53 protein-coding genes (2 of these 53 cut by a window edge) are annotated in these 56,261 nt (G+C 59.3%); 27 read left to right on the top strand and 26 right to left on the bottom strand.

Annotation, left to right across the window (positions count from 1 at the left end; translation table 11 throughout):
• Positions 1–1,142, bottom strand: partial view of a DUF1553 domain-containing protein gene (locus tag ACFQDI_RS13805; RefSeq protein ID WP_377167581.1) — the 5' portion only. The gene continues 862 nt to the left of window position 1, outside the view; only the first 1,142 of its 2,004 coding nucleotides appear in the window; its start codon is at positions 1,140–1,142; the stop codon falls past the left edge of the window.
• Positions 1,143–1,238: 96 nt separating this feature from the next.
• Positions 1,239–1,880 (bottom strand): hypothetical protein, encoded by a 642-nt coding sequence (locus ACFQDI_RS13800; protein WP_377167578.1) that lies wholly within the window; start codon positions 1,878–1,880, stop codon positions 1,239–1,241.
• Positions 1,881–2,076: 196 nt separating this feature from the next.
• Here ACFQDI_RS13800 and ACFQDI_RS13795 point away from each other — a divergent pair, with 196 nt between their 5' ends.
• Entirely contained in the window at positions 2,077–3,516 is a 1,440-nt protein-coding gene (locus ACFQDI_RS13795) for an AAA family ATPase (RefSeq protein WP_377167575.1), read from the top strand.
• A gap of 86 nt (positions 3,517–3,602) precedes the next feature.
• Here ACFQDI_RS13795 and ACFQDI_RS13790 read toward each other — a convergent pair whose 3' ends face one another.
• Positions 3,603–5,186: an aldehyde dehydrogenase (NADP(+)) gene (locus ACFQDI_RS13790; RefSeq protein WP_377167572.1), complete on the bottom strand. Its 1,584-nt coding sequence runs from the start codon at positions 5,184–5,186 to the stop codon at positions 3,603–3,605.
• A 318-nt stretch (positions 5,187–5,504) separates the two neighbouring features.
• The gene (locus ACFQDI_RS13785) at positions 5,505–6,293 is read right to left on the bottom strand and encodes a hypothetical protein (RefSeq protein ID WP_377167569.1); all 789 of its coding nucleotides are present in this window, start codon (positions 6,291–6,293) and stop codon (positions 5,505–5,507) included.
• A gap of 201 nt (positions 6,294–6,494) precedes the next feature.
• Between ACFQDI_RS13785 and ACFQDI_RS13780 the strand changes: the two genes are divergently transcribed.
• A complete protein-coding gene (locus tag ACFQDI_RS13780; RefSeq protein ID WP_377167566.1) occupies positions 6,495–6,743 on the top strand; it encodes a hypothetical protein in 249 nt (82 codons plus the stop codon).
• A 23-nt stretch (positions 6,744–6,766) separates the two neighbouring features.
• On the opposite strand, the gene ACFQDI_RS13775 is transcribed toward ACFQDI_RS13780, so the two are convergent.
• Positions 6,767–7,594, bottom strand: coding sequence for a fumarylacetoacetate hydrolase family protein (locus ACFQDI_RS13775; protein WP_377167563.1), 828 nt, complete (start codon positions 7,592–7,594; stop codon positions 6,767–6,769).
• A 42-nt stretch (positions 7,595–7,636) separates the two neighbouring features.
• Complete coding sequence (locus ACFQDI_RS13770) at positions 7,637–8,599, bottom strand: MerR family transcriptional regulator (RefSeq protein ID WP_377167560.1); 963 nt, start codon at positions 8,597–8,599, stop codon at positions 7,637–7,639.
• 98 nt (positions 8,600–8,697) lie between these two features.
• On the opposite strand from ACFQDI_RS13770, the gene ACFQDI_RS13765 reads away from it, so the two are divergent.
• Together ACFQDI_RS13765 and ACFQDI_RS13760 are read left to right on the top strand one after the other, a co-directional pair.
• Entirely contained in the window at positions 8,698–10,122 is a 1,425-nt protein-coding gene (locus ACFQDI_RS13765; RefSeq protein WP_377167557.1) for a nucleoside recognition domain-containing protein, read from the top strand.
• Positions 10,123–10,335: 213 nt separating this feature from the next.
• Positions 10,336–11,601, top strand: a complete 1,266-nt coding sequence (locus ACFQDI_RS13760; RefSeq protein WP_377167554.1) for a glutamate racemase — start codon at positions 10,336–10,338, stop codon at positions 11,599–11,601.
• Positions 11,602–11,664: 63 nt separating this feature from the next.
• Here ACFQDI_RS13760 and ACFQDI_RS13755 read toward each other — a convergent pair whose 3' ends face one another.
• Entirely contained in the window at positions 11,665–12,084 is a 420-nt protein-coding gene (locus ACFQDI_RS13755) for a c-type cytochrome domain-containing protein (RefSeq protein ID WP_377167551.1), read from the bottom strand.
• Positions 12,085–12,186: 102 nt separating this feature from the next.
• On the opposite strand from ACFQDI_RS13755, the gene ACFQDI_RS13750 reads away from it, so the two are divergent.
• The 5 genes from ACFQDI_RS13750 (at position 12,187) to ACFQDI_RS13730 (ending at position 15,285) form a co-directional block, all read left to right on the top strand.
• Positions 12,187–12,816, top strand: coding sequence for an AAA family ATPase (locus ACFQDI_RS13750; protein ID WP_377167548.1), 630 nt, complete (start codon positions 12,187–12,189; stop codon positions 12,814–12,816).
• A 72-nt stretch (positions 12,817–12,888) separates the two neighbouring features.
• Positions 12,889–14,139 (top strand): competence/damage-inducible protein A, encoded by a 1,251-nt coding sequence (locus tag ACFQDI_RS13745; protein ID WP_377167545.1) that lies wholly within the window; start codon positions 12,889–12,891, stop codon positions 14,137–14,139.
• 73 nt (positions 14,140–14,212) lie between these two features.
• Positions 14,213–14,503 carry a hypothetical protein gene (locus ACFQDI_RS13740; protein WP_377167542.1) on the top strand — a complete coding sequence of 97 codons (291 nt, stop codon included), beginning with the start codon at positions 14,213–14,215 and terminating at the stop codon, positions 14,501–14,503.
• A gap of 76 nt (positions 14,504–14,579) precedes the next feature.
• On the top strand, positions 14,580–14,762 hold the full coding sequence (locus ACFQDI_RS13735) for a hypothetical protein (protein WP_377167539.1): 183 nt from the start codon (positions 14,580–14,582) through the stop codon (positions 14,760–14,762).
• Positions 14,763–14,952: 190 nt separating this feature from the next.
• Positions 14,953–15,285 (top strand): transposase, encoded by a 333-nt coding sequence (locus ACFQDI_RS13730; RefSeq protein ID WP_377167536.1) that lies wholly within the window; start codon positions 14,953–14,955, stop codon positions 15,283–15,285.
• Positions 15,286–15,291: 6 nt separating this feature from the next.
• Here ACFQDI_RS13730 and ACFQDI_RS13725 read toward each other — a convergent pair whose 3' ends face one another.
• The 4 genes from ACFQDI_RS13725 to ACFQDI_RS13710 form a co-directional block, all read right to left on the bottom strand.
• Positions 15,292–16,419: an acyltransferase family protein gene (locus ACFQDI_RS13725; protein WP_377167533.1), complete on the bottom strand. Its 1,128-nt coding sequence runs from the start codon at positions 16,417–16,419 to the stop codon at positions 15,292–15,294.
• Between the two features lie 123 nt (positions 16,420–16,542).
• Positions 16,543–17,568, bottom strand: a complete 1,026-nt coding sequence (locus ACFQDI_RS13720) for a polyamine ABC transporter substrate-binding protein (protein WP_377167530.1) — start codon at positions 17,566–17,568, stop codon at positions 16,543–16,545.
• Between the two features lie 16 nt (positions 17,569–17,584).
• Complete coding sequence (locus ACFQDI_RS13715; protein WP_377167527.1) at positions 17,585–18,199, bottom strand: DUF6580 family putative transport protein; 615 nt, start codon at positions 18,197–18,199, stop codon at positions 17,585–17,587.
• A gap of 283 nt (positions 18,200–18,482) precedes the next feature.
• Positions 18,483–18,728, bottom strand: a complete 246-nt coding sequence (locus ACFQDI_RS13710) for a glutaredoxin family protein (protein ID WP_377167524.1) — start codon at positions 18,726–18,728, stop codon at positions 18,483–18,485.
• Between the two features lie 449 nt (positions 18,729–19,177).
• Between ACFQDI_RS13710 and ACFQDI_RS13705 the strand changes: the two genes are divergently transcribed.
• The 3 genes from ACFQDI_RS13705 (at position 19,178) to ACFQDI_RS13695 (ending at position 21,711) form a co-directional block, all read left to right on the top strand.
• On the top strand, positions 19,178–19,780 hold the full coding sequence (locus tag ACFQDI_RS13705) for an RNA recognition motif domain-containing protein (protein ID WP_377167521.1): 603 nt from the start codon (positions 19,178–19,180) through the stop codon (positions 19,778–19,780).
• A gap of 141 nt (positions 19,781–19,921) precedes the next feature.
• Complete coding sequence (locus tag ACFQDI_RS13700) at positions 19,922–20,767, top strand: LOG family protein (protein WP_377167518.1); 846 nt, start codon at positions 19,922–19,924, stop codon at positions 20,765–20,767.
• A 29-nt stretch (positions 20,768–20,796) separates the two neighbouring features.
• Complete coding sequence (locus tag ACFQDI_RS13695) at positions 20,797–21,711, top strand: alpha/beta fold hydrolase (protein WP_377167515.1); 915 nt, start codon at positions 20,797–20,799, stop codon at positions 21,709–21,711.
• On the opposite strand, the gene ACFQDI_RS13690 is transcribed toward ACFQDI_RS13695, so the two are convergent.
• Both ACFQDI_RS13690 and moeB read right to left on the bottom strand, forming a co-directional pair.
• Positions 21,698–21,892: a hypothetical protein gene (locus ACFQDI_RS13690; protein WP_377167512.1), complete on the bottom strand. Its 195-nt coding sequence runs from the start codon at positions 21,890–21,892 to the stop codon at positions 21,698–21,700. The genes ACFQDI_RS13695 and ACFQDI_RS13690 overlap by 14 nt on opposite strands.
• On the bottom strand, positions 21,892–23,028 hold the full coding sequence (gene moeB / locus ACFQDI_RS13685) for a molybdopterin-synthase adenylyltransferase MoeB (RefSeq protein ID WP_377167509.1): 1,137 nt from the start codon (positions 23,026–23,028) through the stop codon (positions 21,892–21,894). Before moeB ends, ACFQDI_RS13690 begins: the two co-directional genes overlap by 1 nt.
• An 82-nt stretch (positions 23,029–23,110) precedes the next feature.
• Here moeB and ACFQDI_RS13680 point away from each other — a divergent pair, with 82 nt between their 5' ends.
• From ACFQDI_RS13680 to ACFQDI_RS13655, 6 genes are all read left to right on the top strand, one after another.
• Positions 23,111–23,389 (top strand): hypothetical protein, encoded by a 279-nt coding sequence (locus tag ACFQDI_RS13680; RefSeq protein ID WP_377167506.1) that lies wholly within the window; start codon positions 23,111–23,113, stop codon positions 23,387–23,389.
• Between the two features lie 109 nt (positions 23,390–23,498).
• Positions 23,499–24,299, top strand: a complete 801-nt coding sequence (locus tag ACFQDI_RS13675) for a TatD family hydrolase (RefSeq protein ID WP_377167503.1) — start codon at positions 23,499–23,501, stop codon at positions 24,297–24,299.
• Positions 24,300–24,352: 53 nt separating this feature from the next.
• Positions 24,353–25,171: an LpxI family protein gene (locus tag ACFQDI_RS13670; RefSeq protein WP_377167500.1), complete on the top strand. Its 819-nt coding sequence runs from the start codon at positions 24,353–24,355 to the stop codon at positions 25,169–25,171.
• 145 nt (positions 25,172–25,316) lie between these two features.
• Entirely contained in the window at positions 25,317–26,132 is an 816-nt protein-coding gene (locus ACFQDI_RS13665) for a type II secretion system protein (protein ID WP_377167497.1), read from the top strand.
• A gap of 241 nt (positions 26,133–26,373) precedes the next feature.
• Positions 26,374–27,234, top strand: a complete 861-nt coding sequence (locus tag ACFQDI_RS13660) for a type II secretion system protein (protein WP_377167494.1) — start codon at positions 26,374–26,376, stop codon at positions 27,232–27,234.
• A 186-nt stretch (positions 27,235–27,420) separates the two neighbouring features.
• Complete coding sequence (locus tag ACFQDI_RS13655; RefSeq protein ID WP_377167491.1) at positions 27,421–28,056, top strand: N-acetylmuramoyl-L-alanine amidase family protein; 636 nt, start codon at positions 27,421–27,423, stop codon at positions 28,054–28,056.
• A 196-nt stretch (positions 28,057–28,252) separates the two neighbouring features.
• Here ACFQDI_RS13655 and ACFQDI_RS13650 read toward each other — a convergent pair whose 3' ends face one another.
• The 5 genes from ACFQDI_RS13650 to ACFQDI_RS13630 form a co-directional block, all read right to left on the bottom strand.
• Complete coding sequence (locus ACFQDI_RS13650; protein WP_377167488.1) at positions 28,253–30,283, bottom strand: cytochrome c biogenesis protein; 2,031 nt, start codon at positions 30,281–30,283, stop codon at positions 28,253–28,255.
• A gap of 30 nt (positions 30,284–30,313) precedes the next feature.
• Complete coding sequence (locus ACFQDI_RS13645; protein ID WP_377167485.1) at positions 30,314–31,627, bottom strand: cytochrome c biogenesis ResB family protein; 1,314 nt, start codon at positions 31,625–31,627, stop codon at positions 30,314–30,316.
• A 140-nt stretch (positions 31,628–31,767) separates the two neighbouring features.
• Positions 31,768–32,433 (bottom strand): hypothetical protein, encoded by a 666-nt coding sequence (locus tag ACFQDI_RS13640; protein WP_377167482.1) that lies wholly within the window; start codon positions 32,431–32,433, stop codon positions 31,768–31,770.
• A gap of 108 nt (positions 32,434–32,541) precedes the next feature.
• Complete coding sequence (locus tag ACFQDI_RS13635) at positions 32,542–34,551, bottom strand: leucine-rich repeat domain-containing protein (protein ID WP_377167479.1); 2,010 nt, start codon at positions 34,549–34,551, stop codon at positions 32,542–32,544.
• Between the two features lie 57 nt (positions 34,552–34,608).
• Complete coding sequence (locus ACFQDI_RS13630; protein ID WP_377167476.1) at positions 34,609–35,772, bottom strand: c-type cytochrome domain-containing protein; 1,164 nt, start codon at positions 35,770–35,772, stop codon at positions 34,609–34,611.
• A 161-nt stretch (positions 35,773–35,933) separates the two neighbouring features.
• Here ACFQDI_RS13630 and ACFQDI_RS13625 point away from each other — a divergent pair, with 161 nt between their 5' ends.
• Positions 35,934–37,367: a cryptochrome/photolyase family protein gene (locus ACFQDI_RS13625; RefSeq protein WP_377167473.1), complete on the top strand. Its 1,434-nt coding sequence runs from the start codon at positions 35,934–35,936 to the stop codon at positions 37,365–37,367.
• Between the two features lie 11 nt (positions 37,368–37,378).
• Here ACFQDI_RS13625 and ACFQDI_RS13620 read toward each other — a convergent pair whose 3' ends face one another.
• The 6 genes from ACFQDI_RS13620 to ACFQDI_RS13595 form a co-directional block, all read right to left on the bottom strand.
• The gene (locus ACFQDI_RS13620; protein ID WP_377167470.1) at positions 37,379–38,152 is read right to left on the bottom strand and encodes a DUF3050 domain-containing protein; all 774 of its coding nucleotides are present in this window, start codon (positions 38,150–38,152) and stop codon (positions 37,379–37,381) included.
• Positions 38,153–38,339: 187 nt separating this feature from the next.
• A complete protein-coding gene (locus tag ACFQDI_RS13615) occupies positions 38,340–39,665 on the bottom strand; it encodes an ABC transporter permease (protein ID WP_377167467.1) in 1,326 nt (441 codons plus the stop codon).
• A gap of 66 nt (positions 39,666–39,731) precedes the next feature.
• Positions 39,732–43,031, bottom strand: a complete 3,300-nt coding sequence (locus ACFQDI_RS13610) for a fused MFS/spermidine synthase (RefSeq protein WP_377167464.1) — start codon at positions 43,029–43,031, stop codon at positions 39,732–39,734.
• 112 nt (positions 43,032–43,143) lie between these two features.
• Positions 43,144–43,854: a phosphoribosylformylglycinamidine synthase I gene (gene purQ / locus ACFQDI_RS13605; RefSeq protein WP_377167461.1), complete on the bottom strand. Its 711-nt coding sequence runs from the start codon at positions 43,852–43,854 to the stop codon at positions 43,144–43,146.
• Positions 43,855–44,041: 187 nt separating this feature from the next.
• Positions 44,042–44,695, bottom strand: a complete 654-nt coding sequence (locus ACFQDI_RS13600; protein WP_377167458.1) for a DUF2239 family protein — start codon at positions 44,693–44,695, stop codon at positions 44,042–44,044.
• Positions 44,696–45,871: 1,176 nt separating this feature from the next.
• The gene (locus tag ACFQDI_RS13595) at positions 45,872–46,102 is read right to left on the bottom strand and encodes a hypothetical protein (protein ID WP_377167455.1); all 231 of its coding nucleotides are present in this window, start codon (positions 46,100–46,102) and stop codon (positions 45,872–45,874) included.
• Between the two features lie 86 nt (positions 46,103–46,188).
• Between ACFQDI_RS13595 and ACFQDI_RS13590 the strand changes: the two genes are divergently transcribed.
• The 3 genes from ACFQDI_RS13590 (at position 46,189) to ACFQDI_RS13580 (ending at position 48,835) form a co-directional block, all read left to right on the top strand.
• A complete protein-coding gene (locus ACFQDI_RS13590; RefSeq protein ID WP_377167453.1) occupies positions 46,189–46,698 on the top strand; it encodes a hypothetical protein in 510 nt (169 codons plus the stop codon).
• Between the two features lie 13 nt (positions 46,699–46,711).
• Positions 46,712–47,812 (top strand): DNA-processing protein DprA, encoded by a 1,101-nt coding sequence (gene dprA, locus ACFQDI_RS13585; RefSeq protein ID WP_377167451.1) that lies wholly within the window; start codon positions 46,712–46,714, stop codon positions 47,810–47,812.
• A 102-nt stretch (positions 47,813–47,914) separates the two neighbouring features.
• On the top strand, positions 47,915–48,835 hold the full coding sequence (locus ACFQDI_RS13580; protein ID WP_377167448.1) for a TolB family protein: 921 nt from the start codon (positions 47,915–47,917) through the stop codon (positions 48,833–48,835).
• 43 nt (positions 48,836–48,878) lie between these two features.
• On the opposite strand, the gene ACFQDI_RS13575 is transcribed toward ACFQDI_RS13580, so the two are convergent.
• A complete protein-coding gene (locus ACFQDI_RS13575; protein ID WP_377167445.1) occupies positions 48,879–49,772 on the bottom strand; it encodes a class I SAM-dependent methyltransferase in 894 nt (297 codons plus the stop codon).
• Positions 49,773–49,879: 107 nt separating this feature from the next.
• Between ACFQDI_RS13575 and ACFQDI_RS13570 the strand changes: the two genes are divergently transcribed.
• The 5 genes from ACFQDI_RS13570 to ACFQDI_RS13550 all read left to right on the top strand — a co-directional run bounded on the left by ACFQDI_RS13570 (position 49,880) and on the right by ACFQDI_RS13550 (position 55,831).
• Entirely contained in the window at positions 49,880–52,300 is a 2,421-nt protein-coding gene (locus ACFQDI_RS13570; RefSeq protein WP_377167442.1) for a spermidine synthase, read from the top strand.
• 64 nt (positions 52,301–52,364) lie between these two features.
• Positions 52,365–52,862 (top strand): hypothetical protein, encoded by a 498-nt coding sequence (locus ACFQDI_RS13565; RefSeq protein WP_377167439.1) that lies wholly within the window; start codon positions 52,365–52,367, stop codon positions 52,860–52,862.
• A gap of 24 nt (positions 52,863–52,886) precedes the next feature.
• Positions 52,887–54,491, top strand: coding sequence for a flippase activity-associated protein Agl23 (locus ACFQDI_RS13560; RefSeq protein WP_377167436.1), 1,605 nt, complete (start codon positions 52,887–52,889; stop codon positions 54,489–54,491).
• Positions 54,488–55,354: an FAD:protein FMN transferase gene (locus ACFQDI_RS13555; protein WP_377167433.1), complete on the top strand. Its 867-nt coding sequence runs from the start codon at positions 54,488–54,490 to the stop codon at positions 55,352–55,354. The genes ACFQDI_RS13560 and ACFQDI_RS13555 overlap by 4 nt, the downstream gene beginning before the upstream one ends.
• Before the next feature lie 96 nt (positions 55,355–55,450).
• Positions 55,451–55,831, top strand: coding sequence for a hypothetical protein (locus ACFQDI_RS13550; RefSeq protein WP_377167429.1), 381 nt, complete (start codon positions 55,451–55,453; stop codon positions 55,829–55,831).
• Positions 55,832–55,877: 46 nt separating this feature from the next.
• On the opposite strand, the gene ACFQDI_RS13545 is transcribed toward ACFQDI_RS13550, so the two are convergent.
• Positions 55,878–56,261 carry the 3' end of a peptidase MA family metallohydrolase gene (locus tag ACFQDI_RS13545; RefSeq protein WP_377167426.1) on the bottom strand. It continues 2,154 nt past the right edge of the window, so the window shows 384 of its 2,538 coding nt (coding positions 2,155–2,538); its start codon lies off the right edge, out of view; the stop codon is at positions 55,878–55,880.

Below are 56,261 nucleotides of genomic sequence, written 5' to 3'. Positions count from 1 at the left end.
TTCGGATTCCCGCGCTTCATCAGCTCAAGATCCCGCGCCATGCCCATCTTGTAATCCAGCTTGGTGCCGTGCTCTTTTTCCTTGTTCACGACGTAGAGCGCGGCCTCCTCCACGGCATTGGCCATGGGCATATTGAAGTGGGGTGTCGTGCTCTTGATGGCGGTGATTTTGGCCTCGCACTCCTGCATCTGCTTTGCCAGGTCTGCGGGCTTCTTTTTCTTGAGATCGGCAATCTGCTTTTCCAGCGCGGCCACCTCGCTGCGTGCCTTGGCCACAGGCTTCCACAATTCGTCTTTCATGGTCGGCAGCTCGGAGAGCTTCACCGAGGCAAAGACGCCCGCCAGCGCGTAGTAATCCTGCGCAGTGATGGGGTCAGACTTGTGATCATGGCAGCGGGCGCAGGCCAGCGTGAGGCCGAGGAAGGTGCGGCCAATGGCGTCCACGTGCTCCTCCCATTCATCCGCGACGGTGGTCTTGATGATTTCGGGAGGCAGCTGCAGCTCTTTGAAATACGTGGGGCTCAGGCCGATGAAGCCCAAAGCCACACGATCCTGCGGCTTGCTGTCCGGGAGGAAATCAGTCGCAAGCTGACGCAGCACAAAGCGGTCATAGGGCATGTCCTCATTGAGCGCCTGCACCACCCAGTCGCGGTAAAGGTAGGAGTACTTCGTGGAGTCCAGCCAGTTCGGCGTCTCGTCAGCGTAGCGGGCGAGGTCCAGCCAGTGGCGTGCCCAGCGCTCGCCGTAGTGGGGGCTGCGCAGGGTTTCATCCACCCGGCGGCTCCAGCCAGCAATCCCCTGCTCCGCCGAAAGCTCAGGGGCAGAAGCACTAGAGCCGTCGCTGGAAAGCTGCTCCGCTGGCGGCAGCCCCGTGAGATCAAAGGACAGCCTGCGCTGCAGTACGCGCCCGTCGGCACGTGGCGCAGGCTTCAGCCCGGCGGCCTCCATCTTGGAGAGGATGTAGTAGTCAATGCGAGTGCGCGGCCAGCCCTTGTCCTGCACCTGCGGCAGCGGGGTGCGCTTCAGCGGCGCAAAGGACCACGGCACCGGCTTGGGCCCATCATCTTTTTTGGCAATACCCTTCCCCGCAGCGGCAAGAAGCAGCACGGCCAGGCAGACAAGTCTTGAGGAGGAGATGCGCACTGGCAGAGTACACGGCTCAAGGCTCGGGCCTTTCCAAAAAAGAGAGCTGCCTGGAGAGCCACGGCTTCGCGCGCACGACGCCCCACCCGTGCCACCTCAAGCCTGCAGGCTCTTCTGCCTGACAAGCCATTCGCGTGACACCGTGGGTTTGAAATCAAACCCCGGGAGGTGGCGGTCCACAACGGCAAAGAGCGAGCTCGCGAGCGCGATCACAACATCGGTGCTGCCTTGGGACTGGAAGTAGCCCACGGAAACGTTGTAGGCGACGATTTTCTCCTTGAGCACTTTGAGCGCCACCTCGTGCCGCCGGGTCGCAGCACTCCGGGTGGCTGCCGCTTCTTTGCGATACATCGCCGCCAGCCGTGGATTCGGCCCGGAGAGCGGGCTGCCGACGGTCTCGGTACGCGTGGCCAGCAACTCCTTGGCCGTCGCCTGCCGCTCAGCCAGAGCCAGGGCCTTCTCTGCGGCAGCAAGCTCATGCTCCCGCGAGAAAAGATCGGTAAAAATGAGCACCAGCGCTTCTACGGCACGCTTTGGCAGACCTTCTTGCTTTTGGGCGACCGTTGTGAGCCTCCTCACCGTTTCCACCGCTTCCGGCAATCCGGGCTGCTCCGCCAGCCGTAATGGTCTTAGACACAAAACGATGGAAGGCGACTGCAAGGGATCCCCCTTGATATCCTCTGCCACACCCGAGACGGTGACTCCCAGAGACATCAAAACCATCAAACAGCTTTTCATAGTCATCCAAGGCAACAACCCCAAACAACGCAGACTGTTACAGCCAACTTTCAAACATGCCTGATGGAGCTGCCATCCTGCCTCTTGAAGACAGCTCGGAAGGGTCTGGCTTGTCTCAAGAAATCATTGGCGGCATGCTTCATGCGGACTTAAATCTCAGCGTGACTGCGCCTGCGGCGGTCTATCTATCAAACCCATGCCAACCTCCTCCGCACTCCGCGACGCTCTGACCCAGTCACCGAACAACCTTTCGCTGCTGCTGCTCTATGGTCGTGCCTGTCTCGAGGAACTGCACCTGGATGAGGCCCGGGAGGTCTTTTCCCGCGCCTTGGAGCTGGATCCAGACCAGACCGATGCCATGCTGGGCATCGCCAAGGTTCTGTTCATGGAGGGAGACACCTCCGGGGCTGCTGTCCGTGCCGAGCGGGTTATTTTTCTGGAACCTACCAACGCGCAGGCCCACCTGCTGCTGAGCCGCGTGTATCTGAGCGAAGGCGACCGCCCCAAAGCCATTGAGCATTTTGACCGTGCGGCACAGATCGACGGCACCATGAGCGACCCAGCACTGGAGCGCGAGCTGGGCCGAACAGCGCGCGATGCCCGCAAAACCGCCCCAGCCCCCGCTCCAGAGCCGCCCACTCAGGAAGCCCCCATGTCCGGCGCTGGTGACCAGGACGATTTTTTCGATGATCCCTTTGATGACCCTCCGTTTGACTGGAGGCCCGAGACGTTTTACGCCCCGGGAGATCCCGAGCGCGGCAATGTGACTTTTGCCGATGTGGGCGGCATGGAGGAGCTGAAAGAGGAGATACGCCTCAAGATCACCTACCCCCTGCAGTTCCCTGATCTCTACAAAGCCTATGGCCGTAAGACCGGCGGTGGCATCCTGATCTACGGCCCCCCAGGCTGCGGCAAGACGCTGATCCTCCGCGCCGTCGCTGGCGAAGTGCCCTGCAACTACCTTTCCGTGGGCTTGCACGAGATCTTTGACCCCTACTTCGGAAGCACCGAGCGGAATCTGCACCAGATCTTTGAAACCGCACGGGCCAACGCCCCGTGCGTGCTGGTGTTTGACGACATCGACTCCCTGGCGATGGACCGTCGGCAGATCCGTGAAAGCCAGATGCGCAATCTGGTGAACCAGTTTCTGCATGAGATGGACGGCATCCGCAGCGAAAACCAGCGCATCCTCGTCATTGGTGCCACAAACCAGCCCTGGGCGCTTGATCCCGCCTTCCGCCGTCCCGGACGTTTTGACCAGGCCATCTTCGTGGCCCCGCCAGACGCGCCTGCGCGTGCGCAGATCATTGAACTGCTGGCCAAAGACAAGCCCATTGCCGAATTCGACAACACCGAACTGATCGAGGCCACCAACGGTTTCTCCGGAGCCGACCTGAAATGGGTCTTTGACCGCGCCGCAGAGCTGGCTCTTTCCGCCGCCATTCACACCGGGCAGCCCGTGCCGATCACGCTGGAACTCCTGCTCGCCGTAGCCAAGGCTCACACCCCCAGCACCCAGGAGTGGTTTGAAGGTGTTCGCACCCACGCGCAGGCCCAGGAGGGCCCCAACAGCATCTTCAACGACATGCGCAAGTTCCTCAACGCACCTTCCTCGAATACGAAGAAGGAGCGGTAAGAGAAGCCGCCCAAGGCTGACGTGACCAGGACAAATAAGACGAATGGGTCCTATACGACGTATAGGACCCACTGAGACCGCCATCCCTACCTAGCCATCACGCCGTCCACGATGCGCATGGCACCACGGGGATTGGCGTCTTTAAGCAGCTCTGGCAGCGCCTCTTCCGGGAAACCCTGGTAGCAGACCGGACGGACGAAGCGGTAGATGCTGCCGGTGCCGATGCTGGTGAAGAAGCTATGGCTGGCGGCAGGGTACGGGCCGCCGTGGTGCATGGAGGGGCAGACTTCGATGCCGGTGGGGAAACCGTTGAAGATGATGCGGCCCACTTTGCGCTCCAGCACGCGGATAAGCGGGGCGAAGTCGCGCAGGTCCTGCTCCGTCCCCTGGATGGTGGCGGTGAGCTGGCCTTCGAGGCTGTTTGCATAGCGCAGGAGGTCTTCGAGCGTGGCGCACTGGGTGATGATGGAGCACGGGCCAAACACCTCGCGGCGCAGCTCGGCATTGGACTCCAGCACGTCGATGGTGGTGGTGAAGATGCGACAGGCGGCCTGGGAGGCGGTTTCGCTGGAAGGAGTCTCCGACTCGCCCACGAGCTGCAGCCCCTTCACGGTCTGCCACACGGCGGTGCCGGCATCATAGGCCTCGCAGATACCACGATGCAGCATGGTCTGGGGGGCCACTTTGCCCGCGAGGGCTGCGGCGTTGCTGATGAACTGGTTCAGCTCCTCGCTCTTCAGGCCGAGAACGACGGCGGGATTGGTGCAGAACTGGCCCACGCCCATCGTCACCGATCCCACATAGGCCTCGGCGATTTTCGAAGCACGCTCCTTGAGCGCTCCGGGGAGCACGAAGACCGGGTTCACAGAACCCATTTCGGCGTAAACAGGGATGGGATGTGCACGAGCGGCGGCCACGTCCATCAGAGCACGGCCACCGCGCAGGGAGCCGGTAAAGGCTACCGCTTGGGTGAGAGGGTGCTTCGTCAGCGTGGTGCCGATGTCATTGCCCTTTCCATGCAGCAGGGAGAAGCAGCCAGCGGGCAGACCCACCTTGTGCAGGGCATTCAGAACCGCACGGGCGAGCATTTCGCAGGTGCCCGGGTGTGCAGGATGCCCTTTGACGACAACGGGGCAGCCAGCGGCCAGTGCGCAGACCGTGTCCGTGCCGATGACGCCGATGGCGAAGGGGAAATTGCTCGCCCCGAAGACGACCACGGGCCCGATGGGCAGCATGACGCGGCGCACGTCCGGCTTTGGCAGCGGCTGGCGGTCGGGAATGGCATGATCCACACAGGCATTTGCCCAGGAGCCCTCACGGATCAGGGCGGCAAAGAGTTTGAGCTGTCCGATCGCACGACCGCGCTCTCCGGTGAGACGAGCCATCGGCAGGGCACACTCGGCATGCGCACGCTCCAAAAGCGCATCCCCCAGAGCGGTGATTTCTTCGGCGATGGTGTCGAGCAGCGTCGCACGCGTTTCAGGTGTGGCTAAGCGCAGAGCGTCAAACGCGGCATCCGCCGCCTGCATGGCTTCATCAGCCTCGGCATGGGTGGCATCACCGTAGGCGGGCTCAAGCTGGGCGCTGGTGGTAGGATTGAAAGCGTGGAACAGATGGCCGTGGGGAGCCGCCTCGCGGCCTGCGATGAAGTGATGTCCGGTGAGTGTCATGGTTGGGGAGTTTCTAAAGAGAAATGCGAGCTAGTCCAGCATTCGTGCGTGAACAGAACCCGCCTTGGAGCGCGGACCTCCGAGTCCGCAGCAGGTCGTTCGAGTGAGAGAAGGGTTTGGAGAGGTGCAGCGGATTGCCAAACTCATTTCCACAGCACGGGTTGCGGACAGCCCGCTCTGGATACGCGCACGCCGCACGAACCTCACCAAGTTCCTTTTTGGGAAAGAGCGGAGCTGCGAGTGATTGAGGAATGCTGCGGAATCGGAGGTCTACGCTCCTTTGCCGGTGCGGCCAGCAACCGCAGGCAGGCGTTGAAATCACTGCGGCAGCCTGTCAAGCGCGGCATGGGTCATGCGCAGCATGATCGCGGATTCCGTGGGCGGCAGCGGCGTGGTGGGTGGCACCGGCACGCCTGTGGTGGATCTGTTGCTGCGCACGTTGCCCCTTGTCAGCATGGACTCCGCCTGCCAGACCACGTGACCGGTGGCGGTGTCCAAGAGCGAGTAGCTGGCACCCACCGTGCGCCGCGCGATCTTGCTCACCACATTTTCCGACTCGGTGGAGTAGCTGCCACAGGACCTGCTACAGCCGCTGGCACAGGAGCCGCCCCCGCAGGATTTGCCATTCACCTTGCCACAGCTGCAGCTGTTCCTGAAGGTACGGGTGAAGGTGTTTTGACGGGTGTCGGCATCGACCGAGTTGAGGCGGAGATCGATCCACAAAAGGCAGTCGATTCCGCGACCCCGAGCCTTGCGCATAAAGGCAGGGCTGAGTTTGCTACCGAGAATGATGGGGACTCCTGAGCTGAACTTGGCGGGCGCATGGCCCACCGCCTGCTGCACCGCCGCCATGCTGAGCACACGCGAGTGCTTCAGGTGCTTCCGCAGCTCGTGCTCTGCATTCACGAGGATGATGCTTTCCTCCTCCTGCCCAGGGTAGATGTTTGTGCCCGGAGCCGTGAGCCCGCCGATGGCCAGCGTCTTTCCACGTAGCCCATGCCTCGGCAGACTGCTGGTGACTGAAAGAGTGGGGTCTGAGCGGCAACTGACGAGCGCGACCGAAAGAAGGACAAGGACAAACGCAGGGACGAGGGCGGCGTGTTTCAAGGTCGGAAGATGCACCAGAACCTCAGACGCAGACCTAGATTTTTTATTCAAGCCGCAGTTCTCCCCCTTCCAAGAAGCCCATCTTCACCAGTTCCCCCCGCAGAAACGCCTGTGATTCCAAGGACCTGAGAGCTTGGCAGCCGGAAGGAGAAAGAAGGTCAGGCTGATCTCGTTTCAGCCGGGGACACGCCACCCGCCGCCATGAAGCCCCTGCCCCGCAAAAACATGCACAGGATGCTCCTGCTGATCACTGCCGCAAACGCATTGACCCACTGCTCCTCCAGCGGGACTTACCTGTCCAAGCCCATGAGCATGTCTGATCTGCGCACCATCAATCCACGAGGCTACCTGGATGCCTTAACCCCTAATGATCGGGAGACAACAGCCATGGAAATGGGTAGACTGGAGATGCAGAGCAGGAAGATCGAGCGAGATAAATTCCACAGGTGACCAGCGCTTGGCATCGCAGGCTTTTACGCCATCGGGTTCACCAGCGTGCCGATGCCGTCGATGGTGATGCTGATGACATCGCCGCTTTGCAGGGTAAATTCATCGCCAGGGACAATGCCGGTACCGGTCATGAGAAAGGTGCCGGTGGGAAAGGTGTTGTCACGAAAGAGGAAGCCCGCGAGCTCGGCGGGAGTACGCTTGAGCTGAGAGACGGTGGTCTCCCCCTCAAAGGCGGCGGCTCCGGCGCGGTCGATCTGCAGATGGATGCGCGTGGTGGGTGCAGGAGCTTCGTTTTGAATGAGGATGGCTGGACCGAGCGCGGCGCAGAGCTTGAAGCATTTGGCCTGCGGAAGATAGAGCGGATTTTCCCCTTCGATGTCACGGCAGGAGAGGTCATTGCCCACGGTGTAGCCGATGATCTCGCCACGGCTATTGATGCAGAGGGTGAGCTCGGGTTCGGGCACCATCCACTTGGAGTCACTGCGAAGGTGCATCGCCTGACCGGGATGAGCCACCCGCTGCGGCGTGGCCTTGAAGAAAATTTCCGGGCGCTCTGCCGCATACACGCGGTCATAGAAGCTGCCTCCGCCGGCATCTTTGCTCTCTTCCATGCGCGCTGTGCGGCTGCGGAAGTAGGTGACCCCTGCAGCCCACACTTCCTGAGAAACGATGGGGGCCAGGATGGATTCGGGTGCAGGAGCATCCACGGCTGGTGTCGTCGTGGCAATCTGGGCAAGATAGGCGGAGAGGCCCACGACTTCGAGCAGCGCATCCCAGTTGCTTTCCGGCACGGCGTGCCAGGAATTTTGCGTTTGGATAAAACAGCCTTGAGTGGTGCGGTAGAGGAGCATGAGGAAGCCAGACTAGAGAATGTCCAGCCGCGCGCAACCGGCTCACCGCTGATTCTTGCATAGGGCTTCGTCCAATCCATGCAGACAGCTGACCCACTGAATGCCGACATCTCCGGGCATGCTGTCCCGATAGCCCTCTGCTGCACGCCCACCGACAATCAAGCGCATGGTGGGCGGGAGCAGTTCCCGGATGCGCCCCAGTTTTTCCAGAATGACCGGGCACTTCTCCGGAAAAACCACACTGAGGGCCACTGCCGTGGCATTCCTGGCGATGGCGCAGGCGGCTATCTCCTCCACTGGCAGATTGGGCCCGAGATAGGTCACATACCAGCCCAGATCACGCGCCGTGGCGGCCACAATCAGTGCGCCGAGTTCATGCAGTTCACCCGCAGGCGTGGCCACCACAAGCTCTGGCGCGTGCAGCGGCACCTGGCTGCCCGGCACAGGTGTGAGGAGCAGCTCCCGGATCACCGCAGTGGTGATGTGCTCATGGCTGGCGCGAAGCTGGCCATCTCGCCAGTTGTTGCCAATCTGGATGAGCAGAGGGCAGATGACCTGATGCAGCATGCCGCGCTGGCCAAGGTGCAGCCTGGCCTGAAGCAACACACGTCGTAGCCCCTCGCTGTCGTACCGTTTGGAGGCAGCAATGGAATCCTCGATGAACTGGCCGGGATCAGGCTGAGGGCTCTGAGGCACAGGCACCTCGGCAGGCATAGGGGTGGTCGGATCGGCAGGAAGCGCAGGTGCAGGCAGAGCGACAGGAACAGCCCCCCGGGCCAGCTCCTCAAGCTCTGCGGTGGACAAGCGCGCGACGCCACCAATACGATGCCCATTTTCCGTAAGAATCTTCAACAACTTCAGCCGTTTTACGGCCTCATCGCAATACATGCGGCGGTTCGTGCAGGTGCGGCTGGGGCTCAGTGCGCTATAACGCCTCTCCCACATGCGAATCACATGCTGGCTGAGACCGCTAAGTTTGCTGGCGAGCTGGATAGGACAGGGCATGAACAAATGTATGGGAGTTGCCACTTGTGGCGGGCGCAGAAACGTTTACGCATTCCCGCCGCATCTGGCTACACCGTTGTCACATTTTCCATCACGACATGCTGAACTACATCTGGGCCACCCTGCTATTCATCGGACTTCTCACCGCCGGCCTGGTGGGCCGCGTCTCAGGAGATGCCAGCGTCATTGATGCCGCGATGAAAGGCGCGGAGAAAGCCGTCATGGGCATCGCCCTGCCGCTGGCGGGCATGATGATGTTCTGGCTTGGGGTGCTGCGGCTGCTGGAAAAGGCGGGGGTTCTGGAGGCGGTGGTACGTGTGCTCTCCCCGCTGCTGCGGCGGCTCTTTCCGGACGTGCCCACCGGCCATCCTGCCATGAGCGCCATGGTGATGAACCTCTCGGCCAACATGCTGGGGCTCTCGAATAACGCGACACCTCTCGGGCTCAAGGCTATGGGGCACCTGCAGGAACTGAATCCGCACAAGCAAAGTGCCAGCAATGCCATGATCACCTTTCTGGCGCTAAACACGGGGGCTTTCACTTTGATCCCAATGACGGCGATGAATTTTCTCAACGCAGCAGGCGTAAGCCACAGCTTTCGGGTCATCGTCCCCACCATTTTAGCCACCGCCTGCGCCTCCATGGCGGCAGTGCTGGCAGCCAAAAGCTTCCAGCGCCTGCCAGGTTTTGTGGCTCAGCCGGATGAAACCGTGACTGAAACACAGAGCAGCGAAGCCAAGCCGGCAGGCATCACCTCCAAAGCACGTCGCTGGCTGATTCTTCTCGGCACTCTTTTCATCGGCGTCTCAGCCCTCGAACTCGGTCCGCCATCCTGGAGGCATAAGGTGCTGGATCAAACTGGACTCTCAGCCGTGCTGGCAAAATCCGCACAACGCAAAGCTGAAGCGGAAAAGACACTGGCTCTCAAAAAAGAGGAGGCAAAAGCCGCTGCGGCCACACAGGCAAAAGTGGAGCCACCTGTGTGGCGGCGTGTGATGGACGGAGCCTCCGGACTGGCCATTCCAGCCATTCTCATACTTGCAGTAAGTGTGGCCTGGGCACGCGGTGTGAAGGTTTATGAGGAGTTTGTGGACGGGGCCAAGGAGGGCTTTCAGGTGGCGGTGCGCATCATGCCCTATCTGGTGGCCATGCTGGCGGCGCTTGCGATTCTGAGGGAGTCGGGTGCATTTCAACTGCTGGAGTACCTGCTGGCTCCGGTGCTGAACATGCTGGGCTTTCCTGTGGAATTGCTCTCCTTGGCGCTGATGCGGCCTCTTAGCGGCAGCGGCGCGCAGGGTATTCTCAACGAGATCCTGACCCGCCCAGACCTGAGTGAGATGGTGAAATTCACTGCAGGCATCCTTTATGGCTCCACCGAAACCACCTTCTACGTGCTGACCGTGTATTTCGGCAGCGTGGGCATCCGTCGCTTCCGACATGCGCTGGTCGCAGGCTTGACGGCAGACTTTGTAGGCATGGTGGCTGCCGTTTTCTTCGGGCGGCTGCTGTTTGCGTTCACGTGAGACAAGGGAACCATAATGCTGGCCATTGATCAGCATTGGAGATGAACGCCGCCCCCAACGCAGTGGAGCAGGGGCAAACTGCGTGGACGACACAAAGGCCTTTTTTGCTATCTTTGTATAGACTGCCTGCACCTTTCGTGCACTTGGCTCGCTGTCTGATTGGCACGAATACTGCAACAAGTTCCCGACCCCAAAACCGCCCGGCCACCACCCATGAAAACACTTTCTGCGCTGCTCCTGCTCGCTGTTGCAGCAGCCCACGCCGCCGATCTCGTCGAGCATGTGAAGGCCAATGCCGATGGCAGGCCCGCCTTCAGCTTCGATGCCGGGTCGTGGACCGACACCGAGGCCGTACGACATCTGCCTGTTGGTGTGTTTGATTCCGGCATTGGAGGGCTCACGGTGCTGGAGGCGCTGCTGAATCTGGATTCTTTCCACAATGACACCCTGGAACCCGGCGCGGATGGCTTACCAGACTTTGCACAAGAGCGCTTCATCTACTTCGGAGACCAGGCTAACATGCCCTACGGCAACTACTCCGCCGTGAACCGCACGGACTACCTCCGCGAACTCATTTTAAAAGATGCGGTTTTCCTTCTGGGCCGCCGCGCATGGCCAGCCAAGGGCCAGGAACCGACATATGACAAACCTCCGGTGAAGGCCATCGTCATTGCCTGCAACACCGCGACAGCCTATGGACTGGAGGACATCCGCAAAGCGGTGGAGACATGGAAGATTCCAGTGATCGTGGTGGGCGTGGTTGAGGCAGGCGCACGCAGTGTTTTGGAGTCTAGAAACACCGGCGGCATCGGAATACTGGCCACGGTGGGCACCTGCGCGAGCCGAGTCTATCCACGCACCATCTCCAGCACGCTAGGCCGCGCCGGCCAGCGTGTGCCGGTCATAGCACAACAGGGCAGCGCCACGCTGGCGGGAGCCATTGAGGGAGATGCGGCCTTTCCTGATTCCGTTTCCGCCTACGCTATGAAGGAGGTGCGCGCGCTGGCAGAGGCCTACCGAGCCGAGAAACCTGAGACACCACTGCAGACGATTGTTCTCGGCTGCACTCACTACCCCCTTGCAAAAGAGGAGATCGACACCGCCTTCGCCACCCTGCGCCAGGATAGCGCCTTTCGCGACATCATCGCCGAGCGGCGTAGCTTTGTGAACCCTGCTGAAGCCACGGCGCGCGAGCTTTTCCGTGAACTTGCCAGATCGAAGCTCCGGCTGAAGCCCGGTGAAAGCTGTGTGATGGAGCGCGAACGGTTTTACCTCTCCGTGCCACGCGTGGAAGAGGTAGGCATCCAGCTCTCCGGAGACGGCAGCCTGGACAAAGACTACAAATATTCCCGCAGCCCCGGTCACTTCGATTTTGAAGACACCAAAAACGTGCCACTCACAGTTGATTTGATTCCGAAGAACAGCGCAAACTTGATTAAAGACAAACTGCCTGCGGTTTGGAAAGCTCTTGGGCACTGAACCATTGAGAGCCAGCCTGAAGATTGTTGCGGAGCCACCTAGCAGCCAAGCAACTGCCAACACTCACGGATCCTCAGCGTTTTTTTGCGCATGCAATACGCCCCTGTCCCCTTCCGGCCAGTATGCGCCATCTTCGATCCATTCGCGCAGCATGCCAATCTGATCCTCCGTGAGGCTGACTTCCGTTCGCGGCATCATTTTGGGGTGGGTCCCCCCACGCTGCACGGCACTGATAAGCAGGCTGCAGTCGGGATCGCCTGGCAGAATGTACTCACGCCCTCCTGCGCTGCGCCGAAATGCGGAGGCTCTGCTGGTCAGGTTAAGTGCAGGTGGCGGCAGACTGCCATTGTGGCATTTCAAGCAGTGCTGCTGCAGCACTGGCTTGACCTGCGTAAGGAAGTAGTGCTCACGCGCGCTTTTGCCTGCAGGCAGGAACGTGCATGCGGAGATGAGGAACAGGATGGGAATGCACCGCAGGATCATGCAGCAAGGCTAACAACAAGCTGGCAGCATGACTACTCCGCATTTGCGCAAATTTGCGCTGATGCTTGACGCCGCCATGCTGCCACGGCCACAATGCCCATCATGCCACGTAAACACAAGCCTACAACCAACGGCCACTGCCGCATAGCTTTGACAGGAGGTCCCGGTGGCGGTAAAACGACGGCAGGAGACCTCTTCCGGCGTGAAATGGGAGACGATGTGGTGCTGGTCCCTGAAGCAGCCACGATGGTATTCAGCGGGGGCTTTCCCCGCGTCAACCAGCCAGAGGCGATCCACGCGGCGCAACGGGCCATCTACCATGTGCAGATACATCTGGAGGAAGCGGTGATGGCGCAGCACCCGGAGCAGATCCTCCTGTGTGATCGTGGCACAGTGGACGGAGCAGCCTACTGGCCCGGTGGCAGCGAAGGCTTCTTCAAGGACATTGGAAGCACATTGGAGCAAGAACTGGCACGCTATGACGCGGTGATCTTCTTTGAGAGCGCAGCCGTAGGCCACATGAGCATAGAAGGAGGAAACCCCATCCGGAACGAATCTCAGGAACAGGCGGTGAAGCTGGACCGCAGACTGCGGGACCTCTGGTCACAGCACCCGAAATTCATGCTGGTGCCGCACAACCCATCCTTCTTTAAGAAAATTTCCTTCGGACTCGCGGTACTGGACGGCATGGTCTCCGAACTCGGCTGCCGAGAACGGAAAAAGAAGCGATAGGGGCAGAAGCCCACGCAAGAGCCCTGAAAGAAGCATTGATCGCACCGCCCCGCCGCGCGTAATGACAGGTGCATGAACGTCGAACTCGTCAATACCGGCACCGAACTCCTTCTGGGAGACACCATCAACACGAACGCGGCCTGGATCGGCCAGAGGCTGGCGGCTCTGGGAGTACCGGTAACGAGGCAAACCATCGTCCCCGATGGTGCAGTGATCCGTGTGGCGATCTGTGAGGCTGCGCAGCGGGCGGATGTGGTGCTGGTTTCCGGCGGGCTCGGCCCGACCAATGACGATCTCACACGTGAATCCACCGCTGCCCTGCTGGACCTGGACATGGAAATGAACGCCAGTGTGATTAAGCACCTGGAAGAGTATTTTGCGAAACGTGGCAAGCCGGTGAGCGACGCAACAAAGCGCCAGGCCATGGTTCCGCGAGGCTCGGTGGTACTGCCAAATGCCTTTGGCACCGCACCAGGTCTCTACTTTCCCGCAGAGCTCAGTGCCACGCTGGGCTGGAATGCGCATATTTTTCTGCTGCCTGGCCCCCCCCGTGAACTGAAACCAATGATGGAGAGCGAGGTGGAACCGCGCCTCCGCCAATGGCTTGTGGACGGAGACTCCCGCCGTGTCCTGTATCTCAAGGTCACTGGTGTGGGAGAGTCCGACATCGTAGAAGCCGTGGAGAAACAGCTCGAGGCCATCCCGGAACTGGACCTGGGCTACTGCATTCGTAACGGCGATGTGGATGTACGCCTCGCAGGTCCGCAGCCAGCCGTGGACGCAGCTGCTGCCGTGGTGCGCAAGGCTTTGGGAGACTGCATCGTCTCTGAAGACCGCCGTATAATCGAAGAAGTCATCGTGCAACTTCTCACCGAACGTGGCGAATGGCTGGCAACTGCCGAGTCCTGCACTGGCGGCACGATTGCCAATAGAATCACCGACGTTAGCGGTGCCTCGCGCATCTTTGGCCACGGCTGGGTCACGTATGCAAATGAAGCGAAACACCGGCACCTAGGCGTGCCGATGGAACTCATTGAGACCCACGGCGCGGTCAGTGAAGAAGTGGCGCGTGCGATGGCGGAAGGCGCGCTAAGACACAGCGGAGCCGACTACGCGCTGTCAGTGACGGGCATCGCAGGGCCGACGGGCGGCACGCCGGAGAAACCGGTGGGGACCGTGTGGATCGGCCTCGCCGCAAAGAACGGGGAGACGTGGGCGCAGAAGAAGTTTTCGCCAGGGTCGAGAGACCGCTTCAAGCTGCTGACCTCACAGGCGGCGCTGGACATGCTACGGCGGAGGATGCTTGGGATTGGGGTGAGGTGAGGGATGTTCTGAATCCACTTGCGAGCGGTCAACACTCACTGGCATCATTCCATACCTGAGTATTTTCAAGCTTATGGCCCCAAGCCTCATAGTCTGCCTGACTCTCATCCTCCCCACTCTGCTGACGAGCTGCCAGTCTGAGAAACCCGCTCCCGTCGTGGCGCCCGTGGGCAAATCGATTGGCTCGGCTCATCTGACGAAGGACGGCATACTTGAAGTCATGCTGCGCGCCGAAGGAGAAGGCGGCATGGTGGGCGATGCATTCTTTGCCTATAAGAAGGACACTCCTGAATACGAAAAGATGATGAAACACATCGGCGGATTGAAGTGTGGAGAAAGCAAACTTGTACCCGCCTATCCTTGAAGTGTTGAATCAGGGCATAAAGCGGTGCCCAGGCATCTCCGTATTTTGCTTTCCAATGCCACAGCCTTCCTTTAACATGAAGTTCATGAGCAAGCGGTCTTACAACTTGGTGTTGATGGCCGTCGGTCTTGGGATGGCCTTTGCCACACATGCGCCATCCGCGCAGTGGATGGAACGGATGGGGTGTTTTCTGTTTGGAATTTCGTTCATGACTTTTATCTCGGGCCTGAAGGAAAGGCGTGAGAAGAAACAACCGTGAGGCCCCATTGGTCCCGTGTGGATCGGGCTTGCCTCTAAGAATGCCAAAACCTAGACGCAGAAGAAGTTTTCGCTAGGGTCGAGAGACCGCCTCAAACTACTGACCTCACAAACGACGCTGGACATGCTGAGGCAGCGCGCAGTTCTCATTAGAGTATTTTTAAAAATAATATGGCCATAATGACAAAGGCATGCTGCGCAATGAAGCATGGCGCACCTCAGACTCTCATAGCACTTGGCTCAGATTTTGGGGAGCAGATCAGATGGACAATCTCGCGGCGCACAAGAGTCCCGTGGTCGAACAATTGGTAAAAGCCGCAGGGGCAGAGGTGCGGTTCCTACCCGCGTACTTGCCCGACCTCAACCCGATTGAGAAGATGTGGAGCAAGATCAAATCGCTGCTGCGCAGCGCCGAAGCCCGCACACCGGCAGAACTTAATGGAGCAATCAGCCTGGCATTCTCAAAAATCACAGAGAAAGACGCGGCGGGTTGGCCTGCCTCTTGCGGCTATAGTATTATTTAAATTGCTCTAATGCTGATTCGAGGGAGCATCTCCCATGCCGCCAAAAACAAAGCGGCGAGATTTTTCTCGCCAAGGTTTCTCAACCCATCGATAAACAAGCGACGCTACAAAAATAGTTAACAAAACGGTCAACATGAGGGCGATTACAGCTTCACACATCGAGAGCTGAGGAGCACCATTTACCTCGGACCTCCTCAATCCTAACCGTATCATTTGATTCAGCCCCCAAATAATCGCGGTATGAGACATGTACATAGAGTATGAAATGGCACCTAACGCAGTAAGCGGCCTAGCCTGAAGAACACTCTTTAACACACCACCTTGCGACATAACCAAAGAGCCAATCAGAGCTGCAGATAAGAAAAAAAACAGCAAATGGAAGGGACGCGGCGGCACGTGTATCACAAAAGCCACCACCGCAATAAAAAAGAACAATGGGACATACCCTGGAAGCATGAGCTTTTTCTTTTCCACAAAGATCGCCGTTAGGCATCCGAGAAAAAATCCCGCCAGACATCTAGCCAGATCATCAAATCCAAAAGTTATTTGTGTTGATAGCATCGCCAATGAAACAACCACAAAGCCTGAAAACAGATAAGCTTTCACTTGCTTGAAAAAGCATATAACGACACCAAAAATAAGGTAAGTGTAAAACTCCACACTAATTGACCAAGCCGGCCAATTGAAAGTCAGAGAATTACCAGTGGGACCAATGGCTTGCAGAAGTAAAAGCTGTTGGACAAAAGCCGTTAAATTATTTTCTTTGAATGGCTGATTATGAGCACTTGAGAAGCCCAGTCGCACCTGTGCATAATATTTTAACAACTCTATCAAGAGATACACACCCAGAAACAGGACATGAACCGGATAAAGCCTGCCAAAACGCAGGAACTGAAAACGAAACAGGTCTTGCACATCCTGAACTCTTGCCTTGTAAGCAGTACAAATGACAAATCCGGACAGCACAAAAAACAGTTCCACCATCAACACGGCATGACTTTTTAGCGTTATATCCATGAAAGGATTCCACGCTGGCAGATGATAAAAAACTATGAGGAATGCCGCAAGACCGCGTACGCTCTCAAGTTCCGGAATTTTAGCCATTCTGAACGGCTTGTTAGCTTCAGCTGACATTAAAGGATGATCTTAATACCACATCAGCAAATCCAATTCCACATGAAACTAAAGTCGAAAAATCTACCCCCAGCGAAGAACGACATCACATGTTGTTAGTCGAAAAACAAGCACGCTGCAGGCTCACCTCGCCGCCTTTACCTGATCCCAAACCTTGCTGTATTTCGCGAGATCGGGGCCGAGGTCTTCGATGACTTCGCATTTGGACTGCAGTTCGGCGGGTATGGTGAAGGCGGGGTTTTTGAGGAACGCGGGGCTGACTTTGCTCAGAGCGGGCTTGTTGGGGCAGTAGTAGCCCATCCATTCCATGTTCTCGGCAGCAATGGCGGGATCGAGCAGGAAATTGATGAGGGCGTGAGCCAGGAGAGATTGCTTTGCCGTCTTGGGAATGACCATGGCATCGCAGCCGATGGTGACGCCTTCGCGAGGGATGAGGATCTCCACCTTGGGATTTTCCATCTGCACCTGAAAGAGGTCTCCGCTGTAGCCGTGGACGAGGAGGAATTCGGCGGAGTCGATGCCGGACTTGTAGCCTTCGTTGTCAAAGCGGGCGATGTTTTTCTTCCAGCGGATTAGCACATCGCGGGCGGCGGCGAGCTGGGTTTCGTCGCGAGTATTGATGCTGTAGCCGAGGGATTTGAGCGCGGCACCGATGCTTTCGCGCATGTCGTCCAGCAGCGTCATGCGTCCGGCCAGGGCGGCGCGGTCAAACATGGTCCAGGTGGGCTCGGGCTGCTGGCCCTTCATTTTGTCTCCACGCACGGCGATGCATGCGTAAGCCAGGGTGTAAGGCACGCTATGCAGCATGTCTGTGTCCTTCAGCTTTTCCAGGGCAGAGGGGTCGATGTTTGGCAGGTTGGGGATGAGCTTGTGATCGATCTCCGCCAACATGCCCTGCGAGTGCATGACCTGGATCATATAGGCGGTGGGAAATACCAGATCGTAGCCGGTGGCACCGGCCTTGAACTTGGCGTACATGCTCTCGTTGGAGTCAAAGGTGTCGATGACGACCTTGCACCCCTGCTGCTTTTCAAATTTGGCCACCACCTCCGGGCTGATGTAGTCCGCCCAGGTGTAGAGGTGCAGCGTCTCCGCCTGCACCCCGAGGGTCAGACACACCCAAATGAAGAGCATCGGGAGGCGCTTCATGGAGGGCTGCAGAAAATCAGGCGGCCTGAGCGTGACGCAGCGGGATGCGCTGCTGCTGGCGAATCGAGGCCTCGGTGTTGTAGGCGGCAAGAAGCAGCAGGCTGAAGCCTAGATCGCTCACCAGTGAATTGCGCAGGAAGAACCAAGTGGGCAGATGGCCGGGCTCTCCGGTGGTCACGGCCTGCAGCCAGCCGCTGAAGTTCATGGCGTAGGCAGAGACAGGATTGCTGAGCCACGAAACGGTGTTGGTGATGAAGTAGAAGGCGATGGCGCAACCTGTCACGCCCAGCAGGGTGCCGAGCAGGCTCATGTGCCCACGCCAGCGGCTAGCCAGCAGCGCCGAGGAGGCAAAGCAGGCATAGACTACGAGCGCCTCCCAGTGCAGCACCGCAGCGCCTGTGGCGGTGGCATCAATCAGCACAAGCAAAAGAGGGATGAGCAGGAAGGAGACACGCCGCGGAAAGACCAGCGTGCCGGTGAAGGCCAGCGCCATCCAAGGCGAAAAGTTTTCCAGCACCTCAAAGGTGACATAGCCTTTCAGCTTGGCCCAGCGGAATGCGGCAGCGGCGATGATCAGCAGCAGCGGCAGAAAAAAGGCGCGGGAGACGGGGCGGAAATCAGAGGAGGTCATTGGGGGAAGATGGAGGATTTGGCGGTTAAGGCAAGAAGCGCGTGAATGACGAATGTGTAAATCCGAATGAGCGAGGAAGTGTGGAACCAGAGGCTTTTTGGGACTCGCATATCGGAACAGCCAAACTCCTTAACATGTACTTGAAGGAGGTTGGGAAGACCGAAAATCAAAAATCGATGGCTCGACAATCTTCAATCCTCCGGCCACAGGGTGTCATGGCTGTGCGCAATTGACGATTGATGAACAAGGATCGTCGATTTTTGGAGCCTTCTCCTGCGCTCGGCTACACAATGCCCTTCTTCCGCAGGAAAGGCACCAGCTCATCCACACCAAAGTCGGCCAGCACTTCGCCGTCCCAGTCCATGGTGGGTGCCTTGCTCTGGCCGCTGAGCTCGACCATGGCCTGCATGGCCTCGCGGTTGCCGGTCACGGTGACGGCTTCGAAGGGGATGCGGCGTGCATCAAGGTATTCGGTGACTTCTTCGCACCAGGGGCAGCCGGTTTTGATGTAAACGACGGGTTTGATCATGGCCGCCATGATGCGTGCAGGCAGGCCTGGGGGCAAGCAATGCGTACGTGATTCTTGGTTGACCACCCCCCTGCCCTGATTAATGTCGATACGCTGTTTTCAGAGCCTTTAAATAGTGCTCCGAAGCCCGTCCCTTTGAACTCACATCCCTATGCGCCAACTTCGACCCCCGACAGCGCAGCAGGAACTGTTCCAGAGGATGGATCGCCCGAAAGAAATCTCCAGCGTGCTGCCAGTGTGCGCGGAAATGACTTTTGAGCCGGCAGGGCCAGCCCGGCCCGGCTTTGAGAACTGCAGCAGCCCGTGGTGGTGCTGTGGCTGGCCGCGTGTGCGGTCCGCCGCGTGCCGCGGACCCGTGGAAGAGGCAAGCCGCCCGTTCCCGCCCGCCGCCCTCTCCAGCCCCCCGGCCCTGCCTGAACATGCAACCCACCCCTACGTAAACTCAACTCATGTCCGACTACCCCAATCGCAATGGCGGAGGCAACCGCCGCCGCAATCGCAACCGCCCGCGCGGTCCCCGTCCTGAAGGCCCACGCCCCACCCGCGAAGGTGGCCGCGAAAGCCGCAACGCCCCTTCTTTTTTCCAAAAGATCCTGGGCTTCTTCGGCCTCGGCCAGTCTAAATCCAAAAGCCGTCCTCAGACGGATCGCAGCAGCAGCCCCGGCCCTCGCTCTACAAATGACAACCCACGCCCACAGCGCGAACCCCGCCAGCGTCGCGAGCCCCCTCCTGCGGTGAACCCGGCTGACATTACAACGGACCGCCTCTATGTCGGCAATCTGTCCTATGACGCGACCGAGAGTGACCTGTTCGAACTCTTCAACGGAGTCGGCGCTGTGAAGAACGCCGAAGTCGTGGTCAACAGCCGCACTCAGCGCTCCAAGGGCTTCGCATTTGTGACGATGGGCAGCACAGAAGAAGCTCGCCGCGCGGTGCAGGAACTGGGTGGCAAGGATTTCATGGGCCGCCCTCTTCAGCTTAGCGGAGCCAAGCCCAACGCCCGCAGTGAAGACTCAGACAGTCCTTCTCCGCAGGAAGCACAGGCTGCCTGATCATTCCTGATCCTCAAATCTATCATGCCCGCAGGTTCTCACTCAGAACCTGCGGGCTTTTTTTAACGCATTTTTTGCAGAAATCCAAGAATGGGGTGAACAAAAGCCCTCTTTTTGCACTCCAACTTCTTCAAAATAACCATGCCAGCCCCTACCCTCCTCGACCAGGAATCCGAACCCAGAATCGCGAAGACTTGCCCTTCCCTCATCCATGCATCTCCCGAAGAGATCCATGCTGATGAGCAGTTCTGCGGACAGCTTGAGGACCGAGCTCTTCTGAGCGGACCCAACCGCCGACTGCGTGATTTGCAACTCCTCTACAGTGTTGCCAAAGATTTCATTCTTGGTTTCCGGGCACTTCATTTCGTAGGCCCGTGCATCACGGTGTTTGGCTCAGCCCGTTTCGCGGAGGACCACCCTTATTACAAACTTGCACGGGACATGGGTGCAGCGATCGCGGGCATGGGTTTCACCGTTTTGACGGGCGGGGGGCCTGGCATCATGGAAGCTGCAAACCGTGGCGCAAAAGATGCCGGGGGCAAAAGTGTCGGCTGCAACATCCGGCTCCCCTTTGAACAAAGCCACAACCCTTACCTCGACCGCTGGGTGACCATGGAGCATTTCTTCGTACGCAAGACGCTGCTCATCAAATACAGCTATGGCTTCATCATCATGCCTGGAGGCTTTGGCACCATGGACGAAATGTTTGAGGCGCTGACACTCATCCAGACACGCAAGCTCAGGAGCTTCCCCATCGTCATCATGGGAAGCGATTTCTGGCCAGAAATGCGCCAGTTCATGGAGCATATGCTCAAAGGGGCCACCATCAGCCCTGAAGACCTTGATTTGATCAAGTGGACCGATTCAGTCGATGAAGCGGTGGCCCATCTGCAGATGAAGGCCGTGTCACAGTTTGGCCTGCGCTGCCACCGCGTGCCGGAAAGCAGTGCATTGCTGGGAGAAAAGGCGCTTGAAGGCGCTTCCTGAAACACCAAACTGAACATTTCCGCCCGAGCATGTCAGACCACACCTTCACCCTCTCCAATGGCCTCAGGCTGGGCTACTGCGAGTACGGCGATCCGCGCGGGGAGGTGGCGTTTTACTTTCACGGCTGGCCCTCTTCCCGCGTCCAGGGCTCACTCTTTGACGCGCATGCCAAAAAACACGGCATGCGCCTCATCTGCCCAGACCGCCCGGGCATCGGCCTGTCAGATTTCCAGCCACACCGCACCCTGCTTGACTGGCCAGATACCCTGACTCAGCTAGCCGCCCACATAGGTGCGGACAATTACCACATCATCGGCTGGTCAGGCGGCGGCCCTTACGTGCTCGCCACCGCACTAAAACTGCATAAGCGTGTGCTATCTGCCTCCATCATCTGCGGAGCACCTCCGCTGAAGTTTCTGGGAGACCGGCAGATGTTCTGGCTCTACCGCTTCATGATTCAGCTGCGGCATTATTTCCCGACGATCCTTGGCCTTGTGCTGCGTCTGGGCGGAGTGACAGCCAAGGGAAACCCGCAAAAAGCACCGCTGCGGTGGCTCATGAGACTGCTGGGCGAGGAGGACCGCCGTGTCCTGCTGCTTCCCGGAATCTTTGATGTGGTGCGGGCGGCCACACTCGGCGCCTTGGATCGCGGCCCGCGAAGCGTTATCGCAGACGCAGACATTTACCTCAATGAGTGGGGTTTTGAGGTCAGCCAGGTGAACTTTCCCATACGCTTCTGGCATGGCAAACAGGACCGCAACATTGCCTGGACCTACACACGGCAGATCGCGGAGATCATCCCGCAGGCTGAAACGCATTGGTCCGAGATCGACGGACATTACTCCCTGCCGATCACTCATTCAGAGCAGATCATCACTGCTGCACTTCAGAAAAAAGTGCTGGCTCACCCCCGCAGGGATCGCGAAAATTTCACGGCTGCCTAGGCAGCAGGATGGGGATTCCCGCATCAATCACAAACAAGCGAGTCCCGTCTGCTGTCGCCAGTGCGGCATCAACCTGGTGCTGGGCGCATTCCTCCGCCGTGGCACGGCGCAGAGGCTGGTGCGTGTCAGGGCAGCGCATGAGCGGCAGGAAATCTTCAAGCCATTGGGTTTCGTTTTGCATCAGTATTCAGCCATGGTGGGGTCAATTTCGCGCGCCCAGGCAATGATGCCACCTGAGATGTTCCAGACGTTGTCAAAGCCCTGCTCACGCAGCAGGCTCACTGCGCGTGCGCTGCGCCCTCCGCTTTTGCAGTGCACGAGAATGCGTTTGTCCCTTGGCAGCTCAGCGACGCGAGTCCCAAGTTCGCCCAAGGGGATGAGCACTGCGCCGTCGATACGGGAGATGCTTTGCTCATGGGGCTCGCGTACATCGAGAAGAAAATGATTGTCTCCGTTTTCACGGAGCTGGTGGAGTTCGTGGACGGTCATGGAAGGAACAGCTGGGACGGCGGAAGGAATGCCGCAGAAGCCCTGGTAGTCGATCGGTTCGGTGATAGTGGGATGGTCCCCGCACACAGGGCAGGCTGGATCGCGGCGCAGGGTCAACGTGCGGAAGCGCATGCTCAGTGTGTCCACATGCAGCAGGCGGCCCAGCAGCGGCTGGCCGATGCCGGTAATGAGCTTGATGGCCTCCAGCGCCTGCAGGGTGCCGATGAGCCCTGGAAGCACGCCCAGCACGCCGCCTTCCGCACAGGAGGGCACCATGCCCGGAGGCGGGGGCTGCGGGCACATGCAGCGGTAGCAGGGAGCGCCCAGATGCGGCGCAAACACGCCCACCTGACCATCAAAGCGCAGGATGCTGCCATAAACGTTGGGCTTACGCAGCCACACGGCCACATCGTTGCTCAAGTAGCGCGTGGGAAAATTGTCCGTGCCGTCGATGATGACATCGTAATCCGCCGCGATCTTCATGGCATTTACCGCCGTGAAAAGCTCTGGGTGAATCTGGATGTCCACATGCGGATTGATGTCCGCCAGCCGATCACGGGCAGCCTCCAACTTCCTGCGGCCCAGATCCTTCTGCCCAAAGAGGATTTGTCGCTGCAGATTGGTGATCTCCACCATATCTGGGTCCACCAAACCCAGGCCACCAACGCCCGCAGCCGCTAGGTACATGCTGATGGGCGAGCCCAGCCCCCCTGCCCCGATGCAAAGCACTCGAGCCGCTCTCAGCTTGCGCTGGCCCTCGATTCCAAATTCTGGAATCGCCAGGTGCCGCGCATAGCGGCTCAGTTCGTCGGTGGTCAGGTCGGGCATGAGCCCGCTATCATGGCATGCAGAATCGCCAGCGCAATGATCCAGCGGTTGCGATGCTGCATGGCATGCCTACATTTCCGACATGCCTGATTGGACCCCCCCAACCCAAGTCAATCTGGTCGATCTGGGCTTCATGGACTCACGTTCGAAGCTGATCGACCTCGCCGCCTTTCTGGACCGTGTGCAGCGAGCCGGCCAGGATGGAGATTTCCGTGTCCAGGCCCTGAAAAACGCCATCGCCCTCCTCTCCCAGGACCAGCCCCAGCGCGCGAGGGACGTCCTGCTCAGCTTCAGCGACCCCAGCACCGTACCGGTGGAAAAAGCCGCGATGCAGGGGGCAATCGGAGCGTATAAGAAGTGAAGTTTGCAGAGGTTTGCCATGGTTGGCCGTCGTTTGCGATTGTTGCCAAGCCTCTGAAAAACCACTGCAAACAACTGCCAACCACCGCAAACAACCGCCAACTTTCCGCATGAACTACATCGAGCCCCACGGCCACATGGTCAGCCGCACCACGGATGACTACGAGCGCATGGCCATCGCCGGCTGCCAGGCGATCTGCGAGCCCGCGTTCTGGGCCGGCTATGACCGCGCCAGCGCGGAGGGCTTTTACGATTACTTCCGCCAGATCACCGAATATGAGCCGAAGCGTGCGGCGAAGTTTGGCATCCAGCACTACTGCTGGCTGTGCATCAATCCGAAAGAAGCGGAGGATTTGAAACTGGCGGACGACGTGATCGCCCTCATCCCGCAGTTCATCGACAAACCAGGCGTGCTTGGCATTGGCGAAATCGGCCTGAACAAGAACAGCCGCAACGAACTCAAAATTTTCGAGCAGCACGTGCAGGTGGCACAGGATTACGACGCGCTGGTGCTCATCCATACACCGCACCTGGAGGACAAGCTCAAGGGCACGCGGCTGATCGTGGAGGCGCTGAAAAACTTCCCGAAGATCAAGCCTGAGCGCGTGATCATCGACCACGTGGAGGAGCACACCATCGACCATGTACTGGACCACGGATTCTGGGCCGGCATCACGCTGTATCCCGAAAGCAAATGCACCCCGAACCGAGCCATCGACATGCTGGAGCACCGCCACGCGGAGCGTATCTGGATGAACAGCGCCTGCGACTGGGGCATCAGCGATCCCCTCGCTGTACCCAAGACCATGCAGGCCATGCGCCAGCGTGGCTGGACACCCGAGATGATCCAGCGCGTGGCGTGGGACAACCCAAGGGCCTTCATGGGGCAGTGTGAGAAGTTTAAGCTGTGATGGAGCGGCATTGAACATCCGCTCGCCCGCGTCCAAGATCAGCGCCTCATCGAATGACCGCCCCAAACCTCGACACCATCGCTCTTATTGCCGGAAACGGCATTTACCCAGAAACCTTTGTGGCTGCGGCGCGCAAAGCCGGGGTGAAGAAGCTGGTGGCGGCGGCGTTTACAAATGAGACGAAGCCGGAGCTGGCGGGCATGGTGGACGCCATTGAGTGGTTCCGTGTGGGGCAGCTGGGGAAGATGATCTCGTTTTTCAAAAAACAGGGCGTGACGCAGACGGTGATGGTAGGGCAGATCGCACCGAAGAACCTCTTTGATCTACGGCCAGACTTTCGCACGCTGATCATGATGGCAAAGCTGAAGGAGCGGAATGCGGAGACGCTGTTTGGCGGCATCGCCAATGAGCTGGCAAAAGATGGCATCGCCCTCCTGCCAGCGACAACATTTCTCGAAGACCTGATGCCCAAAGCCGGACATGTGGCTGGGCCGCAGATCAAAAAGCGGCGGGTGGAGGATGCGGAGTTTGGCTTCAAGATCGCCAAAGAAAGCAGCCGGCTGGACATCGGACAGACGGTGGTCGTAAAAAACGGCACCGTGCTGGCGGTGGAGGCATTTGAGGGCACCAACGAGGCGGTGAAACGTGGAGGCGCGCTGGGGCGTGGCGGTGCGACGATGGTGAAGGTTTCCAAGCCGAATCAGGACATGCGCTTTGACGTACCTGTGGTAGGACCGGAAACCATCCGCACGGCAGCTGCCGCAGGAGTTGACGTGATCGCCGTGGAGGCAGGCATGACCCTGCTGCTCGGGCGGGAGGATGTTTTCAGGCTCTGCCAGGAGCTAAAGGTGACCCTGCTGGCGCTGAGCTAAGCTTCCGCTTACGTCTGCCACCGCAGTTCGGTTGCCTTAACTCTAGTCTCGTATTTCAGGCCGCGTTTGGGTCTAATGGGGGTGGATAGCGGAATATTCCGTTATTCACATAACATAATAAACAAACGATAGGCATAAACATAACATGAAAACGAAACGAAACCACGCCTTCACTCTGATCGAGTTGTTGGTGGTGATCACAATCATCGCGATTCTCGCGGGATTGGCGGTGCCCACCTACACCTACGTTCAGATGCTGGCCAATCAGACAAGAGGCGTCAACAACGCCAGACAGATCATCACCTCGATGAAACTGTTCTCCAGGGAACACAACAGCCAGTACCCCGACTCGGTGCAAAATCCGCAGACCGGCAGCCTGGCCCAGAATGCCAACGAGGCGTTCCGTCTCCTGATCCAGGAAAAGATCGTGAGTGATGAGCGCATCTTCGGCTGCCCCGCCGGATTCAACCCGGACGGCAACCTGGGGCAGAGCCCCAACTATGGCTATGCCCTGATGCCCGGTGAAAACCACTGGGCCATCACAGCCGGCCAGACGGACGCCACGGCGGGCAACATGCCCCTCGTGTATGAAAACCCAGCCTCCAGCAGCTGGCCTCCGCTCTGGAATGCCGACATGGCAGGAAAGATCGCCCCCGGCCGCACCTGGACGGGTGGCAAAATCATCATCGGCCGCAATGACGGCAGCGCGGCTGTGGAAACCCTGTCTGATACCAAAGGCATGGTGGGTCCCCGAGTCATGGCCGGTGGCCTGAACCTGTTCACCCAGGCTTCAGACGGCATCCCTCAGCGTGTCCTGCCTGTGGTCTATGGCGGTGCCGCCATGATCAACAAGGTAGATCCGATCGGGCCTCCGTCCGTCGATCAACGTGGGTTGCCCGGGACTCCTCCGCTTCCCGTAGCACCCGTCCCGCAAGGCGGCCTGCCCTCTCCGGGTCTGTAATCGGCCTTTGAGTCATTTGTGACATTCCACGCCGCCGGGTGCATGGCATCCGGCGGCTTTTTTGTGCCTGCGTTTGCGGGGAGCGCCTAGCCTGTGGTGGCATTTTCAATGACTTTGCCCCGGAGTCTCGCCTGACGGTATTTTTTTCTCGCATTTCCGCCCCCAGTTGGGTCTAATGAAACGGTACCGGATTAATTCGGAGCCCACATAACATCATAACCAACCCAGATAAAAGACACACATGAAAACGAAAAGAAACCAAGCCTTCACTCTGATCGAGTTGTTGGTGGTGATCACGATCATCGCGATTCTCGCGAGCTTGGCCGTGCCTGCCTTCACGATGGTCCAGACGCAAGGAAACCAGATGAAAGGCGTGAACAACTGCAAGCAGATCATTCTCTCGCTCAAGCAGTTCTCCAAGGACAACAACAGCCAGTATCCTGACTCGGTGCAGAATCCGCTGACAGGCAGCCTGGCCCAGACCGCGAATGACGCCTTCCGCTACATGATCCAGGAACAGATCGTGACTGATGAGCGCATTTTCGGCTGCCCTGCCGGCTACAACCCAGACAATAACATCGGCCAGGCCCCGAACTACGGCAATGCGCTGATGCCCGGCGAAAACCACTGGGCACTGACCGGCAACCAGACGGACACCACTGTGGGCAACATGCCGATCGTCTATGAAAACCCGGTCTCCATCAGCTGGCCTCCTCTTTGGAACGCTGATGTCTCTGGCCAGATCGCTCCCGGCCGCACCTGGCCTGGTGGCAAGATCATCATCGGCCGCAACGACGGCAGCGTCTCGGTTGAAGCTCTGGCAGGCAAAAGAGGCTCGGTCGGCCCGAAAATCATGGCTGGCGGTCTCAACATGTTCACCCAGGCTTCCCAGGGCATCCCGCAGCGTATCCTGCCCATCGTTTATGGCAACAACAGCATGAGCACCGGCGTCGGAACCGGTGGACAGGGCCCTGCAGGCGGCCTTCCCCCCACAGGTCTTGGCGCCCCTCTCGGTGGCGGCATGCCTGGCGGCGCACCTCCTCCAGCCCCTCTCGGTGGTGGCGCTCCTGCCCCTGGCGGCCTTCCCCCTTCAGGACTTTGATTCAAATCATTTAGTCTAAGGACAACTCACACCGCCGGATGGAGTTCCATCCGGCGGTTTTTTGTGATTGTCCCGCAAGGTTTGCTGGCAAACCACTTGACCCTTTACCCGCATCTTCGATTACTGTACTGATGATGAGCTTGCAGGCTTGTTCATGCGAAAACCTGCCGTCACCTCCTGAATCTCATGCCGAATTTCACCTTTTCCCGCCATGCATTGAAATGCCTGCTCACAGGCGCCTGCTGGGTTCTGATGACGGTGTCAATGCTGACGGGCACAGCCTGTGCTTTTGACACGGTTATCCTTGATCCAGGCCATGGGGCCCATGACCGCGGTGCAGCGATCGGATATGTTTATGAAAAGCACCTGGCACTGGATACAGCACGCCGGGTGGAGCAGCTGCTCAGAAAAGAGGGACTGAAGGTCATCATGTCACGCAGCCGCGATGTCTTCATTCCTCTGCATGACCGCTCCGCGCTGGGAAACAGCAAGGGCGGCGCCATTTTCGTCAGCATTCACTACAACTACAACAGAGGCGGCAGCGGTGCCGGTGCAGAGACCTATTACCACTTTTCCTCCAGCTACATGCTGGCAGCCTACATCCAGGCCTACCTGGTGCAGCGCACCAGCATGACCAACCGAGGTGTGAAGAGCGCCAACTTTCATGTCATCCGCGCCACCACCAAAAACCCGGCTGTGCTTGTGGAATGCGGTTTTGTAAGCAACTCCACCGAACGCGCCCGCATGCTTACGGGCGAATTCCGCGCCAAGATCGCCGAGGGCATCGCCCAAGGGATCATCGCCTTCAAGAAATCGAAGTAGGTCTCCACAGCATTCTGCCGGGCATCTTGCTGGAGCTTAGTCGCTGGGAGCGCCGATTTTAACCGGCTCAGGCGAATTTCCCCGCAGTTGCAATGCGACATGAGAGTCGCGGAAATGCGGGGCATGCCTTCACGTCGGATCTCTCCAAAGCCAATGGAATATCAGCGTTCCCAACACGGCACTGGATCGGTGCCGGTTAGTGAGCAGGAGACTTTTCCAAAGCGGGCTCGTCTTCCTCGACCTCTGCCTTGAGAGCCTTGGCCTTGCGATCCGACAATGCCAGAAACACGCCGTAGCCAAGCAACACCAGCTGGCTGAGCCAGTAGGCGTAGATTTTGGGCCAGATGCCGTCTGTAAAACCGTACGCATGCAAACCGACGCCAAGCTGGTTCACGCCGAACCACGAGAAGATCACGATACAGCCGAGGATCAGATTGCAGCAGTGCAGGCCGATCTCACGGATGTAGCCACCGAGACGGGCATGCAGGATGACGAGGCACATGAGCACAATCATGAGCGCTCCATTTTCCTTGGGGTCCCAGCCCCAGAAACGCCCCCAGCTGTAGTTGGCCCAGATGCCGCCCAGCACGGTGCCTACGAGGGAGAGGAAAAGACCGGTGGCGATGAAGCCATAGGCGACGCGGGTCAGCAGGCGAGCATCTCCCTCGCCCGTTTTATACAGACCGAAAATACGCTGGATGAAATAGATCATCGAGATCAACGCCGCCACCATGCAGGCCGCATAGCCAAGATTGATCATGGGCACGTGGGTGGAGAGCCAGAAATTCGTGATCAGCACGGCCTGAAGCTGCTGAAGGGTGTCGGTGGCTTCGGAAGCTTCAAACTGGATGGAGAGAAACATGCACGCTGTGCCACCGATGGCTGCCACGAGCAGGCCCAGGCCTCGCTTTGTGATCCACTCCGCTATCAAGCCTAGCAGGGCGCAGGAGGCACCGATGAAGAGAATGGTTTCATACAAGGTCGTAATGGGGGGACGCTGCATGATGATGCAGCGGATCACCACACCGGTCACAGCCAGCGCGGTGGCCGCGCCCAGCAGCACCCAGGCAGAGAGCCTGGCGGCTTTTTCAAAGCCTGATCCGGGTGAAACCCAGGTCAGCGCCACAGCGATGAATCCCACGAGGAAAATCCACTGCGCATAAAAAAAGTAGTCTGCGCGCATCAGGTGCTGCTCCAGAGCGACGTATTGCCCCTCCCCACGCGCCTTGGCCGCGTCCTGGATCTTGAGCAGCAGCGTCTTGGCGGCAGTCTTGAACTTTGTCGCATCTGGCAAGGCCAGATAAACTTCTTCATAGAGGCCAAGCCAGGCAAGCTGATCTGCCGTCACATCTTTGTCGCTGTTGATCGCGCCAAAAATCATCTCTCCCGGTCCATTCCAGACATTGCCCTGGCCGGCGGCTGGCGGAAAGATACGGTATTGCTGCTCGGGATTGCCACTCATCATGGCCCCCAGTGCGGCCTGCGCGAAAGCCCTGAACCAAGGGATTTGCATCGGCGGACCATTATTGGCCCGAATGGCTGCCACAAAGGTGTTCAGACTTTGGGACAATCGAACAGGCTGGGACACACCGGCTGGCAGTCCCTCCGGCTTTTCTCCCAGAGGCTTGCGAATGAAGTCGAAATGCCCCGTGATCATTTCGTAGTCGAGAAAGTTCGCAGCAAGCTGCACAATCATGCGCTGCTCAGGTGTTTGCTTGCGGGCGGGGATATCGCGATACTCACCCATTTTTTGCATCAAAAGCTGCCGCGCGGGCTCGATCTCGGCATAGGTATATTGGTCGCGCTTGGCTTTGGCTGTGAGCCCGAGTTCGCTGATGGCGGAGGAATTGTCCACTTTGAACAGAGGCACGATCCTGCCGATGTCAGGCCGGAACCAGCTCATGAGCATCCACTCAACGGCATTTAGTTTAACGGGCTTGCCTCCCTCTTTGGTGATCGGCTTTTGTGTGGCGGGGTCCACCAACGGCTTGCCATCCATTTCACCGCTATCCGTCAGCCAGAGGCTGCGGCGCGCACGAAAGCGCAGCAAGCGATAGCTGGCGATGTTTTCCAGAGGCTTGATACGTCCGGTCTCCTGCACCGGGATGGCAGCAAAGGTGTCGACGACCTCTTTGTCACGAAACAGGTCGAGAGGCGGCAGGTCCGCCGCAGAGGCCAGACCACCGAGGACGAACAGGCTTAAAAGAACAAAACGGAGAGTTTTCATACAGTAAGGTACGTGGACCGAAGCGGGCGTTTAGAGAAGCATCTTCATCGCGAGTGCAAAGGCTGCATTGAAGACGACGATGAGGCTGAGCGAGAAAGCCCAGGGGTTCACCTTGATAAAACGGGCCAGCATCATGAGAAAATGCAGCAGCAGTCCTTCAGCCACGATGATGCAGGAAATGAGAGGCCAGTGGTCGGCGGGGTTTTCGACGATCATGAAGCCGGAGCTTTTCACACCAGTCCCCTCCTTGTCGCCAGAGCTGAAGGTGCTCTGAAAGACCGCATAGCCTTCGCTGCGGACAGGTTCGTTCATGGTGATGACCCGCTTCTCCTCGCGACCATCTTCGAGCTTGGTCACCTTGCTGGTAAAGCGCCGCGCACGCTGGGTGCCGGGATGCTTCTCCTCCTCCGTATGGTCCAGACGCACGGCAAAGGGCAGCTTGTAGGTGCGGTGCACGAGGGAGATCAGATATTTATCAGCTCCGACGGTGACCGTCCATGGGGCGGCGGCAAATTCCCAAAGAATGCCCGTCTGCTTTTCACCACTGCCTTTAATCTTTGCGATGGCCACGCAGGCGCTGGCGAGTTGTTCGTCGGCCATCGCAGCTCCAGATTCATCCAGTTCGGGCAGTTGCTGAATGAAGTAGCCGTCCACTGCGTCTGTGCGGCTGCCGTCGGCATCGCGCTTGGGCTGGGCGTGCTTTTTCCACCCGGTGATGATGAGGTCAAAAGGCAGCTTTTCGCTGGTGAAGGTGCGGCCATTGCCAGCGGTGGTGAGGTCGCGAAACTTGCTCTCGTCGATCACCAAGGCAGAGCGTTTGGCCTTGCCATCCGTCTGCAGTTTTTCGATCTCAATGACACGGTCGTGGAAGCTGAGGAACTCGTCATTCGTCTGGCCTTCGCTCAGGCTCATGTTCCCCTCCTTGGCGAAGTGATGCGTCACCGCACCGGCGGCGATCATGAAGAGGATGGCGAAGTGGGAGATGATGACGCCGATGGTCTTCGGTGACTTGCGGACACGCACGATGCCACCCAGCAGGAGATTCACGAAGAGGATGGCCATCAGCGTGTAGCCGCCGGGCACGATGTAGAGCGGCAGCGTGACGTTGCCGATGTTCCAGTACCCGTCAAACGCCAGAGCGCGCCAGCAGGCGCCGATGTCGATGCGGTCAATGAAGGCAGACTCAAAGTAGCGCGCCTGACTGGCCACCAAGCCGTGCTCCGCCTGCTCCAGGGTGCCCAGAAAAGTGAGCACCAGCAGCATGATCAGCACCGCTGTGGCGAGGCCGAAGCCGGAAAGGAAGGCGAAGATTTTCGCAAAAATAGACTTGGGTTGCGTGGACACGATGAGGAGAGGCGGGGGACTGTAAAAATAACGAAATCAGAATGAGAAACGGCGAGGAAAATTCGAAGTTCGAACCACGAATGCAGACGCCTGTGGTTTGGCCATCAGGCAGTACCTCGTCGTTCTCAATTCTGGTTTCATCACTCCTGCTTGGGCAGGTTCGGTTTGATCGACTGACAGAAGGCATCAAAGGCGGCGGCATTTTGCTCCACAAGCGCCTTGGGACCGGTAAGTTTGACGAAAATCGTGGCCTGATCGGCAGAATGAATCAGACCGAGCATGCGGTAGCCGGTTTTGGCCGCTTCGGCGCCGAAGCCTTTGAAGTCGCCATCAAATGCCACGAAGGTCGCGTCTCGGTTGAAGAAGGGCTTCTTTGGAAGCTTGGAGATTTCTTCCGATGTGTAAGCGGGCTGTCCCATCTGGGTGCGCCAGCGGTTGACGTTGGCCTCAAGCCCACCCGCAGGGCCTGGCATCAGTGAGATGTAGCATTCCCCCTCCTGACTCGGACCAAACCTCAGGTCGAGCAGGCGCATGCCCATGGGATCGGGAGTTGTGGATTCGCTCCAGCCTTCAGGGACCGTCCAGGTCAGCAGCTCGCGGAAGTTAGGCCGCTGTTGCTGCTGCTGCGGCTGTTCTTTCGCATCGTCGTAAAAGCGAGTGGCGCTGGGGATATCTGCATGCGGTTTGGGCGCGTAGCTGGAAATCTCGCGCGATTCCATGATGGCCTCCACGTCCTGGGGAGGCTTGCATGAGACCATGAAAAGACTGCACGCAAGCAGCAGGCAGGATGGTTGGAAAGATGTCATCGACAGGGAACGCATGGGGGGACGAAATGATTAGCAGCATCCTCGGTGAATGCCACGAAGATGCGCAGGTGCGCGAGATAAAGCTGGCTGGAGCACGTGAAGCGCTGTTCAGGCGCCCTTGTGGTCAGTATGGCAGGCTTTGCAGTTGACCGCAGCCTTGTAGGCGGCGGCACCGGCAGGGTCCTTGGCCTGCACTTTTTTCACCGCGCCGATGAGCGCCTGGCATTTGGTGACCCATGCGGCCTTGTCACCTTTCGGCGGCGTGGCGGCGCACATGTCCTGGTAGGCCTTGAGCAGCGTGGCGAGTTCTGCATCCGTGGCGGTGGTGCCCACTTTTTTGCAGAGGGCGTCATCGCCTTTGTGGAAGTTCTTCATGGCGGTCTTGATGACTTCGCTGCCAGCGGCGGGTTTCGCAGCGGGAGCTGGCGCGGGAGCAGCGGGCTTGGCCGGGGCGGGTGGCGCAGGAGGCGGAGCGGTCAGCTTGGCGATCTCCTCCGCCGTAAGGCCCACGTTCACCTTGAGCCCTGGCACCTGGCCTTCGAGCGCCTTGGCTCCGGCCTGCGTGACACCGGTTTCCCACACAAAGAGCTTCTTCAGCCCCTTGGCCGAGGCGAGCTTGGCGATGCCGCCGTCCGTGGTCTTGGTGCCGTAGAGGTTGAGGTATTCCAGCTTGGAAAGCGCGCCGAGTTTGGCGACACCGGCATCGGTGAACTTGGTGTTCTCCAGGTGCAGACGTTCGAGATTGGTCATCTTGGCCAGCGTCTCCGCGGCGGCGTCGGTGATCTGGCTGCGAGAGAGGTCAACCCAGAGGATCTGTGAGGCGATGGGGGCCAGCAGGGCCAGCTCCTTGTCGCCAAACTTGTCAGCAGCATTGATCACGCCCAAGCGGAGTTGCTCCGTATCCTGCGCCAGCGGCATCAGCGAGGCATTGAGCGCCTGCATCTTGGCGGAGATTTCCGCGACGAGCTTTTTCTCCGCGTCCGTGAGGGGCTTGGGCTTCGGCTTGGTGACCTTGGCCACGGCCTCGGTTTTTGGCAGGCCTTTGGCAAGCAGCACGGCGAGCGCGCCTTCGACATCGGCTGGGGCTTTGACGGAGGCCACGGTGGCGGTCTCGGAGGCGCCGTTTTCGATCCACCATGTCAGCACGGCGATCTCTTCCTTGGTCAGCTGCGGCTCGTCGCTCGGAGGCATGTGGTCGTCATCATCCTTGGGCAGATTGGCGCGGACAAGCAGAAGGCTGTCCTTGGTGTTCTTGGCGATGACGGTCGTCGCACCATCGCTGCCGCCTTTGAGCATGGCGGCGTAGTCATGAAGCTGGAGCTTGCCCTTCTTCTTTTCCACACCGTGGCAGGAGATGCACTTGGCGCTCATGATCGAAGCGACGACATCCTTGTAAATGACGGCCTTGGCAGCGATGGCGGGGTCCAGTTTGGCGCCCGCAGCAGGTGCGGGGGCAGCCGCCGGGGCTGCGGGCTTGGCAGTGGCAGGCGCAGGTGCGGGGGCTGGTTTTGCGGGCGCAGCAGCGGGAGCGGCCGCCACCACGGCCACGGGCTTGGCATCGTCCTCGGCGGTCCAGCCGGTGTTGATGTGGGACTTGGGCAGCTTGGCCTTGAGCGCGGCCACGCCAGCCTTCGTCACACCGGTCTGCCAGAGGTAGATGGCGTTCAGCTTGCCGAGACCCGCGAGCTTGCCGACGCCTGCGTCGGTGATCTTGGTGTTGTAGAGGTTCAGGTATTCGAGCTCCGTCAGGCCCTTGAGGTGATCCAGGCCCGCGTCGGTGATGGCCGTGCCTTCCAGGTGGAGTTCCTTGAGATTCTTCATGCCAGCGAGAGCCTTGAGGCCGCCGTCTGTGACCTTGCTGCGGGCGATGTCGAGTGAGGCGATCTTGTCGGCGATTGGCAGGAGCGGTTCGAGCCCCGCATCCCCAAACTCCTTGGCCACATTCAAAGCGGTGAAGCGGAAGGTCTTCGCATCAGCCGCGATGGGCATGAGCGAAGCACCGCTGGCATTCACTTTCTGCAGCGCGGCGGCGAGGGCGGGATCTGCAGCGGCTTTGTCATCGGCGGCATGCGCGGTGAAGGCGAGTGCCAGGGCGAAGAGGAGGGAGGTTGGTTTCATGAATGAGGCGGACAAAATTTCAGCAATGGGTACAGGCAACAAAAGGCGTGAATTGGACTAGCCTTTCAGAATTCCATCAACGGTGGCCTGAAGCTCGGCGGGAAATTTGGCATCGCTGACCTTCTGAGTGCCGCTGGCCCCCTGCTCCACCCACCATTTCAGCAGGGCGATCTCTTCCGGAGTGAGCTGGTCCTTGCCTTCAGGCGGCATGTGCTCGTCATCGCTGTCAGGCAGCAAAATGCGCACGATGCTGAGGCTGTCCTTGAGATTTCCAGCAACGAAGTTCTTGCCGTTCTCGCCGCCTTTCATGGCCATTTCATAGGTGTCCATGCGCAGATCGCCCTTCGACTTCTCCTCGCTGTGGCACTTGTTGCACTTCGCGGTGAGGACAGGGAGGATGACGTGCTGGAAGACGAGCTTTTCATTGCCGCCAGCCGGGGTCACCGGAGCAGGTGCGGGCGTGCCGGCGGGCGTGCCGGCGGGTGCAGGCGCCGGGGCGGGTGGCGGGGCGGGTGGCGGCGTGGGCTTTTCAGCCACGTCGGTCTTGGCTTCAGCGGCGGGTGGCGCGGACTTTTCCGCCTTCGGCTTTTCCACAAAGCTCAGCATCCATTTTTCCAGAGCCACCGTCGGGCCTTTGAACCACGCGGGCGCGTGCTCGATGAGGAACTTGTTCCCGTGGCTCATGTTGCCGCCGAAGTGCGCCCCCAGGCCCATGATGCCAAAGCTGACGAAGTACAGCGCACGGTAGGCATTCAGCAGCTCCATGCTGCCGCGGGCCATGCCCATGAGGCGCACGACGAGGGCTATCAGCACACCGGCGGTGCCGAGCAGACCCATGGTCTGGTGCAGGCTGAAATTGCCGCCCACGTAGCCGCCCTCACGGGAGAGCATGATGCCGGCAAACACCGCCAGCAGGGCCCCCGCCGAGCCGATGATGAGCATGATCAGAGAGGCTTCGCCATATTTTTGCTCTCCGCGCTGGGTGGAGCAAATGAGCTCAAACAGGCAGAGCACCCCGAGGATGCCCACCGGGAGGTGCAGCAAGATGGGGTGAAAGCGGCCGATGAAGAGCACGAAGCTGGAAACCTCCCCTTTCGGTGCCTCATACAATGGCGGGAAGAACATCAGGCCGATCACATAAACCACGATGAGGAGGATGGAGGTGATCCAGGCTAAAGTTAAAGATTTCGGCTCGTCGGTCTCAGGCGAATGCGAAGACATGGGATAAAGTGCGGAGAGGTTGGGGAGAGAGTGATGTGGCGCTGCTAGTAACGCCATCCCGGAGAAATATTCATCATGAACCTGATGGTGAATGCTGCAAACATTGAGCACGCCTTTTGTCAGATTCTGACCGTATCTTGTGCTCCCTCCTTGTTTTTTGCATGTCACGCCCCGTCCTCCACTGGTTCCGCCGCGACCTTCGCCTCACTGACAACACCGCGCTGCACCATGCCGCCAAGTCATCTGCCCAGGTCATTCCAGTTTACATACTCAGCGACTGGAAGCAGCATCACGGCTGGACGGGGCCGAACCGTCAGCAGTTCCTGTGCGGAAATCTGGAGTCTCTGGCCAAAAATCTGGAGGCGCTGGGCAGCCGCCTGATCATCCGCTGCGGCCGTGCCGATGCGGAGCTGGAGCGCCTGATCCGCGAGACGCAGGCGGAGGCCGTGTACTTCAATCGCGACTACGATCCCTACGGCCGCGCAATGGAGAAACGCGTGCAGGAGCTGTGCACGCGCCTGGACATCGAGTGCCATTCCCATCAGGACAGCGTGCTGCATGAGCCCGATGCCGTGCTGACGGGCTCAGGGCTGCCCTACCGAGTATACACGCCATATTCGAAAAACTGGCTGAACCAGCCCAAGACTGCGCCTCACGGCCGCCCACGCACGCTTGGCCCCGCCGCTCCAGCCACAGTGACCAGCCTGCCCCTGCCCACGCTGGAGCACTGGCAACTCCCCCCCTGCACCGCGCAGATCCCCGCACCGGGTGAGCGCGCTGCGCGGGAGAGGCTGAAGCACTTTATCAGCTCCGGCATCCTGCACCGCTACGGTCAGGAGCGGAACCTTCCCGCCGGGCAGACCACCTCCATGCTCAGCCCGGATCTGCGCTACGGCCTGCTCAGCATTCGCGAGATCTATCAGCGCTGCCAGGAGGCGCTGGTGGATGAATCTGGCAAGCCCCAGCCCGCCGCCGCGCAGGCGTCCATCCAGACCTACATCAAGGAGCTGGCATGGCGGGAGTTTTACATGGCCATCCTCTGGCACTACCCGCATGTCTTTGAGCAGGAGTTTGCACCGGACTGGGTGGGGCTGCCCTGGCCGGGCACCGACAGCGACTTTCAGCGCTGGGCCACGGGCACCACGGGCTTTCCCATCGTGGACGCCGGCATGCGCCAGCTGCTGAAAACGGGCCTCATGCACAACCGCCTGCGGATGATCACGGCCATGTTTCTCACCAAAGACCTGCACTGCGACTGGCGGTTGGGAGAGGCCTTTTTCATGCAGCAGCTGGTGGACGGAGAAAACGCCAGCAACAATGGCGGCTGGCAGTGGAGCGCCGGCACCGGTGCCGATGCCGCCCCCTACTTCCGCATCCAGAACCCCTGGCTTCAAAGCGCCCGCTTTGACCCCGATGGCCTCTACATCAAGCAGTGGGTGCCCGAGCTCAAAGACGTCCCCGCCGCACTGCTGCACGAGCCCCCCAAACCGGGCCTGCCTTTGGCCAAAGGTTACCCGCTGCCGATGGTGGATCACCACGCCGAGCGCGACAGGTGTCTGGCGATTTTTGCCAAGCACAAGGAAGAGCGGGCGTAAAAGACGCCCGCTCACCTGCTGCCGATTAATGCGGCAATCCCATCCCACAAGCGGAGCCGTGCATTCAGGGCTTCCCTGGCCGCAGCGCAGGCCTCTGCCTCGCGCTGGGGAATGCCTCCACAGAGCAACTCCACCATCGTGCGGCCCATCTCGCCGTGCTCGTCGCCATCGAGCTGGATGTGGCGGTCCAGGTAGTAGCGAAGGATTTTGAGGCGGCCGGGGAATTCGGCCTCCAGCCGAGCCACGAGTTCGTGGAACATGGCCGGGATCAGATCCTCACGACCATACGTAAACGCCGCAGCAATCACATGGGGCTTTCCACCTGCGATCACTTCAAACGTGTGTCTGACAAACTCCGCCACGCAGTCCGTCACACCGCTGGCTGCCAGCGCCTCGAAGATGCCTGCGCCCTGTTGCAGCTGCTGGATGAAGCCCTGCACGGCGGTGGTGTCTGCACCGGCCTCCTGCATGGCCTGCAGGTAGAGCTCATAGTGGCTGGAGGGCGTTCCGTCCGGCGCGCGGTCGCTCTCCTCTCCGAGGACGATTTCATTGACCAGACGGCGCACCTGATTGTCACCCACAGGCACCCAGGGCACCTGCACGCAGGTGAGCCGCTGCTGCAGGGCCTTGAGCAGGGACATGAAATCCCACACGGCAAACACATGGCACTCCATGAACTGCGCCAGATCCCCCAGCGTGCTCAGCCGGGCGTAGAGCGGATGCCCCAGCAGGGCGGCACGTGCGGTTTCGATTTCGGCGGCGGTGGTCTTTTGAAATGAGGTCATGGATGGAGGCTGGCTGCTGCTGGAGAGACTGGATGAGCAGCAACGGCAGGCCCTTCCCTGCCCCTGTCCCAATCAGGATAGCAAGCGATCTTCTCTACGTCGAAGCAGCGTCTTCGGATGCGGCTTCAAAAGACGACATCCGTGCCTGCCTCTAGCCTCCTGCAGACTGGCCGGGCGGGAAACCGGTCTAGGTATGCCTTAGCGCCTCCACGGGATTCATCATGGCAGCACGTCTTGCAGGATAAATCCCAAACGCGATGCCGGTGAGCACGGAGATGGAGAAAGCGAGGATGGGGGACCACATCTTGATGACGGTGGTGACTCCGGCGAATTTGGTGACGGCGAGCGGGATGCTGAGACCTAGAACGACCCCCAAAACGCCACCGACGCCGGCGAGCAGCACGGTCTCAATAAGAAACTGGACGACGATGTCGTTCTGGCGCGCGCCCAGGGCGCGGCGGATGCCGATCTCCCGTGTGCGCTCGGTGACGCTGGCGAGCATGATGTTCATGATGCCGATGCCGCCGACAAGGAGGGAGATAGCGGCAATGCTGCCTAGCACGATGCTGAAGATCTGCTTGGTGCGCTCGGCCTGCTTGAGCAGTTCCACGGGGACGATGATGCGCCAGTCCTCTTTTTTGTGGTTTCTGGTCATGAGGTGGCGGATGGCCTCGGCGCGGCTTTCGACCATGTTCACGTCGTCGACACGGATCACGGCCTCGTGAAACTGCACTTTTTCCGCCTCAAAGCTTCCGGTTCGAAAACGGTAAAACACCTCCCCATATTGGTCCATCAGGGTGGTGAACGGAATCATGATCTGCGCCGGAGACTGGGCGGAGTGACTGCCGCCGGAGGCATCGGTGCCGACCGCCTGGCCTTCATCCTGGATGATGCCGATGACCTTGTAGTAAAAGCCTTTCACCCGGACGGATTTGCCCACGGGAGAAGACAGCTGAAAAATGCGCGCGGCGACGGTCTCATTGACGACACAGACGGGAAGGTTGTCCTTCATCTCCATGTCATTGAAAAAGCGCCCAGCGACCATGCGCCGGTTGCGCATCTCCGGGTACACGGGCAGCACGCCCATGACCTGGCCGTCCACACTGCGATCCAGATTCCAGATATTCTCCGAAATGTAGCGGCTGGGCACCACGATGCGGATGCTAGGCACGGTCTGACGGATCTGATCGATGTCGCGCAGGGTGATGCCGTACTCGCTGATCATGCTGCGTGATTCTCCATTGGACCCCTGCCCGTCCGGCGGCTTGACACTTTGCAGGATAATGTTCTGGCTGCCGAGCTTGCGGATCTGCTCCTGAGCTTCGTGACTGGCACCTTCACCGATGGCCAGCATGGCCACCACGGAGGCGACGCCAAAGACGACGCCGAGCGCGGTGAGAAAGGAGCGCAGCTTGTGCAGCCAGATGGTCTTGATACCCAGCGAAAGGGTGCGCCACAGATGCTGTGGCGAAGCGATGAGGCGTAGTACGGGATGCGCGGTGAGAAAAGACATTCAGGGGGGACTGAATCATACGGCGTCAACCGCACGAAATTGCCACGATCTCGCACGGGCAGAAAATCACTCCACAGCCTGGGCGCCGATCACCATCGGAAGCGCCGGGGCAATGGATGGCGTAGCCGGCCTGACCTGAACGGCAAAGGGGGGTGACTCACCACCTATGGTGCCTCCTTGATCGAGAAAACGGTTCATGTCTGCCAGGGCCGCTTCCAGCCTTGAGTCATTCGAAAGCATGAAGGCGCTGACACGCAGAGCGAGCGCACGACCATGCCACGGGTAGGGCTGGCCCAGGCTTTCAATGGCTGCAAGCTGCTGCGGCACTTTCAGGCTCATGGCCATGTCGCAACGCATGCCCAGAAGGATCTCGCGTGCCACGCCTACCGGATAGTCACGGCCCAGCTTGTCAAAAATCACCAGAAACCGAGGATCCGCCACCGCTGTCTTGGAGCGTGCCAGCCTGCCAAGGATCTCGACGGCATCATTGACCAGGGGAATACGGCACCAAGGCGCAGCCATCAGGCTGTCGAGCCCCTTCTCAATATGGGCCAGCACCGCCGCCACCGGCTGTTTTTGCAGGTCACTGGCAATGGCCCGGAGAAAGTGGGCGTCCGCTTCTGAAAGCGGTTCGATGGCGGCCGTGGCAGCCATGGCATCCGCAGCGCCAGTGCGCGCTTTGGCAACAGCCTGCAGGACACCGTCTGCCAGCACAGGGTGGGCGGGCAATGGCGCCGCAAGGTAGCCAGCATAATTCTGCTTCCAGAAGGCCCTCAGCGATTCCATCCGTCTGCGAATTTCTACCGGGGCATCGGCAGGGAGCACATTGGCGGAAGCGGAATCCCACAAGCGGCCGGGCATGTGAAGGCGTTCGGCAAAGTAGCGGTTCATGTCGATGGCCGCATCGACCCTGGGAAGATGACAGCCTGCCCGAGTGGCGGCGCGTGCGAGGTCATACGAGCAGTTGGCTTGCTTGGCCACACTTCGGGCAAAGCTGAACTCAAGGCGGTTCATGTCATCGGTGTTCACCGTTTTGCAGGAGGCGGCCAGCGCAGCGCAGTAGTCGCTGTTGGCGAGGCAGCCGGTCAGGAAGCCTTCGGCACTGTCGGTTTGCCAGAAGCGGCGCAGCGCCTCGGCCATCGGCTCAAGCTTGACCCGGCGGCGCAGGGATTCGAGCTGCCAGGGGGCCTCGTCGTTTGAGCAGATCAGCAGCATGTCCACACTCTGGGTGCCCCAGACTTCGACCTTCGGAAACACCTGCTTCAGAGTGCTGATGACGGCAGTTATAGTTTCGGGCTCGACTTCATAGCCCTGAAGCCACTGGCAGAAGATGCCGCCTTGGGTGAGGCGCTGGCTGGCATTGCGGTAGAACTCGCGAGTGTAGAGGTTTGCCACTCCGGCGCGGCAGGGATTGGACGGCTCGGAGACGATAATGTCGTAGTTTTCGCCCTTGGTGAGGAGGAATTCGCGCGCATCGCCTGTGATGTTGTTCACGCGCGGGTGCTGCATCGCATTGCGGCTCACAGGATCAAAAAACCTCGCCACTTTGCGAATTTCCTCCTCGAGTTCCAGCACATCGACACGCTGCATGCCGGGCACATCCGCCAGCCAGCCTGCCGTGGTGCCGGTGCCGAGGCCGACGACGCAGGCGTTGCGCGGGTTGGGATGCAGAACGGCCCCTGTCATTCCCAGCATGACCTGCGTGGCGGCATCTCCCACGGCAGAACCATCACTTTTGCCGTTGGTCAGAAATGCATACTGCATGCCGCCGACAACAGCCACACTCGTCTCCCGGCCATCGTAGGACTGCACCAGCGAGCGTTTGACATTGCGCTGCCAGGTTTCCAGACCGAGCGCCGAGCGATACTCCTGGAAGACACGCCCGTAGCCAATGGGGGTGTGCATCCAGACCGCCGTCGGCCCAGTGGTGCCAAAGGCAAAAAATCCGCAGACGATGAGCGCTGCAAGAGCCAGACGACCATTCCAGGTGAAACGGGAGGCCGGAGCAGCCTCTGCCCCACCCTCCTGGCGGCGGACCTGCAGCCAGAGAGATGCAGCGGACATCGCCGCAACCAGCAAAGCGGCCAGCAGCCAGCAGCCTCTGAGCCCCAGCAGAGGCACCAGCATAAAGCCACCCAGCAATGAGCCGGTGATTGAGCCCACGGTGTTCCAAAGATAGGCGCGCCCGAGCTGCTGCCCCACGCCTGCATTGCCACGGCCCAGCAACGACACCAGCAGCGGAAACTGGATGCCGCTGAGCAAGGAAGGAAAAAATGCAAGCAGGCCCATGATGACCGCCCAGCCCATGGCCATTTCACCGAGCCCCACACCGCGCAGGCTGTCATTGAAGATGAGCGCCAGATGCGCAACCCGGTCTCCCAGGGCAAAGGGCAGCAGGATGGCCAGCGCCTGCAGCGCAGAAACGACCGTGAATCCCGTGATGCTTGGCTCTGTCTTTTTGAGGATCAGCGCATACAAGAGCCCGCCGATCCCCATGCCAGAAAGCACAACGCACAGCACAAGACCGAATCCATACACAGAGCCGCCAAGCAGCGGAGTGGAAACGCGATACCACACCAGCTCCGCCATGAAGAAGGTGAAGCCGCTCATGAAAGCTGCTGCCAGCACAAAGGCGGCCGGGGCCTTTGCCTCCACGCTTTCTTTTGCCGTGCATTCATCCGGCATGGCCTGCTGCCGCAGCTCTTTTTCGTGAAACATCGAGATGACACCCGCCGCGACTGCGATGCTCAGGTTGGCCAGCACGGCGATGGTGAGAGCACCTTTGTTTCCCAGCGCTGGCAGCAGCCAGAAGGTGCTCAAAGCGGCGCCGCTCACCGCTCCTGCGATGTTGATTCCATAATAGAAAGCGGTGGTGGAGCGGCGCGGGTCGTCATCGCGCTGAGCGAATTTCATGGCCGCTGGCAGGGTTCCACCCATCAAGAAGCAGGGGACTCCCAGCACCAGTGCGGTCATGAGCAGTTGCAGACACGTGGCGGGGCCGAGTCCCATTCCTGCCGTTCCGCCAGTCTTCAAATAAAGGGACCGTGCCAGGCCGTGCATGGTGGGAGATGCCACGGCGGCGATGGCTATGCCCAGCTCCAGCCTGGCATAAAACTGAAACGGCCGTCCAACGCGCTCCACCCAGGAGCCAAAGAATTTGCCACCAAACCCGAGTCCCCCCATGAACACAGCCATGACAGCCGCTGCCGCCGGGGCTGCACCTCCAAAGACCAGTCGAAACTCACGCAACCACACCGTCTGGTAAACCAGCGAGCAGAAGCCGGACAGCATGAGAATCAGGGCCAACGCCAGCTGAGTCGTGCGAGCCCTTGCGATGGAAAGACCTTGGGAGGCGTCTGAATTCATGAATCCAAGTAATTAATATGTATTTTATATAAATACTATATTATTACAACTGGATTCATTAATATCAGAGCAATTTAACCATAAATACCAGACTCGCGTCCAGCCACGATCATCAATTCAGGGCCTCACGGGCCGACTGGAAGAGATAATGTCCCCAGCCGTATTGGGTGTCTCCGCTCCAATCAGGATCGTAGTGCTGGCTTTTGAAAATGAAGCGCTCTGGGTGGGGCATCAGGCCAAAGACGCGCCCCGTGTCGTCCTGAAGTCCGGCAATCGCATTGGTGGAGCCGTTCACATTGGTGGCATAGAGCAGGGCGGCATGGCCGGATTTCACATAGCCAGCAGCGGCATCCCCCTCTGTCACAAGACGGCCTTCCGCATGGGCCACAGGCAGCTCAAAGTTTTCGGGCAGCTTGCTGAGGTAAGGGCTGGCCTTGCCTTTGGTCTTCTTGAGCCCCACCCAGCGGCAGATGAAGCGGCCGCTGGTGTTGTGGATTAGGCTGCCCTTTGGCAGGAGATCTAGCTGGGTCAGAATCTGGAAGCCGTTGCAGATGCCGAGGGCGTAGCCACCCTTGTCCACAAAAGTTCTGAGCCGGTCACCGAGCTTCGACTTGGTAATGAGCTGGGCGATGCGGCCGGACATCACATAGTCCCCGTAGCTGAAGCCGCCGGAGAAAACGATCATCTGTGCTTTGTCGAGAGAGGAAGGCTCCAGCAGAGCTACCGGCAGTACCTCGGAGGTGAAACCCGCCGCCTCCAAAGCGCGGGCGGTTTCGGCATCGCAGTTGGTTCCGGGAAACTTGAGAAGAAGGGCGTGAGGCATGGTTTGTGGCTAACCAGCATCTAGGCGAAGCCGCCGCCGGATGCAACCGGACATGCACACCAGCCTCATCCAATCCTGCAATCGTCAAATGAGCTGATCTGGCTGAGCGGCAGCAGGCGGTAATGCGCAAGTGCCGCCGTAGGGTGGCCGAGGCCGGAAAGAAAGGACTGCATCCGAGGCGCTGCACTCATGCCTGCGCCCCTTCCCTTTTCCCCTGCACAGCGGTCTGCCATTCATCTCCCCACGCGAGCTTCATCACGTGATTGCTCACATCACGGGGCCAGGTGGAGAGATTTTCATGCAGCCTCGGCGCATCATGGGCAAAGAGGGCACGCGCAGCCTCCTCAAAACCCGGAAGATCGCCGGCCAGGGTCACCATGAAGTGGTAGGCACGCTCCTGCGCCCTCCTGGCTCTGTCTTTTTCGCCGCCCTGGCTTCGGGCTTCCTCGACCAGCTTTCTCAGAGCCACGGAGGCACCGCCTGGCTGTGAGTCCAGCCACTCCCAGTGGCGAGGCAGCAGCGTGATCTCCCGCGGAACCACCCCCAGCTTGGGCCGCCCACGCCCACGTGGAGTGGCGGCTCCCACAGCGGGCTCGGCAGCCGGGGTGGCCTCGGTCTTGAAAAAGACGGCTGTCAGACGGGCCTCCACCTCCTCGTCCGTCCCTCGGGTGTCCACTTCGACAGTGCGGCCGGTGGCATCGTCAAAGAGCAGCACCGGCTCCCGTGGAGAGCCATCAAGCGCCTTTTTGAGCGCCAGAGCATTCTGCAACAGCCCTCCAGTTGCGATCCGTTTATATCCCTGAAAAGTGGTAAATGATGTGTGTGTGGCTGCTTCGAGCATGAGTCACCTTAATAATACCCGGATAAAATTCAATCCGTATTATTATCCGGGTAAAATTAAACCTCCCGCTCGAAGCTATTGTTCACGCGGAAGCTGTGAAAGGTGCATAAGCATAGCCAGCACACGAACTGCTCATGCTGCATCAGCCTCTTAGAAAATGACCGATGGCGATGAGTGGCGGAGTCAGCAGCGCCAGGTTCATGCGGCTCGGGAGATTCCCGGAGACCTCCACAGAGATGTTGTCGATTTTGTCCGTATCTTATGCCGATGGCCAGCCATCGCTGCCTTCGTAGGGTCCAATGGTCAGTGCAAATAATCGGCAACGGTATTAATAACTTTATTATCGTTACAAAATCCAACCAACAACGCAAAGACCAAAGTCAGGATGCAAGAACCTGTCTTGACCAATGAGACAGCTACACTGCCGCTTGATCCCCTGATACCGCCGTCGCCGATTGGAGAGTGAGCGATGAGTTCAATGCTGTTTTCATAACTTTAAAAACGTTTCTTTTAATAATCATCGTAACTTCATTTTCATTACCAATATCACCGCCACTGCTTCCCCCCCCCCCGAAACCAAGGCTGATGAAGCCGCTGCCTCTGTCTGCAAATGACAAAGTGCCGATAGTCTACATTCCACCTTTGCCCCCTCCCAGAAGCGAACTTGGCCCACACGTCTGCGGAATCTTCGTCTGCCTTGGTGACCTTCCCGTAACGCATAGACTAACGATGCATTCGTTTCGTATTGCATGCGCCATGACGCTCTAGCCTACAACGATGGCTGCACTATGAGAGTTGGGATCAGAGATGGCGCCGTACCATCACAGTCTTCGTTACCATCACGTCACCCACGCAATGAGCCACATTGCTCGTGGATCTCTTGTCCTTGTTAACTGTATTACAGCTCAATAATAATGTAACGATTATGTCGTAATTAAAATCCAATCAAATATCCTCACACACAACACCTCCAGCCCCGGTTTTATGGACAGCTAAAAATATTGTTAATTTACGTATAAAATGTTTCTTTTCATCTTATTATCAATGCTATTTGCATCTCATATAAACGATTTTCACGACTTCACGTTGCGGTAACCGAAGCGTGATTGGTAATGCTATTGCCGTTACTGTAACGACCTGCATACCTGCCAAAACTCACCCTTTTGGCACCGCCGCTTATGCCACAAAAATGCCCACAAACACATTTATGCCTCCGCTGCCAACGCCATTGCTGTTCACACTCAAGGCATAGATGCTAATGCCCCTTCTGCCATTGGTGATGTGTGATGTGTCAGCCCCTAGGAAATCCGTCAGGAGTGCGGCGCAGAGGATCTGGTAGCCCGGCGTCGCCGTCTCGCTGGTGGCAGCCAGATTTTCCAGCGTCACTGTGCTGGCCATGGTGTCCATGCTCAAGATTTTGAAACCCCAGCGGGGGCATCCTGCATTTTTTGCTCAGTTGCAGACGCCGGGGCTTGCAGTAAGTTTATCAGACCATGTTCAAAGACCTTCTCTCCCCCCAGAACACCTTCATCTACGGCGTTGTGCTCTGCGGCATCTTCCTGGTGCAGTCCCTCTGGGGGCACTGGAAGACCAAGCGCGAACTCAAGCGCTACAAAGGCATGCTGAGTGACAAGCTCGATCTCGACTCCAAGCAGACTCAGGACATCAACAAGGAGCGCGCTGCACTGAAGCAGGAAAATGAGAATCTGCGCATGCAGATCGCCCGCCTGAACGAGCGCCCTGACAACAAGATGCAGCGTGAGCTGGAAATCCTGGCCCGTGCTGAGAAGCAGATGGTCATCACCGCCCCCGGATTTGCTCCCGCGTGGGAGATGGCAAAAGCCACGGCACTCGGCCAGCTGGAAAGCGAAGAGCGTGGGCAGTCCTTCCCTCAAAAGATTTTCCGCAAGCTGATTGGCTCGGGCTCCACGCAGAGCAACGTCGCCCTGCCCGAAGCTGCGGCTGCCGCTGCGAAAAACGGCGAAGCTACTGCCGCCGCCTGAGAACCTGAGTGTGATGACCCGCACTGAGGCCTGGCTCGCGCTGAATCTGCTTCCGCAGGTCGGCCCCGTACGCGTACGCAAGCTGCTGCAGCATTTCGGCAGCCCGGAGCGCATTCTCAGCGCCAGATCATCCGACATCCTCCAAGTCGAAGGCTTTGGCCTCAATCAGGCCGAACACATTGCTGGCTGGGAGGCGCAGGTCGACCTCGATGCTGAGCTCAAGAAACTCCGTGAGCGCGACCTCACGCTGCTAACCCAGGATGACGAGCTTTACCCGCCACTCCTGCGAGGCATCTACGACCCGCCTCTGGTACTCACGGTGTGGGGAGAGCTGACCAAGCGGGATCACAATGCACTCGGCGTCGTCGGCAGCCGCCACGCCACTCATTATGGACTGGGCACCACCAAAAAGCTCAGCTTTCAGATCGCGTATGCGGGTTACACTGTCATCAGCGGCCTGGCCCGAGGCATCGACACCGCAGCTCATGAGGCGGCACTGGCCGCCAAAGGCCGCACGGTTGCAGTGATCGGATCCGGCATCGGCAAGCTTTACCCGCCCGAAAACATGGCGCTGGCCCAGCGCATCGCGCAAAACGGAGCGGTGATCAGCGAATATCCGGTGGACCGCATAGCGGACAAACAAACCTTTCCCTACCGCAACCGCATCGTTGCGGGCTGGGGCTGCGGCTTGATCGTGGTGGAAGCTCCGCTGCGCAGCGGCTCGCTCATCACCGCACAGCAGGCCACCGAGCAGGGCCGCACGGTCTATGCTGTGCCCGGCCCCATCGACAAGCCCACCTCCGCCGGCTGCAACCGCCTCATCCAGCAGGGAGCCAAGCTGATCATGGACGGAGCTGACGTGCTGGATGATCTGAACACCCTCTTCCCCACCGCTCCCAAGGCACCGAAGGTCGAAGAATCCCGCCCTGCCATCGCTCTCACGCTGGAGGAGGAGATTCTCTACAAGGCCATCAGCACCGAAGAAGCCCACATCAACGACATCACCACCAGTTCCGGACTGACCTCCGCGACCGTGTCCTCCACCCTGATGCGGCTGGAGATGAAGCGGCTGATACGGGCCCTGCCAGGGCGGAGGTATGTGAGGCTGGTGTGAGCACAAGGCAGTCCCGCTCTTTTTGCCTCTCCAGGCGAATCTCATTGCTCCAAACACGGAGGTCATGTTTCAATCGGCCATCACTGGAAACAACTGCGACCCATGAATCCCGCCCCGCATTTTTTCCTGGCCGCCTTGGGCGGGCTCTTGCTCAGCAGCCCCGTTCCCGCCCAGGAAAAAGCCGCGACTGATGCTCCCGCCACGATTCCCGTCGGAAAGCTCGCCTTTGTGACCAGCGCCGACTTCGGCAGAGCCGGAAACATTTGGATCATGACCGGAAGCGTTCGGAACATGGAGCCGACCCATCAAACTCGCGACTTCGCCTTTGCCGCAGGAGGAAAGAAGATTGTCTATACAGCCAACGATCCCGTCGCGAGCGGCCTCTACGTTCACGATCTGGAGCAGCATGCCAGCACCCGGCTGCTGGCGGCGGTGGCCAACGTGGGCGGGCCGGACTTGTCGCCCGACGGCACGCGGATCGCCTTTTACCAGTCCGGGGAGGAGAGTTCGCAAATCATGACAGCAGCCGTTGATGGCACAGATCTCAGACAGCTCACCCAGGAAAATTGCTTCAACTGGACTCCGCGCTGGTCGCCAGATGGCAGGCGGCTGCTGTTTGAGACCACCCGCAACGAGCTCCCCGGAGGTGGTGAGGGCGGCGGACAGCGTGACATCTATGTGATGGATGCAGACGGGAAAAACCAGACCAATCTCACCCCAAACTCCTACGGCCATAGCGCCGCCTGGTCACCTGACGGAAAACACATCGCCTACATGAAAAACGGCAGCATCTTCATCATGAACAGCGACGGCTCCGCCAAGAAAGATGTGAGTCACGGAAAAGTGCGCGATTCAGAGCCCGCGTGGTCGCCGGATGGTCAATGGATCGCCTTCACACGAACCCCAAAGAATTCCAGAGCCATGGACATTTGGATCATGAAAAGCGACGGCACCGGGCAGCGGCAGATCACCTTCAACGAAGGCATGACCGCCTCGTTCAGCCCTCAGTGGAGCGAGGAATAACCGAAGGAAGAATAGCTCCGCACGGCGGATGATGAGCCCCCGCTCACCTCTTCTCCCATAGCAGCGCCAGGAAGAGCGGAAACTCCTTGCGCGCTCTGTTCTCAGCACGGGCTCTCGGACCGGGCTGGCTTTCCTTGTGGGAGTACCACTCTTCGATACCAGCCAGGACCATTCCTGCGCCGAAGCCGGTGGCAGTGAGGGTCTGCAGGCTGCGATGAAAGGAAACGGTGCTTTCACTGTCAGCCTTGCCGGGGTGCATCACGATGGGGATGCTCAGTGTGCTGCTGTAGGCATCTGTGCGGCGGTACTGGATCTTGCGTTCCTCGTCCTGCCCCCAGGCGGACTGGCGGGGAATGCGGAAGGAGGGATGATTGACCACCCAGAGCATGCGCCCGCCGGGCTTGAGCACTTTCGCGGCAGCGGCGGCCACCACGTCCAGATGCTCCATGTTTTGCACGCAGAGGATGGCGGAGGCGGCGTCAAATTCGCCGAGGTCTTCGATCTGTGCGGCATCACGGGCAAGATAGCGAACCGGAGGCTTCACAGGATAGGTGCGTGCTTTTTGGATGAGCGTGGGAGCGGCATCCACCCCCGTGACCTGGCAGCCGGCCTGCGCGAGCGCACGGGAAAAAACCCCCTGCCCGCAGCCGAGGTCGAGCACGCGCGCGCCACGCGTGGGCGCCAGCAGCTTGAGAGCTCCTGGAATGACGACCGCCTGGTAAAGCTCGGAGCCGCGCTCGCCAATGATGCGGTCGTACCAGTCGGCGGACTTTTCCCAGGAGGTGCCATGGTCGCGGCCCGGCTGCTGCGGGCGCTTCCCCTGTGGGCGGCTGCCAAATTCGCGGCGGCCCATGGGGCGCACCTCCGGCTCATGACCTCCCGGCTCGCGGTTCGGCGAGGGGCGTGGACGGAAAGGACGGCGGGGCGGCTGTGGCATGCGGCATGATGTCGCGGCAGGCGGGGAATGCCAGCGGCTCTGCACAATGTCCTTACTTTTATCTTCACACAACCGGGACGATATGACAGCCTCACGACCTCTCTCCCATGTCCGACTCCCCTTCCCGTGTCGTCCCCGGTCTCATCCTAGCGGCACTGAGCCTGCTGAGCGCCTTTCTGCTGTTTCAGGTGCAGCCGATCATCAGCAAATTCATCCTGCCCTGGTTTGGCGGCAGCCCGGGAGTGTGGACCACCTGCATGCTGTTTTTCCAGGTGGTGCTGTTTGCCGGCTATGCCTACGCTCACACGCTGACACTGCTGCCCCGGCGCTGGCAGGGCATCCTGCATGGCATGCTGCTCGGCGCGGCGATCGCCATGCTGCCCATCGCCCCGGCGGAAACATGGAAGCCCACCGGCGCGGAAGACCCGGCCCTGCGCATCCTTCTTCTGCTGCTGGCCAGCGTTGGGCTGCCCTATTTCGTACTCTCCAGCACCAGCCCTCTGGTGCAGGTGTGGTTCACCCGCACCACCGGCGGCGCGAATCCCTGGCGTCTGTATGCTCTTTCAAACATCGGCTCCCTGGCCGCGCTGCTGAGCTATCCGCTGTTCTTCGAAGTCCACTGGGATGTGCTGGAGCAGACCACCCTGTGGGCGGTGGGCTTTGGCGCTTTTGTCATTTTGTCTTTGGCGGGTGTATGGATGGACCGCACCCACGCGCTGAAGGAAGAAGCCAAACCCACCCCACCTGTCTCCGGCGCCGCTGATCATCCCGGCTGGCTCAGGCGCATCCTGTGGGTGCTGCTGCCGGCACTGGCCAGCTGTGTGCTGCTCTCTGCGACGAATCATGTCTGCCAGGATGTTGCTGTGATCCCCTTTCTTTGGGTGGTGCCGCTGAGCCTCTACCTGGTCACCTTCATCATCTGCTTTGAGCATGAGCGCTGGTACGCGCGCATCAGCGGCCTGTGGGCGCTGCTTGCACTGCCGGTGCTCTTCATCACCTGCACGGAGAACCTGCTGCAGAAGCAGCCTTTCTGGTCGAAGTTCGAACTGTGGATGCACAATGAGGTGGAGCAGCCGCTGAACAAGCTGACCAAGTTCACCGGCCACGAATTTCACCTGGCCAACATCAGCCTTACTCCCAACTTCGTCTGGCAGCTGGGCTGGTCCTTCAGCGCGATGTTTCTTGCCTGCATGCTCTGCCATGGTGAACTCACGCGGCTGAAGCCCGCCCCGAGGCGGCTTACTGAATTTTACCTGCTCATGTCCTTCGGTGGTGCACTGGGGGGCTTGTTCGTGAGCCTTGGGGCTCCTCACGTTTTCACTACTTTTGCCGAATGGCCGGTCAGCCTCATCATGGCGGCAGCCATGGCCTGCTTCATCTTGCTGCGCTCGGTGCTGAAGGTGCGCCGTGTGGGTGAGTGGGTGCTCGCCATTCTCATCGCCTTCTGCGTGGGCTGGCTGGCCTGGGAACTCCATGACTCCGGCATTCTCACCTGGGAGTACATCAGGCAGCGGATGAAGCAGCAAAATGCGCCACCGGAAGCGGCCGTCTATGGTGCCCTCGGCGCCACCGTGCTCTGCCTGGCGGTCATTCTTTTTCGCATCGTCCGCCGCGGCTTCATGCGCCCCGCACTGGTTTCCATCACCTTGCTAGGCCTCGTCTTCACCCTGGTCCTCCTTTTGATGTCCGACCTAGGCTTCAAGCGTGATGAGAAACTGGAACGTGTGCGCAATTTCTATGGCATGCTTTCAGTGACCGAAGATTACGACGACAGTGGCATGAAGTCCCTGGAGCTGACCAACGGCGGCATCATCCATGGCATGCAAAACCTGAGCCCGGGACTGCGTGAAGAACCCACGAGCTACTACGGCCACTCGACGGGCATCGGGAAGGCTCTCGACAGCCTCAAAGATCGTCCGGGTGCTCGCATCGGAGTCGTCGGAATGGGCGCGGGCACCGTGTCATGCTACGCCAAAAGCGGCCAGACCATCCGCTTCTATGACATCAATCCTGACGTGGTACGCATTGCCAAGAAGCACTTTTTCTACCTGAGCGACGCCGAAAAACGTGGGGCCAAGGTGGAGATCGTCATTTCTGACGCCCGTCTGGCTCTGGAGCGTGAGCCATCGCAGCAGTTTGACGTACTGCTGCTGGATGCCTTCAGCGGCGACTCGGTTCCGGTGCATCTGCTGACACGCGAGGCCTTTGACATCTACGACCGCCATATGAAGCCTGACGGCATCATCGCCGTACACATCACCAACACCTACCTCATCCTTGCGCCGGTGATTGAAAAAATCGCCGCTGTCACCGGCTTCAAAACCACCCGCATCGCCACCGACGCAGACGGCGATGATGACTCGACGGACTACATCCTCGTCACCCGTAATGAGGCCTTTCTCACAGCCACTCCCCCTGACCTGCTGGGTGACGAAACCGAACTCAAGCACGACGTCCGTCTCTGGACAGACCGCTATCACAACCTGCTGCGCATCCTGAACATCCCGCAGAACATCAAGCAGGAATAGACACCCGGGGCATAACAGTGAATTTGCGAACGCCCGCGAACGCGCCAAAATGGTGCGATCCGCCATGCTTTCCCTCGATCCAGTTCCCACGCCGCAGCAGTTGTTCCGCTGGCTCGACAGCGGCCGCATCACCCGGGAAGAGTTCCGCACCGCCATGGCGGTGCATGCCGGGGAGATCATTCAGGAGATGGAGCAGGCGCATGCCAACCCGCTCGTCGCCAAGTTCAACGAGCTCATGAACCGCCGGGAAGCCTGGAAATGGAGTCGCCGGCATGGTGAGATGGTGATGCGCGAGATCCTGTGCGCGCTGATGGACGAGGAGCGTTTTTCACCTGCGCGCTGGCTGTGGAATGCCGCACATCCGCATGTGCCGCTCTACTGCTTCTTCCGCACCCGTGGCACTCCTGTGCTGCGGTTTCTTGAAATGTCCGTTCATCCTCAATATGTCACCGTACTCGTCGAACATGGGGGCAGTGAAACCCTGAGCCCAACACGCGAGCGTTTTCACCTGCGCCGCAACCGCCAGCAAAGCCTGCAGGTAGAACGCCGCGAGCTCATCTGACCCGTCCGTCCTTCGCACCACCCCATGCCCCCACCCCAGAAAAAGTCCCTCAGCCTTTTTGGTCTGGCCGCCTTTGCCATCGTCTCGCTCTTTCTTGGCGCCTATTACCGTTTTCCATCTCTCGACGAACGCCCCATGCACACGGATGAGGCCATCCTCGCGATGAAATCCGCCGAGTACCAGGCGACGGGGCACTTCAAATACGACCCCAAAGATTTCCACGGTCCCGGCCTGCACTACATCACGCGCATCTGGTCCAGACTGGCTGGCTGGGACGGCTCAGCGACCTGGACTGAAGCTCAGCTACGCACCGTGCCCGTGATCTGCGGCCTACTGCTGCTGCTGACGACTCTTCTGCTGCGCAATGCCCTCGGCCGGCTGGCCACAGGCTACGCGATGCTGCTCATCTCCATCTCGCCCATGATGGTGTACTACTCGCGCTACTTCATCATGGAGGTGCCGCTGGTGTTGTTCATCACGCTGAGCATCGCCTCGCTGTGGCATTACTCTCAGGGAGGTGGACGCTGGTGGCTGGTGCTGGCCGGATTCTCCATCGGCATGCAGCATGCCCTCAAGGAAACCTTCGTCATCAACATCGCTGCCGGCTTCCTCGGATTCGCGGCCACCAAAATCATGGTCGGAGATTTCGCACCAAAGATCAGCGGCTACGACATCGGCGCAAGCAAGACCCGTGCTGCAAAGCCCTGGCTGTGGGTCATCCTCACCGCCGTCATAACCAGCATTGCGATCTACTCGGGAGGCTTCAAAGACTGGCAGGCAGTGATGGACAGTGCCCTGACGTATTTGAACTACTTCGAGCGTTCAGGTGGCAGCGGCCATGAAAAGCCCTGGCACTACTACCTCAGCCTGATCTTCTGGCGCAAAGACGGGCTCGTTTGGAGCGAGGCCATGATCGGCGGCCTGGGCATCATCGGCATGCTCTACGCTTTTTTGGGCAACCACATGAAGCAGCCGGCAAGGCAGGCGTTTCTCGTATTCCTTTCGGTGTACACGCTGGCCTTGTTTTTCATCTACTCATTCCTCGCCTACAAGACTCCATGGTCCATTCTCAGCGCCCAGCATGCGCTGACGCTGCTCGCCGGAGTGGGGGCTGCGGCCATTTCCAGCTCCATCTCCGGCACGTTCCTGCGGTTCGCCTTCAGAATCGCCTTCGGCCTCGGGCTGTACCACCTGGTGTCACAGACCAACCATGCCATTCACAAGTACGCCGCCGATTCGCGCAATCCCTACGTTTACTCCCACACGTCCACCAATCTCATGCGCATGCTCCCGGTGTTGCGGGAGCTGCAGAAGATCGCGCCTGATGACAACTTCAACGTGCTCGTGATCAACCGCGACTCAGGCTGGCCCCTGCCCTGGTACTGGCGTGACATCAAGTCCGTGCACTACACCAGCGCCGTCCCGGAAAAAATCGACGCCCGCGTCATCATCGCCGAACCCGAAATGAAACCGGCCATCGAGGCAAAATTTGATGGCAGGTCCTACCACATGCAGGATCTCTTTGGCCTGCGCCCTGGAGTCTTTCTCAACCTTTGGATTGAGCAGTCCCTCCTGGATCGCTACAACCTGCGCAAAGAGCAGGAAAAGCAGCAGAACCCCCAGCCGTGAGCCCTCCCGCCCCTCAGCACCATCGTTTCACCTGCAATGCGATGGCCACCACCTTCGACGTCCTCATCAACCATGAAGACGCGGATGACACCTACGCCGCGCAGGCCGCGCAGGCGGTGTTTCAGGAGATCGCCCGGCTGGAGGATGAACTGAGCCGCTTCCGCGCCACCAGCGACATCTATCGCCTAGGACAGCTCAAGGCAGGCGAAAGCATCCGCGTGGGCATGGCTGCATGGGATTGCCTCTCGCTCGCCAAGGCCATGCATCAGGAAACGGCAGGAGCCTTTGATATCACCATCGGCCCGCTCATGCATTTGTTTGTCACCCCCGAAGGCGAGCCGCGCCAGGTAAACAAAGAAACTCTGGAACAGGCACGCCAGATCATCGGCAGCCAGCGCTTTGACCTCGATGAGGAAACCATGAGCGTCACCGTGCATGCAGCAGGCATGATTTTTGATCTGGGAGCCATGGGCAAAGGCTACGCGCTCGACCAAGCCGCCGATGTGCTGCAAGATTGGAAGATCAGCAACTTCATCCTCAACGCCGGAGACAGCACCATCCTCGGCATCGGCGCTCCGAGCGGCAAGGAGGCCTGGTCCATCACACTCGGTGGCGGCGACAAGAGAACGGCCCTGCTCAATCGCGCCGTAAGCGGCTCCGGCTTTGCCGTCAAAGGCGCGCACATCATGAACCCGCGTCTCTTCCAACCCGTGCCTTTGAAGAACCGCCGCACCTACGCCCTGGCGCCGACAGCCGCCCTGTCGGATGCATTATCGACGGCCTTCATGGTGATGGAGCAAGAAGAGATCGAGGCACTGTGCTCGAGGTATGCAGGCGTGGAGGCGCTGGCACTTGAAATGTAGCTCGGCATCGTCTTCACACGCAGACGATGTTTGATGCATTCTTCTTGTCAGAGCATTTGTTTACCGTCTTAAATCTGCGCGTCCATAAGCCAACTCATGAATCTCAAGACACGCTGGCCCTCAATATTCAAGGCGCTTTTTGTGGCGTCGCTGGTGACAGCTGTCGGATTTGAGCTGGGCATCTTTCAGCGAGCATTTGATTCTAGATCCATTGTTGAGGATGGTGTGGTTGGAGCCGATTTTTGGATCATCGCTGTTGATGGGAAACCCACAGTTCGAATCCAGCATGGACTGGTGATTTCAAAGGTGCCATTCGCTCTCTTGGAACCAGGCAACCGAGCCATCAGACTGTCAGTTACACCTCGACCTTCCGAGAACCAAAAACCTGTCGAGTTCAAAGCGACCATTGAGAAGGGAGTGCATTACCGGATTTCGAAGGATGAAAACGGAAACCCTGAGCTTGTTGCCAAGAAGTAAAAGGGGCATGCCTTGGGCTTGGGATGACTCTGGCATAAAGTCCTTCTCACTTCCACTCCTGCAGCAGCGCCAGCCTGTCACGATTTCTAGGGGCCAGTGCCAGTGAATCCAGCAGGTGACGTTTCGCCTTTGCTGCATCGGACGGGCGCAGCAGTTCGGCCAGTTTGAAATGTGTCTGCGCGCCGCCGCCGGGATCGAGCACCAGCACGCGCTCATAGGCGGCGATCGCATCAGGCGTTTCATTCAGTGCAGCGCAAGCGTCTGCCAGGGCTCTTTGCGGTGTCACGAGAAACGGGTTCAGCGCCATGGCACGCAGGGCATTGGCCTTCACCTCGGCCCACCGCTTTGCGGGCACATCCAGCTCGATCAGGCGCAGGAAGGCGCTTTGTGCGCCGGATGACTTCGCGGCGATCTGCCGCAGCACGGCCGC

Origin of the sequence: Prosthecobacter fluviatilis (genome assembly GCF_042655725.1) — a bacterium.
Lineage (GTDB): Bacteria > Verrucomicrobiota > Verrucomicrobiia > Verrucomicrobiales > Verrucomicrobiaceae > Prosthecobacter > Prosthecobacter fluviatilis.
Note: the sequence above shows the minus strand (reverse complement) of the source record. Positions and strands in the feature narration are given on the sequence as shown.

What these genes read in the sequence shown, in the direction of transcription:
- ACFQDI_RS13800 (WP_377167578.1), bottom strand. Translation starts at nt 1,880, where the DNA reads ATGAAAAGCTGTTTGATGGTTTTGATGTCTCTGGGAGTCACCGTCTCG.
- ACFQDI_RS13795 (WP_377167575.1), top strand. Translation starts at nt 2,077, where the DNA reads ATGCCAACCTCCTCCGCACTCCGCGACGCTCTGACCCAGTCACCGAAC.
- ACFQDI_RS13790 (WP_377167572.1), bottom strand. Translation starts at nt 5,186, where the DNA reads ATGACACTCACCGGACATCACTTCATCGCAGGCCGCGAGGCGGCTCCC.
- ACFQDI_RS13780 (WP_377167566.1), top strand. Translation starts at nt 6,495, where the DNA reads ATGAAGCCCCTGCCCCGCAAAAACATGCACAGGATGCTCCTGCTGATC.
- ACFQDI_RS13775 (WP_377167563.1), bottom strand. Translation starts at nt 7,594, where the DNA reads ATGCTCCTCTACCGCACCACTCAAGGCTGTTTTATCCAAACGCAAAAT.
- ACFQDI_RS13770 (WP_377167560.1), bottom strand. Translation starts at nt 8,599, where the DNA reads ATGCCCTGTCCTATCCAGCTCGCCAGCAAACTTAGCGGTCTCAGCCAG.
- ACFQDI_RS13765 (WP_377167557.1), top strand. Translation starts at nt 8,698, where the DNA reads ATGCTGAACTACATCTGGGCCACCCTGCTATTCATCGGACTTCTCACC.
- ACFQDI_RS13760 (WP_377167554.1), top strand. Translation starts at nt 10,336, where the DNA reads ATGAAAACACTTTCTGCGCTGCTCCTGCTCGCTGTTGCAGCAGCCCAC.
- ACFQDI_RS13755 (WP_377167551.1), bottom strand. Translation starts at nt 12,084, where the DNA reads ATGATCCTGCGGTGCATTCCCATCCTGTTCCTCATCTCCGCATGCACG.
- ACFQDI_RS13750 (WP_377167548.1), top strand. Translation starts at nt 12,187, where the DNA reads ATGCCACGTAAACACAAGCCTACAACCAACGGCCACTGCCGCATAGCT.
- ACFQDI_RS13745 (WP_377167545.1), top strand. Translation starts at nt 12,889, where the DNA reads ATGAACGTCGAACTCGTCAATACCGGCACCGAACTCCTTCTGGGAGAC.
- ACFQDI_RS13740 (WP_377167542.1), top strand. Translation starts at nt 14,213, where the DNA reads ATGGCCCCAAGCCTCATAGTCTGCCTGACTCTCATCCTCCCCACTCTG.
- ACFQDI_RS13735 (WP_377167539.1), top strand. Translation starts at nt 14,580, where the DNA reads ATGAAGTTCATGAGCAAGCGGTCTTACAACTTGGTGTTGATGGCCGTC.
- ACFQDI_RS13730 (WP_377167536.1), top strand. Translation starts at nt 14,953, where the DNA reads ATGCTGCGCAATGAAGCATGGCGCACCTCAGACTCTCATAGCACTTGG.
- ACFQDI_RS13725 (WP_377167533.1), bottom strand. Translation starts at nt 16,419, where the DNA reads ATGTCAGCTGAAGCTAACAAGCCGTTCAGAATGGCTAAAATTCCGGAA.
- ACFQDI_RS13720 (WP_377167530.1), bottom strand. Translation starts at nt 17,568, where the DNA reads ATGAAGCGCCTCCCGATGCTCTTCATTTGGGTGTGTCTGACCCTCGGG.
- ACFQDI_RS13715 (WP_377167527.1), bottom strand. Translation starts at nt 18,199, where the DNA reads ATGACCTCCTCTGATTTCCGCCCCGTCTCCCGCGCCTTTTTTCTGCCG.
- ACFQDI_RS13710 (WP_377167524.1), bottom strand. Translation starts at nt 18,728, where the DNA reads ATGATCAAACCCGTCGTTTACATCAAAACCGGCTGCCCCTGGTGCGAA.
- ACFQDI_RS13705 (WP_377167521.1), top strand. Translation starts at nt 19,178, where the DNA reads ATGTCCGACTACCCCAATCGCAATGGCGGAGGCAACCGCCGCCGCAAT.
- ACFQDI_RS13700 (WP_377167518.1), top strand. Translation starts at nt 19,922, where the DNA reads ATGCCAGCCCCTACCCTCCTCGACCAGGAATCCGAACCCAGAATCGCG.
- ACFQDI_RS13695 (WP_377167515.1), top strand. Translation starts at nt 20,797, where the DNA reads ATGTCAGACCACACCTTCACCCTCTCCAATGGCCTCAGGCTGGGCTAC.
- ACFQDI_RS13690 (WP_377167512.1), bottom strand. Translation starts at nt 21,892, where the DNA reads ATGCAAAACGAAACCCAATGGCTTGAAGATTTCCTGCCGCTCATGCGC.
- moeB (WP_377167509.1), bottom strand. Translation starts at nt 23,028, where the DNA reads ATGCCCGACCTGACCACCGACGAACTGAGCCGCTATGCGCGGCACCTG.
- ACFQDI_RS13680 (WP_377167506.1), top strand. Translation starts at nt 23,111, where the DNA reads ATGCCTGATTGGACCCCCCCAACCCAAGTCAATCTGGTCGATCTGGGC.
- ACFQDI_RS13675 (WP_377167503.1), top strand. Translation starts at nt 23,499, where the DNA reads ATGAACTACATCGAGCCCCACGGCCACATGGTCAGCCGCACCACGGAT.
- ACFQDI_RS13670 (WP_377167500.1), top strand. Translation starts at nt 24,353, where the DNA reads ATGACCGCCCCAAACCTCGACACCATCGCTCTTATTGCCGGAAACGGC.
- ACFQDI_RS13665 (WP_377167497.1), top strand. Translation starts at nt 25,317, where the DNA reads ATGAAAACGAAACGAAACCACGCCTTCACTCTGATCGAGTTGTTGGTG.
- ACFQDI_RS13660 (WP_377167494.1), top strand. Translation starts at nt 26,374, where the DNA reads ATGAAAACGAAAAGAAACCAAGCCTTCACTCTGATCGAGTTGTTGGTG.
- ACFQDI_RS13655 (WP_377167491.1), top strand. Translation starts at nt 27,421, where the DNA reads ATGCCGAATTTCACCTTTTCCCGCCATGCATTGAAATGCCTGCTCACA.
- ACFQDI_RS13650 (WP_377167488.1), bottom strand. Translation starts at nt 30,283, where the DNA reads ATGAAAACTCTCCGTTTTGTTCTTTTAAGCCTGTTCGTCCTCGGTGGT.
- ACFQDI_RS13640 (WP_377167482.1), bottom strand. Translation starts at nt 32,433, where the DNA reads ATGACATCTTTCCAACCATCCTGCCTGCTGCTTGCGTGCAGTCTTTTC.
- ACFQDI_RS13635 (WP_377167479.1), bottom strand. Translation starts at nt 34,551, where the DNA reads ATGAAACCAACCTCCCTCCTCTTCGCCCTGGCACTCGCCTTCACCGCG.
- ACFQDI_RS13630 (WP_377167476.1), bottom strand. Translation starts at nt 35,772, where the DNA reads ATGTCTTCGCATTCGCCTGAGACCGACGAGCCGAAATCTTTAACTTTA.
- ACFQDI_RS13625 (WP_377167473.1), top strand. Translation starts at nt 35,934, where the DNA reads ATGTCACGCCCCGTCCTCCACTGGTTCCGCCGCGACCTTCGCCTCACT.
- ACFQDI_RS13620 (WP_377167470.1), bottom strand. Translation starts at nt 38,152, where the DNA reads ATGACCTCATTTCAAAAGACCACCGCCGCCGAAATCGAAACCGCACGT.
- ACFQDI_RS13615 (WP_377167467.1), bottom strand. Translation starts at nt 39,665, where the DNA reads ATGTCTTTTCTCACCGCGCATCCCGTACTACGCCTCATCGCTTCGCCA.
- ACFQDI_RS13610 (WP_377167464.1), bottom strand. Translation starts at nt 43,031, where the DNA reads ATGAATTCAGACGCCTCCCAAGGTCTTTCCATCGCAAGGGCTCGCACG.
- purQ (WP_377167461.1), bottom strand. Translation starts at nt 43,854, where the DNA reads ATGCCTCACGCCCTTCTTCTCAAGTTTCCCGGAACCAACTGCGATGCC.
- ACFQDI_RS13600 (WP_377167458.1), bottom strand. Translation starts at nt 44,695, where the DNA reads ATGCTCGAAGCAGCCACACACACATCATTTACCACTTTTCAGGGATAT.
- ACFQDI_RS13595 (WP_377167455.1), bottom strand. Translation starts at nt 46,102, where the DNA reads ATGGACACCATGGCCAGCACAGTGACGCTGGAAAATCTGGCTGCCACC.
- ACFQDI_RS13590 (WP_377167453.1), top strand. Translation starts at nt 46,189, where the DNA reads ATGTTCAAAGACCTTCTCTCCCCCCAGAACACCTTCATCTACGGCGTT.
- dprA (WP_377167451.1), top strand. Translation starts at nt 46,712, where the DNA reads ATGACCCGCACTGAGGCCTGGCTCGCGCTGAATCTGCTTCCGCAGGTC.
- ACFQDI_RS13580 (WP_377167448.1), top strand. Translation starts at nt 47,915, where the DNA reads ATGAATCCCGCCCCGCATTTTTTCCTGGCCGCCTTGGGCGGGCTCTTG.
- ACFQDI_RS13575 (WP_377167445.1), bottom strand. Translation starts at nt 49,772, where the DNA reads ATGCCACAGCCGCCCCGCCGTCCTTTCCGTCCACGCCCCTCGCCGAAC.
- ACFQDI_RS13570 (WP_377167442.1), top strand. Translation starts at nt 49,880, where the DNA reads ATGTCCGACTCCCCTTCCCGTGTCGTCCCCGGTCTCATCCTAGCGGCA.
- ACFQDI_RS13565 (WP_377167439.1), top strand. Translation starts at nt 52,365, where the DNA reads ATGCTTTCCCTCGATCCAGTTCCCACGCCGCAGCAGTTGTTCCGCTGG.
- ACFQDI_RS13560 (WP_377167436.1), top strand. Translation starts at nt 52,887, where the DNA reads ATGCCCCCACCCCAGAAAAAGTCCCTCAGCCTTTTTGGTCTGGCCGCC.
- ACFQDI_RS13550 (WP_377167429.1), top strand. Translation starts at nt 55,451, where the DNA reads ATGAATCTCAAGACACGCTGGCCCTCAATATTCAAGGCGCTTTTTGTG.